Below are 57,671 nucleotides of genomic sequence, written 5' to 3' on the forward strand. Positions count from 1 at the left end.
CCAACCTCAAGAACCAGGATTGTTCAGGGGGCTCCTAGGGCCGTTGAGGTGTTGGCGCAGTCGGCGCCGTAGATTCCCCGACTCACCAACGTAGATGACATCGTCGCCAGCCAGGACCACGTGTACCCCGCCGGCGGCGGGAGCACCGGTCACATCATCGGCGGTGAACGGCACGGAGGGGGAGAAGTCGGAGAGCGTCGAGTCAGCCACATCGGCAGGCTGCCACGAGTGTCGTGCGGATGGGTCCGTCGCGGTTGTCTGAAACCCGTCTCAGGTTCGCTCGACGAGCTTCATGAGGCGAGCCCGGTGGGCGGAGCCGTCCCGTCGCCTGACCAGCCGCCGTATCTGCGGAGGTGTCAGCCGCCTGGTTAGGGCGGCAGCCGCGAATGCACGTGGGCAGTGGACGATTGCCACTGCCCACGTTGCTTTCGTTGTCGACCGGACGACGGACTCTCGTTGGTAATCGGCCGTGCGATGTGGACGGTATAGACGTTGAGGATGGGCTGGCTAGCTGGCAGGCTTGGTCGTCTTCGTCGATCCGGCGCTGCAGGAGCGGTGATCCTGGTGCGCCTGCGATGGCTCAAATGGCGGGAACGTGGATCAGCGTCGGCGAGGTCGAGCTCGGACGTGGAGTGGTGATGACGAACGCGTGGATGGTGAGAGCCGGTCGTGACGGCGAGCGTGAGGCCGACGCCTTGGAACAGTCGCTCGTCATCGGTGGCTGGCCGGAGATGGGCAACCTCGCGCAGTACACATCCCGTCGGGAGCTGCAGGCTGCGGTCCGGGCGGCCTATCCGAACCGGTCTCGGACCGTGGTGGCGAACTGGACCGGTCAGCTGTGGCGGTTGATCTATGCCATGGAGGCCGGCGACCTGGTCGTAACGCCGCTGAAGAAGGCCTCGCCGGATCACGTGGCGATCGGCCGGGTAACCGGCCACTATCAGTATCGGCGGGACGCACCCCCAGACCGTCGTCACGTGCGACCGGTGACATGGGTACGGCCGGCGTTGCCACGGTCGGCGATCCAGCAAGATCTGCTGTACAGCCTCGGCTCGCTGTTGACGATCTGCCAGCTGCGGCGCAACGGCGCGGTGCGGCGGCTTGCCGCGCTCGCCGAGACAGGCGTCGACCCGGGACCGACCCTCGACGAGGTGTCGACCAACGGATGGGTGACGCCGGACGACTTCGTCGAGCGGGCCGTCGCTGACGACAACGGCGTGGAATTGACGATCCGGGAGCTGCTGTCTAAGTGGGGGGCAGGTCGGCGGACCAGCTCCGTGGTGGAGACGATCCAGCGGGACTTGGCCGAGAACGGGCTTACCACTGTACCGCCGTTCACCGAGGGATGGATCGGCAAGAGCGTCTTGGTCGTCAAGTCTGGCGCGGAAGAGGATGACACCACCGTCGAGACGGCGACCGAGCGGTTGCTGGACGAGCAGACCGACGCGGAGACCGTCACGGAAGAGCCCGATGACGACGAAACGCTGGTGCCGGAGAAGCCGTTCACGCTCCGGTTCGGCACCTTGGTCCGGTCCGACCTTGCCGTCACGTCTGTGCGGCCCACCGACTCGATCGTCCTGGCTCGAACCCTGATGCTGCGGCACAACTACTCCCAGCTGGCGGTGATCGACGACGACGGCACCTTCCATTACGCGGTGAGCTGGGAGTCGATCGCGAAGGCCTACATGTCCCCGACACCCCCGTCGACGGTGGCACACGCCAAGCACACGGCACTGCTGGCCGGCTATGACGACCTGGTGTTACCGCGGATTGACGACATCTCCAACAGCGACTTCATCTTCGTCCGGTCACGAGACGGCAAGACGATCGCGGGGATCATTACCAGTGCGGACCTGACCAACCGATTCGGAGAGATCGCCAAGCCGTTCACCAAGATCGAGGAGTGCGAACGCCGCCTGCACCGACGGGTCAAGGCGCAGATCCCGGCAGCCACGATCGAGCACGCCACCAACAAGAGACACAAGAACGCCGACTCGCTCACCTTCGGCGCCTACGCCCACGTACTGAAGGACGAGCAGGATTTCATGCTGCTTGGCTGGCCTCTGGACCACGAGGAGTTCCTCCAGCAGGTCAAGGATGTCGCCAAGATCCGCAACGATATGATGCACTTCTCACCCGACCCCGTCCCGCACGACGAATGGGACGCCATCGATGGGCTACTAGCCATGCTCCACGCCGTCGACCCACTGCCCTAGCTGCGAGGACCGCGTCTCGTCTTCCGCGGTCGCGATCGGGCTAATGCCGCGCCAATCTGCCGCAGGCACGCGGTTGGTCGCCTTCGGGGCGTGCCACTGGGGAGTGCGCCTGGCGCTACCGCGATCTCCTGGGACGATACCGCCAGCGAGCTCATCAGGGCGAAAGCTAGCGTCGCCCCGTAACCAACCTCGGCAGGCCGCAGGCAGCTGCCGTACTGCCACGTTCGGCCCAGAATCCGAGTCGATGTACAGGAAAGCTGTGCCGCCGGGCGCGAGACGCGCGGCAAGGTCGAAGCAACATCGAAGGTGCGCTCGGCGACACAGTCTACCAGGCATTGCATAGCCTGGATACCGAAACGGGACTCACTACTCATGCGAAAGAGTCGCTCAGAAGTCGTGTACTCCAATATCGCGGCGGCACTCAGTCTATCAACATGCTGGAAGCGGTTGCCGTGCTCCGAAATATCGAGGCGGCCCTGTCGCCATTTACGCTTATGGCCAGAAGGGTGCGGTCGCTCGCGAAGTGGCTGAACGCACCGGCAACCATTGCCGATAGATGCGATGTAATTGACGTCGAATGGGACCTGGCTCGCGCTCGCCTGCAGCGAATCAGAAACTGCGTGGCGCACGGCGGCCCTCGGAGTGAAGCCGGCATACGCAGTGTCAGCGCGTTCAGCAGGCAGCTCGCCGCATGGTCGATATCGGCTTACATTTCTGGAGTAGCGGACAAAGGAATCATCGAGGAGCATGCGGCTCGAAAAAGGGCGAGCGATGACTGGCGCGCTGGGATTCGCAGTTCACCTAATTCGGGCATAGCACTATTTCCGCGAAGTTGACGACCTGCCGGATCCTGCCATGCTTACTTACTCATGCCGCTGGTCATGCGCGGTGGCGGCAGCGCCAACCGCTTGACCGCACGCGCAATTGCGCGCGTGCCGCGAGGCTTGTGCTATATGGCGCGACGGTGATCGGAGTGAGGTGAGGGCGCGGTCGCGTACGGACGTTTTACGCGTTATACGCTGGCTGTGTCACCGAGCGGGAGTGCGGCTGGACGGAGGCCGGCAAGGCGAGCGCGGCACGCACGCCGTGTCCCGAGCGGGAGGCTATTGAGGCGCTGTTCTCGACCCAGCGGATCGAGAACCACCCCGGGACGCCGCTGCTGGCGGTGCCCGGTTGGCCGATTCGGCTCGGGTGATCGTGGTGTTGTGCGAGCGGATGGGTGGAGTCGACAGTTACGCGATCCTGGCGGTGCGGCCGGCTCGGCCCGAAGAGGTCAAGCAGTGGGTGGAGGGGACGCGATGACGGTGCACCGGGATCCGAGGAGGATGAGCCGGGAAGAGCTGGTGGCCTACTTCGACGGCGGCGGGGACATCTCGGAGCCGTTGCGCGATGCGGCCGTCGGTCCGGTGCCGAGCCCGGAGAGCGTACCGATGATCGTGACCGGAGTACGGCTCTCCGCGGCGGCCGTTGCGCGGCTGGACGAGCTGGCGGGCAACGACAAGGCGGGACGCTCAGGTTTGATCCGTCAGGCGATCGACGAGTTCCTGGCCAGGCATACACCCGAGGCTGCCTGAACAGCGACAGTTCCTCGCGTTGGCGCAGGCAGTCTTGCCGCTGCGATCGGCGGGCGCTGCATTGCGAGATCAGGTGCACGCACGGTCCCGCTACCTGTGGGTTGCCTGCTCTTCGCCGGAAGCAAAGACGTACATCTAGGTGGGATGGTCTGTCGATGCCGTTCAGCATCCCGTAGCGTTCGAACCCGCGCTGTGCTGCGAGGCGGTTAATGCGCGGCTCGGGGCTGACCAGCTCGCCGCAGTGCAGCGGCGTTACTTGTCGGGCGTTGCCGGCTCGATAGGGCGACTCGGTGCTGCTCGTCGGGACCGATGACACGCTCCATGTCGAGAAGCCCTTGCTCTATTCCCTGAGGTACGAGGCAGGCAGGCTCACGATACCTGCCCTCGGGTGACTGCCCGCCGCCTGGGCGCAGTGGTGTCGTTGGACATGGTGACGGCCGGCCGCCCTGACCGAACACGACCGCCGAGGGTCGCCAGGTTGGGATAGCCCGGGGCGGGTGGTGGGTAGCGTCTAAATCATCCCATAGGTTCTGGTGCTTCCATCTGACGCGCGCATTAAGTCTCAAGTAGCCGGGACGCTGCGGTAGAGACCGACCATCAAACCTGCCTATACATTTGGCATTCACCTGCGAGGCAAATAGTGTAGTTGATCAATCGCTGAATAGCGCCCAACCTGAGGTAAGCGCCAATTTGCGCTTGGCGGGCCTAAGTGCAGTGCAAAGTGGGAGCAGAAAGGCCTGACGCAGTGATCAACGGATCCCTATATAAACGATGCGTATGCCGCGACGCGGTGACCGGAAGAGCGTTGGGTCGGGCGTGTCCAAGATTGCGTCGTAGCAGCGGTTCCTGGAGTTCCGAGCACGGACTGTGGTACGTGCAGCTCGAGTTGCCCCGCCGCCGGAACGGGGGCCGCCGACAGCTCCGCCGAGGCGGCTTCGGCAGCAGGAGCGAGGCCACCGAGACACTCGACCATGCCCGGGACCTGCTCACACTCGCCGGACACGACCAGGCCCGCCGCGATGATGTCGCCGAGCTGCTGCTCGCCACGATCCGCGCAGGTCAGCCTTTGCCCGACATCGAGGACGTGCGTCGGCGAATCCGCGCCGACCTTTCCCTGACCGGAATTCCTACCCTCGCCGACTACCTCACCGAATGGTTGGCCGGTCTCACCGTCGAGGCCAACACGATCACCGGCTACGAGTCACACATCCGAGTCCATATCATCCCGCACCTCGGCCACCTGCCTATATAGATAAAATCAGGCCACGGCACATCAGAGCAATGCTCCAGGCAATCCAGGCATCCAACGCCGAGCTGCTCGCCGCGAGAAAGAGCCCGGACCCCCACGTCCGCATCGGCGCGACGGGTAGGCGGATAACCGGCCCAGGCACCCTGCAACGGATCCGCGGCACGCTCCGCAAGGCCCTCAACGACGCCCTCGCGGAGGAACTTATCGCTGGGACGAACCCGGCCACCCTGGTCAAGACGCCTTACCACCGGGCGCTCCCCATGATCTGGGAAGACGAACGTGTCGCCGAGTGGCGGACAAACGGAACAGTGCCCAGTCCCGTCATGGTGTGGACCGGCGAGCAGCTCAACAGCTTCCTCACCTACACCGCCGCGCACGATCCAGACCTGCACCCGCTGTTCCACCTCATCGCCTACCGCGGCCCCCGCCGCGGCGAAGCGTGTGGCCTACGCGACCGCGACGTCCACCTCGGCAAACGCGAAGTCGTGATCAACAACCAGATCACCGCGTTCGGCCACACGATCCGCGAGAAACCGCCCAAGAGCAGGGCCAGCAACCGGACCCTCGTCCTTGATACGGATACGGCCGCAGCGCTGGCCGCTTACAAGGCCCGCCGGGCGGCCCGGCAGCTCGCCGCCGGCCCTGCCTGGCCCGCCACCGGGCTGTTCTTCGTCCGTCCCGACGGACAGCCGTGGCATCCCAACGCGGTCTCAGCGCGGTTCCGCCGGCTGGTCCGCGACGCGGACCTCCCGCCAGTGCGGCTGCATGACCTGCGACATGTCGCGGCCACCATGGCCCTCGACGCCGGCATAGACATCAAGGTCGTGCAGGAGCAACTCGGCACTCCACATCCACGCTGACCCGCGACACGTACCAGTCCGTTTCCAGGCATCTACACCGTGAGGCGGCTGACGCCGTCGCACGGCGTATCGCCGAAGCCGGCGGTCGAAGCGCCTGAACCCGACCATGCCACCACACCACCCCCGCTCGGGCTGTCGCCGCGAAAGGGAGATCAGATGCTACCTGCCCTGGTGGCGAACTGTTCGAGGATGTCGGAGACGTCCGGGACGAGGATGGGCGTGGCGATGTAGTAGGTGCTGGTGATTGCCTCACTGGCGTGGCCGAGCTGGGCTGCGGCGCTCGTGGTGTCGGCCTCCTGGGCGATCACGGTGGCGACGGTCTCGCGGAGGGTGTGCGGGGTAACCCATTCGAGGCCGGTGTCGGCGCAGGCCTCGCGCCATTGCCGGCGGACGTTGTGCGGCGACAGCCAGGTGCCGCGCCGCGAGGCGAAGATCGCGTCCTGAGCCTTGGCGGCGGCGATATGTTTGCGGGCCCGCAGCATCCGTACGGCGAACCTAGGCAGGACGAGTGTCCGGTAGCCGGCGTCGCTCTTGGTCCACTCCTGTCGAAGGTATCCCTTGCCCTTGATGTAGACGAGGGTGCCGCAGATGGTCACGGTTGGACGTTCGGCAGCCAGGTCAAGGTCGTCCCAGCGCAGGGCGAGGATCTCGCCGATGCGGGCGCCGGTGGCGAGTATGAGGTCGACGCGTCGGCCAGGTCGCCGTTCTGCCGAGGTCCTGGCTTGCCGGTGGCAGGCTGCTGCCACTCGCGGATCGCCGCGCGGACAGCCTTCAGGTGCTCCTCGGTCAGCGCCGCAGCCTTACGGCGTGGGTTCCGCAGTCGCCCCGTCTCGCGGACGGGGTTGGTCATCAGCGCCCCACGGCGTACCGCCAACGCGAACATCTGGCCGAGGACGACCTTCGCGGCCCTGGCGGCCCGCTGGACGGTTTTCGGCGACCTTGCGCAGGAACTTGTCGAGGCGGCCCACAGTGGCCTCCTGGATGCGCAAGCTGCCCAGGGCGGGCAGGATCGCGCTTCGCAGGCTGGTCTTGTAATTGTTGATCCGGACGATGGTGAAGTCGCTGCGGGAAAGCCTGTCCGGGCATGGCATCGAAGGCATGACCGGCAGCGACGGCGAATCCAGCCAAGGCGACTTCCGCTGGGCGCTGGCCCGATGGTCGATTCGAAGCGGATGGGTGACGCTCGCAGACGTGGAAGACGCCAATGCCCGACGCGCCGAGCCGACAATCGGTGAATAGGGCACCCACGCGGCGACCCCACTAAGCCACAACTGCGCATCTGGTAAGTCTTGCCTGTCGTGAGTCGGTGAGGGGCAGGAGGAGTGATGGCGCCTAGGCGGGTCCACGCGGTTGTGCTGGACGCGGAGCAGCAGGCGAGGTTGAAGCAGGTCATCGGGTCGGGTAGGAGCTCGGCCGTCCTGGACGTCTACGCCCGCCCGCTGGACGAACGCTTCCCGGTGGTCTGCATGGATGAGAAACCGCGCGGCTACTGGTTGAGGATCAGAATCCCTTACGGCAGCGGGGGGCGCCCGGTTCGCTACCTTGCCGCAGCCTGAGGCGGAGCTAGAGCATTTTCACGTCACGGGAGGGTGGATAGCTGTCCTATTTGACCTAGGCCCTTGTGAGGAGCGTACGGAGGACGAAGGCATGACCCATGGAGCCGCGCCGCACGTACGGGGCGGCCCGGTCTTTATTGCTAGTGAACCGCATGGCATCATCGACCTATGGATCCAACGAAGGCCGTGGACGTGCTATGGGCTCGTCGACTACAGTGTAGTCCCGACGTCCTCCGCATGCCTGGCTTGCATCTGATCCGCGGCGATCATTTGGACAAACCAGTCTTCATGAACTATGCCGCACCATTCTTTGCCCTGTTCCCGTTACACACGCCCAATAACCTCACGGTTACCTCCACTGAGTCAGTTTGTGATGAGATCGCGGGCTGGAACTTGAATGACGAACATCTCTCGCCAAGTGATCTAGAGCCGCGTCTCCTCGACATCGCGGTTCGAATGAATCTTGGGAACGCGTATGTGTTCGACACTCTGACTGCCGCTCCCGACGAGCTACGCTTGGACTTCAGCGATGAGGTGTTGCAGCTCGATCCGGACTCTGTGGACGCGACAGATTGGAACGGCGTGCGGCTTTCGACGGAAGTCGACGGTTCAATATTCGGCGTCTTTGACGACTACGGATTGGCGGCCTGGTCTGGCGAAAAGCGGATGTCCGATGTCGCCCATGATATCCAAGTAGCGACTCGGAGCGATGTGCGACGGCGAGGACTCGCCCAAAAGGTCGCAAGCCGCGCGATAGAGACGATCCTCGAGAGCGGCCTCGTTCCCTTCTACTCCCATTTTCGAGGCAATATACCTTCAGCGAGACTCGCTGTCGCGCTTGGATTTCGCCCCTACGGCTCGGCCGTTCTGGCAGAATATCAAGTTGTCCATGGCGAATAGTCCTCCGAGGAGCTCGCGAGCGGCCAACCCGATCCAAGCGCACTCGGGCCGCTGCACACGTTCGTGGTCAGATCGACCATCCGAACCACCGCCGCGCCATGACCAGCAAGGCGCACCAGCACCGGTAGGGTTCGGCACCGTACCGCGGGATGCACGACTACCTGCGCTGACGCAACGCCACGCCAACTATCCCGACGTCCCCGCCGCGCAAACGCCGCGAACGTGTCAACGCACGCGGATGGGCCACGCCGCACGAGCCGCCGCATGGCCCCAACCCGGCCAACGATTCGGGGCGGCGCAATAGATCCCACACCGCGGACTCCCATGGCTCGGCAGACCGGGGTGAATAGCGGACTAGCGACCTTTGGGCGCTAGCTTCTTCACACGTGTGTCAAGTTTCGCGGCGGCGTAGGCTGACTTGGCCCGCTCCACATCTGCAGACTCGTCTGACCAGCAACTTTGGCGTAGCACGGCCGGTCGTCCCGGCGGCCGGCCAAGATCGGGCCACGGGTCCCTGTGTGAGCCTGCGCAAAGCCCGCAATGACCTATTCTCAAGCGCTGGCTTTGCGGTCCGAGGCGGAGCCTTACTGAGACTTCAGCCGGAGGAGGCGTCCAGGTCACGCTGAATCTGGTTGTAGTAGGCCTGCGCGGGGAGGTCGTTGCGGCCGTACAGGGTCTCTGCCAAGAGGCCTCGCGGTAGACTATCCTGGATGGACTGGGCCATGGGCCAATCCTCAGCTGACAATGCGTCCAGCAACTTACTCCAGTTCTCGTCGCGGGCGTGGATATCAGCCTCGGATATCGGTCCCTCTTTAGCCAGAAATCTCACCACGACGTGAGTTTTCCCTACGTCCGTCGGATGCGGGGAAATGGTCCACAGCTCGTAGTGGTACGGCACCACCACGATGATCGTGGCCGGATAGACAGTGTAATTGCAGCCGATATGTCTTCTCAATTCCACTGCGTCGACATCCGCGCCGCGGACACCATCGATACTCCGTCGGGCAACGACAAGCCGGGTGTTCTTGCCGACCGTGTCGAGGAGGTGAATATTCGCGTGGAACAGCGGGCCTACGGACTGAGGATGCAGGAAGCCGACGTGTTGGGTATCCAGGAATCCGTCCATGACCAACTTCCAGTTCATCGAAAGCTCCCACTGACGCTCTCGCAGCAGCACCGCAGCACCGATACCGGAGGCCTCGACCCCTTCGTCGAACTCGCCCAGATAGGTTTTCATATTCAGCTCATCGCCGGGAGTCGGCACAACCCAGATACATCCGAACCGTTCATCGACGGGCAAGGATGGTAGGGCGTTGTCGGCTCGATTCACGTCCGGATAGCCAGCCGGGAAGGATATCCCTCTCAAGGAGCCGTCCTGTCCGTAGCACCAGCCGTGATAGTTGCAGATGAATTGCCTGCGGTTACCCGACTTTTCGAACTCGATACGCCCGCCCCTATGCCGGCAGACATTGATGAAAGCTGACACGGACATGTCCGCTTGGCGGACCATCAGCAGAGGTGTGCCGATGTACTCGGTTGTGACGAAGTCTCCCGGATGCGGCAGCTCACTCGAGCGGGCGGCTACGAAAGGTGACTGCAAGAAGATTCGTTCTCGCTCGGCGGCAGCGATCGAAAAGTCGAAGTAACGTGCGATCGGCATTCGCATCACCGATGGCGCGTAATCCGTCGTCTTGTTGTCGATGTGCGCTAACAGTCGCTTGACGGCCTTTACCGTGGTGTCATCATCCATATTTGACTCCTGTTGTCACCGACGGTCGGTTGCTGCACATCGTAAGGCTTGCCCCGGAAATGTCATGGGAGGTGTTCCTGGCCATTGACGCAGACTAGCCGCCAGCCGCGCCGACGCCAGCGCCCACCGACCGCGCGAGTACGACGATCACCGGTCGCACTTGGTTGGTGGCCAGGGTGGTCGGCGAGCTTACGGATGCTTGAGCGGGGTGAACGGGCGCCCCACCGTTGTGGCCGCCCGGTGGCCGTCGCGACGATGAATGCCTCGTCGTCTGCGGTGATTCGGCGGGCACGCCCGCCCGCCCAGTTAGACATCCAGTGCGCAGCCCGATCTTGTTGAAGGCGTGGACCTTCCGGACAGTGTCCTCTGCGCGGCGACCAGCCGCGCGATCGCCGGCATCGGCGTACCGGACGCCGACGCCATAATGATCATGGCGCAGCGGACCCGGACCGACTCATGTTTGCCCCACCGCACGGACTGCTGCAGCCGGCGGCCCTCCTCGTCAGTAAGCTGCCGCGCTCGTGCCGGCCCAGCCATGCACCCACCTCTCAATAGCGATCAAATCGCTTTCGAGCGTGCCGCCGACCTTACCGGAACCAACCGATCACGTCCGGCGTGTCACCAACCCGGCGAACGTTTGTGGTCAGCGCACTAGCGGCCAAAGATCGCCAGGACCGTCGGAGGTTGGACTGTGGTTACCACTTCCACTCGACTGGCCTCTGTTGTACCGTAGTCAGCACCAATACTGCGGGAGGAAGCACCATGCAGGCGATCGACATCCTCGCGAAGGAAATCCCAACCGGCGCCGCGCGCAAGTCCAGCTAGGCATTCCGTAGGCCCCCACCCCGTGATTTTCCTGGGCGCTTCAGGGACGGTCGCGGAGTGGGAGGCCCTTCGCGATCGTGGCTTGCCGATCACGTTCATCGACGTTGACGACCGTCTTTGCACCCTTCGTATCCGCTTCGACGAGGGGGGTACGAAGGTCTACGGCCTCGACGACCTGCGACACGAAAAAGTGTGGTACAACCCTGGCTCTTTCGAGCAACTGGAACAGGGCTGGTTCGAGTCCGAGGCCAACGGACGCTTCCGTGCTCGCCAGTTCAGCGTGGCACTGGAGATTCTGGAGAGCGTCGTCGCAGAATTCTGCGTTGATCGTCCGGACGTGATGCGAAGATGGGCCAACAAGCTGTTCCAGCTCTGGAAGATCTCCGAAGCTCTTCCTGGGCTTCTTCCTCGAACGTCGATGACAGGTGAGTTCTCCGATCTGACAGTGGGCCACCTCGTGAAACACGTGGGCGAGAGCCGATGGATCGGCGGCGAAAAGGCCTTCTACTGCCAGGTTGTGACCGCCGAACTCATCGAGGCTCTCAGTGCCGCAGGCAAGCCTCTGCCGCTCATCACGCAGGAGCGTGTGCATGCGGACCACGAGTTCCGTTCCTTCGTGTTCGGTCACGAAGAAGCCACGGTCCGGTTTCCTCACGCCCGGCTGAGCCCGGTACCGGACCTTCAGTTCCATCCTGAGCATGTCGGCCAGGCCGAGGTCGTACCGGCTCCGGTCGGCAGCAGGGTATGGTCGGAGCTCGGGGAAACCCTCGGGCTCTCCTTCTTCAGCGTCGACTATATGATGGTTGAGGACAGGCTTCGTCTACTGGAGGTCAACCCCGCCTTCGGGTTCGCTTGGCTCCCCGCGCCCTGTGTCGACGCGATTGCTGGCGCCCTGTCGCGGCACCTCTCGTCGTGACGAACGGTCTGGTTAACGCGCGTAATGACTGAGCCGCATGGCCAAGCACAGCGCCTTCCACCACTGCTGACCTGACGCGGCACGGTCGTACCTCCGCCAGGAATGAGATCGAACCTACGACCGATTTCACGTGCCGCGCCGCTGCCGATCCCCAACGGCTCCCGGCGAGTCCTCGCGTCCCACGTGCGCTTCCCCGCCAAGCATTCTTCGACGCCGCCACCAATCCAGAGCTCGGCCAGGCTGAACCGATCTTGCCTTACGTCCCGGTCGTTCGAAGGACGCTGGCCGCGCGTGCAGGACCGGTGTACCGTGCAGTTGGTGCGGTTACGCAACGAGTTGGGGTGAGACGGCCATGGGTGATCGACTGGTCGCCGGGAGGTTCGTCGACTACATGTCCTCGGTGGCGGACGGTGAGATCGACCCCGTTATGGGCACCTACCCAGAAATTGACAATCCTCGCTGGTTCGATCCTTCGCGATTTCCTGTCTGTGCCGAGCTGGAGAAGCGCTTCAACACGATCGCGGACGAGTTCCGGGAGATTTCGGCGGAAGCGTTCTTTCCCGACAGCGAGAGGGACGCAGTCCCACGGTACGGCGACTGGCGAATCCTTCCGGTCTACGCCATGGGGCACAAGTACGAGGGCGCGGCCCGGCTACTCCCGACGATCGTCGACATCGTTGAGAACCTCGGCGGGATGACGACGCTGGGAGGGGGCGTCTTCGTCTCTCGGTTGCCAGCGGGTGCCAGTATCGGTTCCCACCGCGGGCCAACGAACACCAGGGCGCGTTGCCACCTCGGCCTCAAAATCCCTTCGGGTGATTGCGGAATCGAGGTCGACGGAGAGAGGCGTGTCTGGACCGAGGGACAGTGCCTGATGCTGAACGACCACCTCCTGCACAGGGTCTGGAACAACACGGAAGAGGAGCGGATCGTCCTGGTTTTGGACGTATGGCATCCAGACCTGACTGTCACCGAGAGGAGGCTATTAGCCGGGCTCCATGTCTATGCGAGTGTGCAGGCCGACGCGATCTCGAAATGGCAGGCTGACTTCCGCGACGTGCGAACGCCCCCATCACCAGCCTGATCGGCTCTCCTGTCGCATGCATGGGTGGCCGACGACCAGTACGGGAGACCAGACGATGGGCAAACCTCTGCGGATCGCCTATGCCGGCCATGACTTCTTCTCCTCATGCATGGCGACGCTGGTCAGTCGGCCGGACACCGAGGTTGCGGTCTGTCTGACGGAGGGACCTGAGGGTCAGCCAGCAAGAAACGTGCTGCGCCTAGCGAGCGCGGCCAATGCCAGGGTCTTCACCGGGCGCCCGACGGTCGATGTAGTCCGCGAAGTAAACGCTGCGAACGTGGATCTCTTCGTGTGCGCCGCCTACATGTATCGAGTTCCGACGCAGTACTTGGATGTCCCGTACGCGGTCAACGTGCACCCGGCGTTGCTACCAGATGGGCGCGGACCCAATCCGCTGCCGTATCTGGCGACAGCTTTCACTCAGTTCAGCGGCGTGACCATCCACGAGATGACGGCAGAGCTGGACAAGGGTCCCATCCTTGTTCAGTCCCCTGTTGATCAGTCTCCTGAGGACGGTCTCGACGAGCTCTACCTAAAACTTTTCGCCTTGGCACCGCGGCTCTTAAGCCGGCTGATGGACGACCTTGAAGGATACTTCGCCGCTAAGCGACATGTGCAGGGCGGCTCCTACTGGCCGCACAAGGACGGCGACGTCCTCATAGCATCACAACACACGACAGAGCACGCGCTTCGACTGCACAGTTCGTTCGGCATGTATGGATTCTCCGTCAAACTGGAAGGCCGCACGGAGTTCCGGGCCTCCTTGCTCAGCGCGACCCGATGCGATCACGATTTCGTGGTCGGGAGCGTTGTTGCCGAGCTTCAGGTCGGAACAATTGTCGCCTTGCCTGATGGGCTGGTACGCCTGGACACCCAGAGATCACTCCCGGTCGTCACGTGAAGAATGTGGTCCTGCTACCAGCTCATGAGCAGGTCGTCGAGAATCTCGGCAGCGCGTCCGACGACGATCGACAGATGGCCGTCGTCCGGGAGAAGTCGTGACCGTGCGCCCTCCACCCCGGACACCAGCCAGGAACCATGGGCGCTGGGAACCATCAGGTCGTGCCTGCCCTGCCACACCGCTACGTGCCGGCCACTAAGCAGTTTCAGGTCGAACTCCCAGGGCGAGAGGAATGCGAGGTCGTCGTCGACCCATCCCCACACCCCGGGTGCAAGGCTCCGGGAGAAATGCTGAACCAGTTCGGCCGCGTAGTCGCCGGTGACGAGTCGCTTGTCGACGTCGGGAAGAAGCGAAGCCATCGACACCGCCAGCTCATCGGGCGAGATTTGAGTGATCCCGGGAGCTTCGCGCTCTAAGAACTCGAGCAACTTCGCTTCGCCCTCGAGCGCGGCTCCGTACTCCTCGAGGTTGCCCTGCCCCATCCCCGCGAGAAAATCCAAGCCCGGCGCAGTCCAGGGAGCCAGGCCTGCCACCGACGCGGTGGCAGACACCCGCTCCTGAAGCCGAGCCGCGGTGGCAAGGGCGTGTGGGCCGCCTCCTGAGACACCCACGACCAGTGCCCGCTGAATTCCCAGATCGTCCAGAACCGCTTCGACATCTGCGGCCACGGACGCGACCGTTCTCGCCGGCACTCGGGTGGAGGCCGAGTATCCGGCGCGAGTGATGCCCACTATGCGCACGCCGCGGTCGGCGGAGGCCTGGAGCAGGTGCCGCCCCGGGTCCCCCCACCCCGGTGTTCCGTGATGGAAGACGAGCGACGGCGAATCTCCTCCGAGCTCCCAGTTGCCCAGGTGCACCTCAATATCACGCCCACCAGGGAGCGTGATGGTCTTGACTGTCAAGGTTGCATCGCTCATGTTACTTCTCCGCTCTCAGCGGCCGTTGACCTCGGCGTCGGCCCGCACAGAACATAGCGCCTAGGGGCCGCTCGGGCCAGGCGATCCTTGGCCCGTTGGGTGTACCGTGGCGCATCCATCACTGTGATGTGAAACTGCTCTTCCTGATCGCCTTCAGGGCATCTCGCCTCGTATCTCCCTCAAGCACGTCGACGAATAGCTTACCTTCCAGATGTTGCGTCTCGTGCAGCAAGCAGCGGGCGAAGTAGGCCTCGCCCTCGATCCGAATCTTGGCTCCGGTCATGTCCTGTCCTTCACAGACCACTTGCGAGGACCGGGGGAACTCGGCATAAACGCCCGGGATGGACAGGCATCCTTCGGAGTCGTCCGGTTCCTCCTCGCCGACAAAGGTCCTGGTTGGGTTGACCATGTATCCGCGATGCCAACCGCCCTGATTGTCGGGGCAGTCGAACACGAACACCCGCAGGGCGACGCCTATCTGATTCGCGGCCAGACCGATGCCGTCCACCGAATACATGGTCGCGAACATGTCCGCGATCAAGCTTTCGAGCCGCGCGTCGAAATCTGTCACCGTCGCACAGGACTCCCGCAGGACCGGGTCACCGAATTTTCTGATTCCTCGGACGGTCCCGGGGCGGTCCCATTCGCCACGGCTTTCCGAAACCACGTGCATTCGTCCTCCACAATCAACCTTGCCGGACAGCTCTCGAAGTATACGGCGGCCCCGAGGGCTGCCGCCCGCTCACCCAGGCGGGCGTCCGGTTGTGGCCGCCGACACCCGCCGACCGGAGCTCCGGCATGAGCGCGCCCAGGCCGCCGCGTCCGTGAGTCGTCCCCACAAGCGTCGAAGGCGATGCGGCTGCGCTGTGCTGCCCATGCCCTCGCTGGACGTCGATTCACGCCTGTTCACCCGGCTCCGGCACCCGCCCGAGAATCTGCCGATTCCGGGTGGCGTTGACGAAGTTGACCACGTTGGCGACCTTGCCGGCGCAGCCCACCTAATGCCGTTGGTCCAGCACTTGGCGCCTGTGGCGTGCTCGTCGCCGCTTTCGTCGAACACCAGGACCGACAACCCGCTTGTGCAGGCGAGGTGTTCCACCACGAAGCCCCGCACCTGCCTCATCGCGGCGACGTTGTCCCCAGGACGCGCGTTCCAGCAGCCGCTGCATCCGGTCCGGAGTGGGGTCGTCGGCGTACTCAGCCAGCGTCCAGCAGTTCTTGCGGGCAGCTCACTCATCAAGCCCCCCGCACACACCTCCCGCCTTGCGCAAAGGCTTCCGCCGGGCGAAGTACGACCCAACCTGGCCGACCAACGTATCGAGGTTCTCCTCGACCGAGCGGCCTATACCATGGCCGCAGCGGCTACCTCACGATGTTGGGTGGCCCACCCCACACCCTTGGTGGTCCACCAAGCACCTGATGATCAAGGGGGTGCCCGCGCCCATCCTCGCAGCGACACACCCGGATATGCCTGCTGCCCAGCCCACGACTACAAGATCACGAATTACGGCGCCGTATCACGTTTGCGGCCGGGAGTCAGCAATTGGAGAGGAAGAAACAAATGCCGCCGACCAGCCCGCACGCCACGCAGGACGCCATCGTCGTGGTTCCAGGAATCATGGGTAGTGAGCTGGTCGACGTGGAAACGGGCAAGCAGATTTGGGGCCTTTCAGATCCCCGCTGGTACATTTCCGCCTGGACATCCGGCCGATCATTGGACGCGCTTGCGGTCAGTGCGGCGGAGATCGACGGCGGCTATCGGCGGGTCAAGGCCACCCGCCTGCTCCGCTTTCCCGGGTTCATGCCGATGCTCGCCGGGCTCGAACCGTACACAAAACTTCTGCGCGGACTTCACGGCTTGGTCACCGATCGCTCCCAGGTCGCCGAGTTCCCCTACGACTGGCGACTCCCGGTCGCACATAATGCGGCTATCCTGGCCGAATTCTGCGACGCACATCTGAAGCATTGTCGCCAACTCCGGACCAGTGGGGCCGACATTCCGCCCGGCGATCGCAAGCTCGTCCTAGTCGCACACTCGATGGGTGGCCTCCTAGCGCGTCAACTGGCCGCCGTCCCCGGCCTCGCCGAGGATATTCGAGTGACCGTGACGCTCGGCACGCCCTTCTTCGGAGCACCGAAGGCGGTGCAGATGCTGGCCTCCGGCTCGGGGCTCCCGATTCCGCTGCCGTACGCTCGCGCGCGCACACTCGCAGCCGGCCTGCCCGGCCTGTTCGACCTGCTTCCGACGTACCGCTGCGTCCTAACCGAGGGAACCGGGTCAGGTGCGCCTGATGCGGCACGCAGGCTGACGGTCGGAGACATCGAGTCGCTGGGTGGATCGACCGATGAGTCCTCACGAGCCATGTCCTGGCAGGCCGGCATGTCCGACGTCCAGCCTGTCGGGCACGTTCAGGTCGTGGGGTGCGAGCAACCCACGGTCCAGGCGGTGAGCATCGCGGACGGTCTGGTGCGCGGCCACGCATTCACTCTCGAGCCGCCGGCTACCGACGGGCATTCTCCGTTGCGTTCTGATCTCAAAGGGGACGGGACCGTTCCACGCGTCTCCGCTCAGTTGCCGGGCCGCGAGGTGATGCCCCTGGCGCAGACTCACGGCGCCGTTGCCGCTTCCCAGGAGATCCTCGTAATCGTCCGCGACGCGATCCTGGGCAGGCGCACCGGGCCGTGGCAGGGCGCGGGTGAGCTCGGCGTGAGTGTCCCGGACGTGGTCGCCCCCGGTGAGCCTTTCCGCATAGAGATTAACGGAGCTGCCGACCCGACCCTGGTGAACTGCGAGGTCGTGGACATCGCCTCCGGGCTGCCGGTCGACACGCCTCAGGTGAGAATCGATGGAAGCGACTTTGTCGCTCAGGCCGGTCCCCTACCCGCCGGTATGTACCGGATCGCCGTCGACGGATCGTCGTCGTCGCCCGTGTCGCAGATTGTCCTCTGTGCGGACTAGCGCGCCAGGTCGGACGCCCGCCGAGACCACGTTCAGACACGCCACCCAGGGATGACGCGTGATCCACATCTATCCGATGGCATTCGGTTTCTACCATGACGCGGGCTGGCGAACCTGGACGTGGAGCCGGAGGTGGGGAGGGTTGTCGACCTGCTGTCCTCCTTTGGCGCCGAGCTGGTCCCCTGGAGCACTTCTGCGCCGTCGCGAGGGGCTGATGCGGTGCAGGAGCGCCTGCACCAATGGCGCCCCGTTCTGCCGACGGTGTGGGACAAGTCCTCCGAGGAGCCGGGGCCGGCGGCGAATGTCGTGCGCTCGCCGCGGGGTTCGGTCCTGTACTGGGTGGGGCATGGATGGTCCGACGGCCGGCGGCACGCACTCGCCCACGCCCGGAGTCCCGTGGTCGTCGGTAGCGGGGGCGTCCTGCCCGAGCAGCTCGCACATGCCATCGCGGCTCACCAGGCGCGGCGCGCGGACGACGACGACGGCTCCGGCTGGGTCATCGTCATCATCGACACCTGCAGGTCCGTTCAGATCATAGATGCACTGACCCAAGCCCTGATCGACTTCAAGTCGCCGCCGCGTGTGCTGCTCGTCGGAGTGTCCCCGAGGGTGCAACGAGCTTGGGGCGATTCAACGACGCCCTGAGGATCGTGCTTCTTGACACGTTCAGAACAGAGCGCGAGATCCATCTGAGCGATCTCGCCACACAGCTGGATCGTGTGCTCGGGCAGGGAACGGTGTATTCCCGTGCCCTGGGCTTCGCCTCACTTGTCCGGTCTCGACCACCCGTAGCCGGTCAGATGTTCGCTCCGATGGACATAGAGCGCCACCTTGAAGAAGTTCTCACTTCACTCTCCGCGGACGAGCGCTGGCATTTCCTGAGCAAGGCTAGAGGCGCTGAGCACGGCGAGTTGTCATGGTTTTTTCAAGGACGCCAGGACGAAATGGACGCGCTGGTGGACTGGCTCGAAGGCACGGAGTCCGGGCTTCTGGTCGTCACCGGCAAAGCCGGATCGGGAAAGTCCGCGCTGCTCGGGAACCTTTTCACGCATTCCGTGCCGGAGTTACGAGCCGCCCTGACCAGGAGAGGGCTTCTCGCCAGCGGAGCGTCCCGGATCCCCCGTCCGACGTATTCGATGCTGTCATCCACCTCAGCGGTCTCGACCTCAGGCAGATCACCAGCCGCATCTCATCAGCCCTGGACATGGGCCACGTGCCTTCTGCCGATGACCCTTCGGCCGGCATAGCCAACGACATCGACTGGCTGGTCTCCGGACTGGGCGAGGTCGCCGCTGCCTCGCCCAGGCGGTTCACCCTGCTCGTGGACGCACTGGACGAGGCGGTCGATCCTCTGGACATAGCCCGCGCGCTCCTTGTCCGGATGGCCAAGATCACCGGAGTCCGCGTTATCGTGGGGACCCGCCCATCCGTCAATGAGGCGCCCGACTCGCCCAGCGCCGACGAGGATCTGCTCCGCGCCCTCGCCCCCGACGAATCGGATCCTGCCGCTACCAGGGTCCTGCGACTGGCGAGCGACCCGAAGGCGATCCTCAGATATGTGGAGGCTCGTCTGCGACATGCGCGTGACCACGGGGAGGACGAGGCGGTCTCCGACACGCTGGCGCAGGTGGGAGACGACGGTATCCTGGCCGCGGCGCGAGGCGTGGCTGAGCGAGGCCTGGAGTTCCTGTTCGCCCGTCTGGCGGTCTACGAGATCCTGGAAGACTCGACCATCATCCGCCCGCAGAGAAATCTCGCCTTCCGACGCCTGCTCGCCGGGGACCACCAAGACCTCTTCGGCAAGGCGATGGAACGGCTGGCGCGTATCGACGACCGCTACCCCTTCCTGCTTCAGGCCCTCTCCCTGGCTCGCGGGCGAGGCCTGCCCGAAGCGAACGGCGTATGGGCGGCGGTGGCCGAAGCATTGATCGCGGCAGCCGCGGGAGACGTCATCGCGCACACGTCTGGCGAGGAATGGTCCAGCGTCATCCACGACATTCTTTCGCACGCGGCACCCTACATCGGAGCCGACAACCTTCATCCCCTCGATTCCGAGAATGAGCACCTGCGCCGTCCCGGAACCGTGTATCGCCTCGCGCACCGCGAGTTCGTCGACTACTTCGCGCGTGGTCGGGGCCCGGTTCCGCCCGACGTGGGGGTGTCAGCCACCGCCGACGCGCTGCTGAGTCTGGGCGAGGCGATGAGCGACAATCACCGTGCGCTCGGTCGATACCTGGCCAAGCACTTGTCGGGGCATGTCGCGGATGCTGATCGATGGTCCGATCTGGAGTCTGCGAGCGCAGTTCTCGATGCGCTCGACCCGGACGCGGTCGCCGCAGATGCGATCCGCTCGCTGTTCGGCAGACGTGACATGCCCCCGCAGATCGCCGGCGTGGTTGGGGCGCGCGACCTGCTTATGGACGCGGCGTTGAGCGATCGTCGCGGGATCAGGCAACTCGCGTCCACTGTGTATGGGCGGGCTCACGTGGTCGGGGAGGAGCGGTCCACCGAGAACTGGCCGACATGGGGGGTGCAGGCAGCTCAGATCGGTGAGGAACCGCTGCACCTGCGTCTCACGGGACACTCGTCCGTCGTCAACAAGGTCTGCGTGGTCCCTCTTCCGGACGGGAGAACGGTCATCGCCTCGGCGAGCGACGACGGCACTGTCCGGCTGTGGGACCCCCTGACGCTGTCGCCCGTGGGAGCACCGCTCCTGGGCCATATGGGCATGGTCGAGGATGTGGTCTCCTTTTTCACGACCTCGGGCGAACCGAGACTCGCGACCGGGGGCTCCGACGGGACCATCCGCATCTGGGACCCCATCTCCGGCCATCAGGTTCTCCCCCTCTGGAAGGGCACGAGGGCCCGATCTGGGAAGTCACCGTCGTCCGCGAGCCGGCCGAGTCCGGCGCCGGCTTGCGATCGGCTCGCTTGGCCAGCGCGGGCGCCGACGGAAGCGTGCGACTGTGGGACGGTGAGTCCGGAGCCCTTCTCGGGGAGCCGTACCGCGGTCACGAGGGCGCCGCCTGGACCCTGACGAGCGTCCTCATGCCCACGGAGTCCGGGTTCCCGGAGTCTCCCTGGATCGTCTCGGGAGGCATCGACGGGCGGATCCACCTGTGGCATCCCCTCACCGCCGAGTCGTCCCAGATAATGGCCACGGAAGGTGGGCCGGTCCGAGGTCTTTGTCCTCTTCGTATCGACAAGGACGAGTCCGCGCAAGGCGGGGATCTGGTGGCATCCGCGGGCTCCGACGGCGTCATCCGGGTCTGGAATCCGGCGTCCGGAGACCTGGTGGGGACGCTACACGGTCACATCGGCGCAGTGCGGCACCTCGCCACTCTCCCCTTGCCGGCCGACTCCGGCACCGTCCGATCCGCCGGCCTGTCGAGTCTGATCGTCTCGGCCGGGTCCGACGGCACTGTGCGGACCTGGGACGTCGGCGACATGACACCGGTAGGCCCTCCGCTCACCGGTCACATAGGAACCGTATTCGGCGCATGCGGCTTCACCGTCGCAGCCCGACCGGTCTGGGATAGCGCCGTGTGGATCGCGTCCGCGGGCGGGGACGCCACCGTCCGGGTCTGGCACGTGACGCAGCGCGAGGCCCCGGTCGGTCAGGGCATGCAGACGGATGATCCCATTTACTCGCTGGCGGTGGTCGATGAAGACACCCATGATGGCGGCCTTAAGCCGTCAGTGATCACGGGCAGCGCCTCGGGTGCGGTCACCGTCTGGGACCCGGGCTGCGGCCGGGTCCTGGCGGAACTCGGACATGTGATGGCAGGTCCGATCCACGCATTGTGCCCCCTGCCTCGCGAGCGGGGAACCTCACCGGGCTTCGCCGCGGGGGCTGAGGACGGTGCCATTCACTTCTGGAGCTTGGACGGCCACCACCATCGGACGATAACCGCCGCACACGACGGGCAGGTTCACGGGTTGGCCGTTGTCAACGCTCCCTCCAAAGCAGACCCGGCGCGCCAAATGGCACTGCTCGTGTCTGCGGGTGGCGACGGCTTGCTCAAGGTCTGGGACCTCGGACGACCTGACAGTGAACCGCTCACCATCGAAGCACACCAAGGTCCAGCCGTGTCCGTGGCCGCGGTGCCGGCGCCCGGTAGTGGCTCCCTGGTGGCCAGTGGCGGCGCGGACGGTTTGGTCCGGGTCTGGGATGCGGTCGACGGACGCAGTGTGATGTCGCCCGGCCGTGGGCACATCGGGACTGTGAACAGCGTGTCGACGATCCCCGCTCCTGCTCGCTCGTCGCCCGAGGCCCCGTATACATGGCTCGTGTCCTGCGGCTCGGACAGGACGGTGCGCCTGTGGGACGTCGCCTCGGGAGAAGAGGTTCTTGAGCCTCTGCAGGGACACACGGGGCCGGTCTTCGCGGCCGACTGCTTCACGGAGCCCTCCGGAGAGAACAGGCTGGCAACGGTCGGAGGGGACGGCACCGTCCGCTTGTGGGATTTGGCGCGAGCAGATCAGGAGCCGCACCAGATCCTCGCGCACGTCGGCGAGGTGCACGCTATTCGCTCGCTCGCCCGCGGGACCTCCGGCGTCGGCACTCCGCTCCTCGTTACTGCCGGGGACGACAGCGTCGTGCGCTTGTTCGACCCGACCCGCACCGAGCCCGTTGGAGATCCGTTGTCGCCACGCGCCGTCGTGTCCCTCCACTCGGATGCGCAGATGGTCGATTCCACAGCGGAGTACGTCGTCAGAGCCGACGGGAGTCTAGCGGTCTGGCGTCCCGAAGATGCACGGTTGACGCGGATTCCGGCACCGCTGAACGTGGCCCACCTCGCGTCGCTGAGCGGGGACCTGGGACAGCAACCCGGCACAGCCAGTCCACTCGAGCCGGTTCATGCCATCGTGTCGACGAACGGTACGACAGTCTTTCAGCGTCGAGGCAGCGAGGAGATCTCTGCAGCGAGAAGAATTACAGACCGAGCCCCGACGTCGATCCTTTCCTGGCCGGAGCGACCTGCGCGTCTGCTCTTCGGGCTGGCAACAGGCGAAGTCGGCATCTGGGAGCCCGCGCAAGAGCATCCGCTGGTGCGTGCGCACAACGGCCCGGTGACCTCGCTCGCACGGATCAAACACATCGGTGCGTCGGGTGTCCTGGTGTCCGCAGGCGACGACGGCAAATTAAGAATGTGGAATCCCACGACACTTGCACCGATGTCCGAGCCTTTGCAGGCCCATCCGGGCAGAATTTGGTCTCTCGCGGTGGCGAATACTTCGCGACGGTTGCTCACTTCGGGAAGCGATGGATCCGTCAGGATATGGCACTTGGAGCACGACGCCTTTCAGCAGATCGGAATACTGACCGGCCATTCTGGCGACGTTCATCCGCTTGCCACATTCTCTCTTCCCGACGGACGCGATGCAGTATTGACGGGTGGGCACGACGGCACGATCAAAGCGTGGAACATAGATGCCGAGGTGTGTCTGACTACGATGTTCCTCGGAATGCCCATCCATGCCCTTGGCGCGGTCGCGGATGCCGGCGACGAGTCAGCCCATCGTTTCGTGACGGTTGGAACAAGCCGAGGCATAATCTCTGCCACTTTTTCTCTGGGACCAACCGGTCCGACCCCCTCGTCCGCAGCGACGCAAGTTAGCCTGTCCGTTCGATCAAGGTCCCGCTGAGCCGTACGGTAGCTGATCGGTCGTTCTTAGTGTCCGGCCAGATCCGCGTTGTAGGCGGCCTGTTGGTCGCTCTCGGCGTGCTGCGCCCCTCTCGCCGTTTGACGACGTGACGATGCCGTGCAATGGGTCTGCTGCTTCGTCGTCCTCACGCGGACGAGCGCCGCAGACAGATGCGGACACTCGTCGGGTTGCGTCGAGCGAGTCGACGTTCCAGCGGACCCTGCGGCGCATCGACCGTGACGACCTGGACCAGCGGCTCGGCGAGTAGGCAGGCGGCCCAGGCCCTATGGCGGCAGGTCCGGAGGGCGGTCGGTGGCGTCTGCCGGGGTGTGGCCGTCGATAGGACGACCGCGCGTGGTTGGCAGCCTGTCACGATCGGGGCTTCCGCAGCGATGAGCCTGATCGACCTGAGCCGGTCGGCAACGTCACGATGCCGGCCCATGGCGCCTCCAGATCGTCGGAAGGATAATTGCAGAGGTAGACTGACCAGGTGGCACTCCAAGAGATCCCGGGATGCGCTTGCTGGCATTGGTTCCGTGACCACCTCGGCGAGCAGGTTACTATTACGTGGCGGCCGGCAAGTCATGAGGACGTTACTGTGACCGGGCGGCTGTACTCCGTTGATCAGGAGAAAATTGAGATAGGTGGAGCGTCAATTTTCTTGACGGACGAAGCATTTATCCTAAATGTGGAACCAGAGCCAGCGGCGTGCGAGGAATGCCTTGACGGGCGAATCAGTTCCTTGAAGAGATATCTTGGTAGGCCACCAAAGCCAGGCCCGAATCGCCCATTTCTCGGATAGCGTCCAGGTCGCCCGCATCCAACTGGCATTGATGCTCATAGCTGCTCGTTCAAATCCATTGGTTAGACGAAGTGTCTCGCCCGGCCCGACAATACTAGGCGAGCACGGTAGCCGACGTCATACGCGGGTCGGGATTCAGCGAGACGGAGTTACTTGTAGCGCGAACAGCGGAACGCGGTGAGCGTGGGATTGCGCATCGGCGGCTTCTCGCCGACACCGCTGCGAGCCTGGAGACGCCCGACCGCCCTTCTTCGGCGGAAGTTGAGGTCTGGGCGTAGGCTGGTAGCTGCGTGGACAGATCCCTCACTGTCGGGGAATCGCATTCCTTCAGCTTACAAAGACCGCCGAACGATGTCACGGCGACATCGATCAGCCTGGGATTTTAAGGTCTGTGGCTCGGGTGGGCTTCGCGTAACGCTTGCTTGGCGAAGAGGGTGTATACGTTGCCAGTGACGGCTAGGCTCTGTGGAAGGTAAGTGCGGAGGATCTCGGTCGCGACGTTCCGTTCCCGGGTATCGGAAAGACGTCGGTATGTATCCATCACGCGCATCATCGTCCCAGGTGTGTCCAGGGTCATCTGCCTGGCTATCTCGTAGTCGGTGAATCGGGGATCGACAGCGATCTGGTAGAGCCGCAGCGCGGCCATGAGATCCGCCGCCCGAAGATGAATGTCCGTCTCGAACTGGTCCTTCGGGCGGCCGTGTGTCCGTTTGAGGTCGCCGAGAGAACGCCGGGAGAGGTCGCCGAGCACGCCAGGAAGGGCCTCCGGACCGATCCGCTGCGTCGCCCCGGCCGTCGCGCCTTTGCTGCGTGCAGCCAGTGCGATCAGTCCGCCCGCGATGAGTAGGACGAGCAGGAGGCACGCCGCGTCGCCACCAATTGCGAACGACAGGCTAAGAAGCAGGAACAGTGTGCCGATACCGATAAGCCGGTAGAGCCACACATTAAGCGGCTTCGTATCTTGGCCGTTCGCCTTCATGATCGCTCTGTGGACGAGCATAGTGCCCATGCTGGGCAGCTCAACGAAGATGAAGAACAGAATTGGAAATGGATTCATTGAGTCGTCTTTCGGCGTCGTCCGTCACTCATGGTGGCCACCACCGGTGCCGAATGCCGCAAGTCAACTCGCACCTCCAGGAAGATCGATTGGTGCGGCCCACGGAAGCCGCCTCAATGTCTCCCAGCGGGTATGATGATCGCCACGGCCGAATGGATGGCGAAGCCGGACCGGCCGATGGGTCTGTCCAACGAACGGTACCTATCTCTGATGGGTAGATCGGATAGACGCCGTTGTCAGAACCCGAGCGCGTACCAGGAAGCGGCGTGGCCTGCGGGTGCGGAAACCTCGTCCGTGCATTCCGACGGCGTCCTGGCACTCGTGGAGCCCGCCGAGGAGGTCATGTCGTCAGATGCGCAGTTCTGTGATGTCTGTCAGGTCGGTGTTCGGCTGGGGAGCGGGCTAAGCGGCCCGGGTGTTGGTGATGGCGCGATGCTGCCGGCGGGTGTTTGTGCCGTTCGCATTCGCGAAGAGTGGATCAGTTGGGGTCTGAGTCCAACCAGGGTGCGAGCTAGAGGTTTCCTAGCCTCGCCTCAAGACCGGCACCAGCTACGACGAGACCGCGGCGTGGGGCCATCTACAGCCGACCCCTTGACAACAAAGACCCTGGGAAGCCGATGAGCGGACCGAGGTAGTTATCACCGTTGCGGGGCGCACTGTAGCGTTCCGGCTACTGCACGGGCTGCGCTGCGGTTGACGGAGGTGGAAGTGGTCGATCCGGTTCAGTTTCTCGGGCGGAAGCTCGCCAATGCCGCTGTTGACGCGGTCGCCTCGAAGATCAAAAAGGCATACCGCGAGCGCAAGAAGGCACCCGACCTGCGGCAAGCTCGATTCGAACGAGTCATGACGCTCACCGGACATCAGGCCGGTCCAGGCCGCTACCAAGGTATGGCGGTCTACAGCATCGATGTTCTGCAGACTGCCGACGTGCTGGTCACCGGCGGCGCCGATGGCACGGTCCGGATCTGGCCGCTGGACGGCTCACCGAGCCGGGTCTTCCTCGCGCTGTCCGGGCGTCGCTCGGTTCGATCAGTGGCGTTTTCTGGGGACGGTCGACTGGCGGTCGGTGGAGACGACCGACGAATCGTCGTCACCGAAGCGGTGCAAGCGTCTGCTCGGGAGGCGCGGATCGCGACCGCCTTCCCGTACCGGCAGGCGATCGAGAGAGTCGTGTGGTCGGCAGACGACACCCGGTTGGCCGCACTCACCCGTGAAGGCCACCTGGTACTCTGCACGCCCGCGGACGGCAGCTTGAACGTTCTCGTTCGTAGCTGGCTCGGTGAGTACGTCAGTGCGCCGTGCATCCGGTTCACCCCCGACGGCCGGGCCGTCGTGCGGAATACCTACGACGCCGTGGAAGCGGTTACGTTGGCCGGCGAGTCGGAGGGGAAGGTACGCGTACCGAGGCTCCGCCTCGGTGGGTTCGACTTCTCGTCAGGCGGCGACGCCGTGGCGGTGGGCGTCGAGGACGGCACCGTCCACGTCCTCGACTGGCCTGGTGGTGAGCATCGGCACATCCTCCGATCACATGACTCGACACCTCTCGGAGCGCAGGTACCCGCCGTCGCCTTCAGTGTCGATGGAACCCTTCTGGCTACCGCCGGCTACGACGGAACCGTGAACATCTGGCGCCCGGACGACGGCATACTCCTGGGTTCCCAGCCATGCGGCGCCGGCATGATCTACGCCATGACTTGGATCGATCAGCGACGCCTCGCGGTTGCCGCCCAACGCGAGGGACGGAGGTGGTCGGTAAACGTCTGATCACGTCGCGGATGCTTTCGACATCCGCACATCCCGCGATCCGAGCCCCGTGAGGCCGTTGAAGGCTTGGCCGAACGTTGTCGTCGGCCGCCGCGACGAGCACGTTCCGCAGTCCCCGGTCGACGAAGGAGAATGCGCCGAGGTCGCTGACGGAGAGTCGGCGCGGCGGCAGGTCCGCGACAGTCCGGCGCACCAACTCCACGGCCGATGGCCAGTACTCCTCGCCCAACCGGCCCAGCTCGGCACCGGCGCGAATCGCGTCGTCGGTGTCCGTATCGGGCTCGCCTGCCAGGGCGAGCAGCGCGTCGGCAGCCGTGCGCCGGTGGCCGGGGCCCAGCGCAGCCAGCACCCTTGCCCCGCCGATCCGTGAGCCCGCGTCCTGAGCACGATCTACTACCGCCGCCGTCAGGACGACGGCCGCCTCCTCGCCGGCTTCGGGCGCGACCGCCACCAGCGACTCCACCGTCTCGGCCAGACCATGGCTGCGCGGCCGGACATCTGCGAGAAGCCCCCGCAGCCGGTCCGCCACCCCTTGCCGGCGGTCGCCGTCGGCCTCCACCAGTGCCTCGGCCGCCGCCCGCCGGGTAGACGGATCGGCGCCGGGCGTGGTAAGCACCCGTTCCAGCGCAGCCAGCGCCTCGTCTTGGTCGGGCCCGGTGAGCTCCAGCAGCCGGATCGCCATGAGCATCCGGTCGTTCGGCGAGGTGCCGGCGTCCGCCAAGGCCTCGCGGAGCGTCGCGACGATCCCCGGCCGTGCGGTCGGCACCATGGCGTCCAGGGCCCTGGCCGCCGCCAACTTGGTCGTGGCGTCCGAGTGTCCCGCGAACGCGCTCTGGACGCGAGTCGTCAGCTCCTCACGGTCGGCGACGTCCCGGTCAGCCGCCAGCCAGGCCAGCGTCACGTAAATGTCCGGGTAGGCGGCGGACTGCGTCAGCAGGTCGGCCAGCCAGGCGCGTAGTGGAGGGCCGGCTGGGAAGCGCCGGGCCAGTGAGATCGGGCTGTCCAACCGAAACCGGCGACCGCGCCAGAAGGCAGTTCCGAGGGCGGCCAGCGCGCCCTCGAGCTGCGCCAGCGTGGCGGCGGCTCCCTCGGCGATCAGGCGGACAGCTGTCATCTGGTACCTGGTGCCGCCTGCGAGAAGCCAGTCGAGCAGTGGCTCGGCGTGCTGCTCGCGGCTCCAACGGGTGAGCACCGCCATCGCCACCGGGTCCTGCTGAACGGCGCCGTGGCTCCACCGCCGCCAGCCAGCGTCGTCGGGCGTGAAAGCGGCGGGTAGCTCGCGCGCGTACGCCCGGGCAGCCAGGTGCTCGGCGAAGCTGAGGTGGATGAAGTCCAGGCCGGTGCCGGGGCGGCTCAGCAGCCCGGTCGTGATCAGCGCGTTGACCACCCGGGCACCCCAGTTGACTGGCGGCGGGCTGGCGGTGGCGAGGACACGGTGGCGAAGCCAGTCCAATGCCACGGGCGGCAGCGGGCGGCGACTGGTAACCCGAACTATCGCCAGGTGTTCCAGGATTTCGTCGAGGTGATCGAAGAGAGTGTCCACCAGCCCTGGGCCGGCGGGCAGGTCGGCCAGGTCGCGTGCCAGATCCCGGCGGGCCGCCTCGCGACGCTCCCGACCGGTCGCGCGCAGCAAGGTCAGGCATTGGTCGTACAGGTCGTGCCGGTTGCGTGGCAGGGTCCGGTCGGCCTGGTAGAGGTTGATCGCGATGGTCGCCAGCAGCGGAACGGCGGTCAGCTCCTCCAGGCCGGCGGCGTCCACTTCGGCGAGGAAGCCGGCCGCAAGGTCCGCGCCGTCTGGATCGGGATCGCCGCCGTCGGCCTCGAACCACCGGCGGGCGAACTCTTCCAGTGCCGCCCGGTCGAACGGCACCAGCGTGTAGTGCCCCACGGCGCCACCGCCCAGCAGGGCGGTGGCGTGCCCAGCCAGCGGCCGGGTCGTGACTAGTAGCCGGTACGGCCGGGCGGCGCGGTCCGGCTCGCTCGCCGTCCAGGTAGACAGGCAGTCGAGCAGTCTTTCCCGCTCGTCGCCGGGCACCTCGTCCAGACCGTCGACCACAACCAGCCACTCGGCGCCGTCCACGGCCCGCTCCAGCAGCCGAGCCGGCACGTCTGCCAGCGCATGCGAGCGCAGCTCCGCCGACGCCGCCCGCGCCAGCGCCTCCGGCCAGGGCAGCGCGACGACGTGTTCGGCCAGCGCCCGCGCCGTCACCAGCAGCGGCAGGAGGGGAGCGTCAGTTAGCACCGCTCCGGCACCGTCGGCGGCTAGCCAGGCCGCCGCGAGCTGCCGGCATATCTGCCGGGCAGTGGTGGTCTTGCCGCTACCCGGGCCGCCCTCCAATAGCAGGTGCCGGTGCTGGCTGAGCACCCGGTCGAACGGCCGACGCACCGGGATGACGCGCGGCTGGCGGTCATACGGCAGAAACAGGCCGTCCACACCCGGATAGCCTTTGCGTCTGCGGCGGTCGGCCGCCTTGGCGGCCCGCAGTGTCCTGGCCTGGCTGCTCGATCCGCTGCCGGACGTATACGGCGGATACCACCCGGCGGCGTTCGCCGAGCAGGGGGTTGCTCTGGATGTCGGCTGCTGCCTCAGTGGCCGATAGCAGCGCGCGCACCTCGCCCGGGAGCCGCCGTTGGCCCCAGGCGGTGCGCTGCCACCGGACGCTGCTCGGCGGGTCAACGCGGCCGCTGGCCGGCGGTGTGTGGCCTTGTCGCAGCGCCGCGGCGGCGGCAGCGAGCGCGAACAGCGCGAAGAACATCGCCAGGACGCTAGAGAGCTGGTCGGCGCGTTCCAGCCCCAAACGGCGCAGCAGGAGGGCGAGGGCAACCAGGCACGTCGCGGCCAGCGCCAAGGCACCGACAAGCGCAAGCCGGCGGATCGGGGGTCTCCGCACCGCCTCATCATCCCAAGCATGTGCTCGTCTCGACCTGTCCGGAATTACCCTCTACTGGTAGGCCGTGGCGGTGACGATATGAACGAGATGAGCTTGCGCTGGGCTCAAGGCCTGCGACCCCTCCGCGACGTTTCGCGCTACCGCATAGTTCGTTGCCGTACTGGCGCAACTAAACATCGGGCCCCTGAACTGGGAAACGCGGTTCTCATTCTGTTCATGTATGGTCCACACGAAACGCGGGGCAGACGCGTCCTGAAACGCGGAGGCAGACGCGGGTGGAAGCTGCTGCGATGCAGCGTTCGCGAGGCCTGTGCGAACCGCTAGACGGCCGGCGGCGGTGATCTGCATGTGCTGGTGGCCGGTGGGGGCCGGACCTGCGGTGTTGGGTCTTGTCAGTCCGTGTTAGGTCTGGGACGGGGTTGGCGTGGCCCGACAGCTGGCGTCTACGCAAATGTCGGGCCGACGGACTCGCTCCACGCTCCCGCCACGACGTACAGACCGCGCCGAACCATAGGGTTCTCGACACCGATTGCGAACGCGACCCATGCCAGCAAGGCGCTCCAGTCCTGTGTTCCTCCGGGCGATCTCGGGCGTTGCCACGACCTCATCGTTCGGCCACGGTCGAACTGGCGGGTGGATACTACTGGCTGGCGGTGGTTCGTTCGCCTGTGGTTGGGAGGGCTGCGGGCGGGTCCGTGCGAGGAGGGATTCGCGGGCCGACTTGATGGTCGAGCGCGGACGTTCAATTCCCCACGCTTGACCGAGCGAGTGTGTCTCGGTACCGGGCGTCGACCACCTCGGGCGTGACGCCCATTCTTGCGCGGCGACGGTGCCGACCGTGGTGGTCAGCCGGTCGTCGATGGCCCGGAAGTGTCGCCGTCGTAATCTTCGGCGCTGGTCTGCATCTGGGGCTTGGTCGTCATCCGTGTAGCCCAAATGGGCCTAGCGGCGAGGATCGTACTCGCCTGCTAGCCAACGGATGAACCGCGAGGCGCGGTCTACGTACGTGTGCACGGTCCTGTCCTCTTTACCAGCCTCTTCGAGTTCAGCCTGGTAGCGATTCAACTCTTCCCGGAGATCCTGCTCCGTCCAGCATCTCTGCGCCATGAGTTCACGCTAGTGGTGTTTCTACGGGTCCCCGCAAGTACCATAGCCGAGCCAGATTGGGGAAATCGCTGGCCCGGTGGATCGAGAACAGAGGCCCTCACCCGCCTCGCCAGTAGAGCGCGAGATCGATCTCGCGAGCCGTCTGGATCTCAGCACCCTGCTCAGCCAGCTCGATGCGGCACTGCTCTACGAGTTCGATGTAGCGCTGGTAGCGGCCGGAGCCATCGCTCAGAGGTAGACACACCTCGGCCAGCCCTTTGCGGGCCCGCCTGTTGTACACGGCCATCCGATCGGGCGCGGCCGCTACGATCAGCGCCGACGGGAGGGCGTCGCCGGTCCTCATCCCGGGCAGCGGGGAGAGGACCGTCCTGGCGGCGGCTGCCGCCTCGGGTGTTGGCAAATCCTCGTGACGAGCTCTCTGAACTGCGGCCGCAGTGATGTCCCGCACCTGGGCTTCGGGCATCGTCAGGAGTTTCAGACCCCATTTCCCCCGCGGGATGCGCTTCCACAGGTAGAGCGCGCCGATGTCGACCTTGCCCAAGCTGCCGCTTTCTTGGACGCGCTCGATGACCTCGTAAAGTGGCTCGTCGTAACACTCAGAGACGGTGGCCCGATATTGGGCGAGCGCCCTGACGATTGTCCCGCAACGTTGCGCTGGAGTGATGGGGCATGGCTGATTCATGTGCGCTCCCTGTGACAGGCGCCGCGCCGCCTGGGCACCCGCATGAATTCCTCCGTCGATTCGCTTATTTGACGACTCGGAGGCGGTTTCGGCCACGGCGTACGAGGGGCTGCGGCTTTCGAGGCGGTGAAATTGGCGTCGGCGACGCGGGGATGAGTTCGGCTGGCCAGATCACATGACCGCGCCTGATGTATCGCTCGGCTCTTGTGACCCAACCCGGGGTTTCGCGGTCGAACTTGGTTCGGCTGCGTTCAAGGCTTGCTAAACTGCCGGGCTTGACTCGGTGGAACGGGCTCCGGGTGGGCCATAGTGTCGCCAAGCGGCTGTTGCAGCGGGAGCATACGAGGCCGCGCACGCACTTGCCGCAGGAGCGTGCGCTGGGACAGCAGTCATGGTCATGATCGACGGCCAGCCAGGGACGATCTTTGCGTGCCTGCGTGGCCGGGCAGAGGGCGCAGCGGTAGCTCTGCCGAGCTAGAAGCCAGTCATACTGGGCTTCCATGATGTGATGCCTGGCCCAAAGGCCTTTGTCGCGTGCGGTGGCAAAGGGGGAGCCGGTCATCGGGGGATGATCCGTTAGGCCTGCCGCTTGGAGGGCGGCGATGTGGGCGCGGGTGAGGCCCGGCAAATCGGGGTCTTCATCGGCTGCTGTTGTTGGTATGAGACGGGCGATCGCCCCTGTGATGTCGGCCTGCTTGCGTAAAGCGACTTGGACTACGGCGTGAGCGATGGCCCTAACCAGGTGGTCGGGCAGGAGCGCCCCTGCGTCACGGACCGCCGCTCGTATGGTGCTGTGCATTTCCTGGTCGAGTGATGGCATTGTCACGGTGACGTACACTCCAGGCTTCGCATTCAAGTTGAAGGTTGTGCTGCTTAGGGCGTGTCTCAGATGGACGGTCGAGTAGCTGGGGGATGATCCTCGTTTGTGGTGGAGGACATGGTCCGTACGTGGGCGCCGGATGATTTCTGGCAGGTCGCGCAGCCATTGATCCCGGCCCAGGCGCCGCGTCGGCAGGGTGGCGGGAAGCGGCGGGCGGATGACCGGGCGGTGCTCGCGGCGATTGTGTACCTGGTTCAGGCGGGCTGTTCGTGGTGGAAGCTGCCGGCTCAGATGTTCGGGATCTCTCGGTCGACGGCGCATCGCCGGTTCACGCAGTGGACCGCTGACGGGTTGTGGGAACGGCTGCATCAGCAGTTTCTGCACCGGTTGGGTGTGGTCAGCGAGATCGACTGGTCTCGGGCGATGGTGGACTCGATCGCGGTGCGGGCTGAGAAAGGGGGGATCTCACGGGGCCAAACCCGGTCGACCGCGGCAAACCCGGCAGCAAGATCCATGTGTTGTGTGACCGCCGTGGTGTACCACTGACCTGCCTGATCTGCGCCGCGAACACCCACGACAGCCAGCTACTGATCCCGCTGCTGGACTCGATCGCACCGATCCGTGGCCGGCGGGGCCGGCCCCGCCGTCTGCCGGACAAGCTGCACGCGGACAAGGCATACGACGTGCCCGCGCTGCGGGCCGCGATCCGTGATCGCGGGATCAAGGTCCGGATCACCCGCAAGGGCATCGAGTCCTCCCAACGTCTTGGCCGGCATCGCTGGATCGTCGAGGCGTGCCTGAACTGGCTGCTACGCAACCGCCGACTCGTCCGCCGCTACGACCGCAAAGCCCAGCATTTCCAGGCCTTCGCCGACCTCGCCTGCGCCCTCCTGACCTACCGCCGCCTACTCAAAGCCACCAACTGAGACACGCCCTTAGAGCCTGCCTCGCGATTTCACACCTGAATCCTGCACCTTCAACCCTCGGCGTCACTCCATCAAACGTCCTAATCTTGCCGCGGATAGGCGTGCGTTGGTGCGCGAGATCTGCCGGCCCAACTGGCGTCGAGGCCGCCGCAGGGGGAGGTGGTTGCGGTCGCAGGCGTGGCGGCCGTTTGACGGAAGCCGACGCGACCGCAACGAGACCTGGACCTGCCTGACAGGCTTCGAGCCGGCGGAAGGTGCGCAGCACCCTGCTCACAAACAGCGTCCGGGCTACCGCATAGCGCGCTGCCGCACCGGCGTAACGACCACATCATGGCCCTGAACTGGGAAAATGCGGTTCTTGTTCTGGCCAGGTGTGGTCCACCCGAGACGCGGGGCAGGCGCGCCCCGAAACGCGGAGGCAGACGCGGGTTAGACGTTGCCCACGCGCACCGTTCGCGAGGCCCGTGCGAAACCGCCAGCCGCCGCCAGCGACGATGCCTGCACGCGCCCGTGGATCGCCTTCTACAACCACCGCCGACGACACTCAGCCTTCGACTACGTCAGCCTGGCCGACTACGAACGATCCCTCACGTCGATTAATCCCAAATCCCGTGCTGTATGAGGACACCAGTTGCGCAGCCGCCGGGCCGCGAAAATCCCAAACGCCGTGCTCTCTGGGGCGCGCGCCTCGTATCTTCTAAGGTCCTACCTGACGCCGGGGACGCGCAGCTCACGTCGCGGTCGTGTAGATCCCCTTGATCACAGGAAGGAAGCCAGTGGAGCAAAGATCGTTGTACGTGATAATCGCGCTCCTCATGGCCCTGGTGGCCGCCGTTGCCGGCAGCCTCGTGGCCATCGTCGATGGGGGAAGGCCCACGGCGGCCTTCAAGGCGGGAGTAGTAGCATTCGCCGCCGCTCTGACGCTGGTCCTCGGAGTGATGGCTTCTCTTGGCGTGGTAGGCCCGTGAAGGCCGGAAGGGCCCGTCGCCCAAGCGACCGCCACGCGATGGGCGTCACCCTGGACGCGTCGGCGCAGGTCGGTCAGCTGACCATGGATCTGTCCCGTCTGATGAACCCCCATGACGCTGGCCGGCTCGTCCTCGCACTCCTTTACTTGAGCCGGACCGCGCACGTCGATTCCCATGTCTCAGTTGCCCCCAGTTGGCCGTGGCTACTACGCCAGACCACGACGGAGGAGGTGCCGATCAGTCGTGCCGTGGGGCATTGTCTTGCCCACTGGCTACCCTCGGCCGACGTCGAGGGCCAAGAGACGGGCATGAGGGATGCTGTGCCCTCTCTTCCCCCCAACATTGACGTGCCCCTGCGGGGGCTTATCCAGTCAATCGGCGCCGTACGGCAGGTGGGGGGTCTGCTCGACCAGTGCCTGCGGAACCTCTCTGCTGCCCAGGCACACGGCAGCCACTACTTCACGCCTCACGACATCGCCCGTCTCATGGTCGGCGTCGCGGCTCCTCAGGACGGTCATAGGGTGCTCGACCCTGTCTGCGGTTCGGCGGGTCTGCTGGCCGAGAGTCACCGCTACGTTCGCGAGCGCGTTGGGCTGAATCCGACTATGTCTCTGCTGGGAAAGGAGCAGCACGCCCACACCTCGCAGGTCGCCCGCATGAATCTCGCCGTACGGGGCATCGAGGCGCGCATCTTCCCACCGGGAGACAGCCTCGCTAAGCCGGAGACCGACCCGTGCGACATCGTCTTGGCGAACCTTCCATTCAATCAGCCCGACTGGGCACCAAAAGAGCGGTCGGACCGGCCCTCCGTCGATCCCCGCTGGCCGGATGAGGCCCCGCCGATGGGGTCCGCCAACTCCGCGTGGATGCTGCACATCGCGCATGCGCTCGCTCCGCAGGGTCGGGCAGCCTTCCTGATGGCCGACATCGCGGCCAAGAGCCCTCAACCCGGCCCACGAAAACTCAGAGAGCGGCTGGTGCGGGACGACATCGTCGAGTCCGTGATCGCGCTGCCGCCCCGCATATTCGGGCACACCGATACCACCGCCTGCTTGTGGGTGCTGAACAAGGACAAGAGCGCGCGCTCCGGTTGGGGAACCGTGGACCGGCGCGGACAGGTGCTGTTCATCAACGCACGGCGAGCCTTCGAACCTATGTCGAAGTCAAGGGAGCGGCGCTTAGGCGACCGGCACGTGCGCCGGATCTTGACCACCCTGGCGAGATGGAGGGGGATCGCCGAGGACAGCTCAGCGGACATGCCCCACGGTGATGAACCCGACTGGTCCCGGAGCTGCTCGACGGACGAGATCGCCCGTCGCCGCTACGAGCTGATGCCCACGACGTACGCAGCGGAGCCGCTCGGCCACGAAAGCTCCACACGTAGCCGGGTCGACGAGCTGAAGCGTGAGTTAGTCGAAAAGCTCGACCAGATCCGCACACTCGAACCACAGCTACTGGCCGCGTTGGAGGAGATCTGATGGAAGCCGCGGCCGACAGCGACGGCCACGAGGTGTGGCAAAAGACCACCATCGCCAAGCAGACCACGTTCACCACCTACGGCATCTCTGATGACAACGCCTCCGAACAGTGGGGCGTCGTGAGCTCGACCGATGTCAGAGACGGGCGCATCCGTTCCACTCAGATCGACATGATCCGCCAGGCAGATGCACGCCCGAGCCGGGCGACCCTTCAGCAGGGTGACCTGGCCGTCGTACTCGTCCGTCGCACGGGCGATGCCGCCCTGGTCCCCGCCCAGTTCGCCGGATGGACCGCAACCAGGTCTGTCGGCATCGTTCGCGCGGACCGGCACATCGCGCGTTGGCTTCAAATCTGGCTTCAGACACCCACGGCCAGGGCATGGATCGACGGGGAGGTGACGGCACACGTCGAGCCGACGCTGAGCCTTGACTCACTCCGTCGCATGCCCTTCGCGCTCCCTCCAGCGGAGGTGATCATGAAGCTCCACAAGGCGTTCAACCTCTTGGAGGAAAAGATCGACCTCAATCGAGAGACAGCGCTCAAGGCAGTGGAGTTGGCTGACGCGATTCACGCCGAATGGTCCTCCGAAGGCGCGGTATGGGAAACGCGACAACTCCGTGCGGTCACCAAGGCGGAAACGGGCAAGGGTTCCGCAAGATCCCTCCTGCCCCAGGCCCACGGTCCTGGCATCGACGGAATTACCCCGACCGATCTCTTCGACCTTCCGGTGCCCCATCTCGGGAGAAGCCGCCTGCGCAGCGCCGCGGATGCCTCATGGGCTTCGGGCACACTCATGCTGGCCACTCGTCCGGACGGCGCGCACATCGCAATGACGGAGCGCCCCGCGTCACCCACCAGAGGCGTTCTGGCGGTGTGCCCCTTGGACGCCATGGACAGCTGGTGGCTACTACACGAACTGAGAAGCCGGAGTAGCGTCCTAGCGAGTGCCGCGCAAGGGCAGAACGCCCGGGAGCTTTCCGCACGCGCCTTCTCACTCCTGAGTGTCACATGGCCTGACGCGAGCACCCGTGCGCGTTTTCACCAGGCGGCTGAGCCACTTCACGCCATGGCGAAGAAGCTGGTCACAGAGAGTCGCACGCTGTACAACCTCAAAGACGCTCTCCTGCGCGACATCTCGGCAAGGGCCAGCGTGTTCATGGAAGAGGAAGCCCCCGAGTCCGGGTAAGCCCGGTCCCGCAGTACCAGGAGGCACTCCGCCGCTCAGATGTGACAGGCACGGCTACGTACTCCACCAAACCTACTTCGACCCATCGGAAGTGCCGATCCTCAGCAGTGGACTCGTGCAGCTCCGAGGTCGTCTCCATCACGAAACAGCCGTGCTGGCGCCGCGGTGCGCCTCGCGGTCGCCCGCGCGATGCCCCGTTGGGATCCTGTCCAACACCGAACCCATGGTTTCGATGCTGGCGGTCATGAGGGCAGCGTCGCGGGCCGCGACGGCCGTGGTCCATGCCGTAGCGAGCGCCGCATAGCCTCGTCCTCGCTCGGCCGAGTCTTTGACAGGGAACGCTCCACCTATGGTCGTAACGGCTCCGAAGGAGGTCCGGGTGGAACTTTCTGCATCGAACCGTAGAGGACGGAGGCCGCCGACGATCTCGTGACGTAGGGGCGGCTGATCAGCCGTGCACCTTGGTAGAGACGAGGCGGCCGTGGAGGTGGCTCGTCACCAACCGAACTGGGTAGATGCCATCCACTCGACGAGCAGTCCAGACGCCGCGCCGGCGAGCACCCCACCGATTCCAAATTTCCAAGCGGCGCTGTTGGCCCTCCTCTCAGCATCGGCAAGGCGGCTCTCGTAGCGCTGAGTCAGCTTCTTCATCTGAGCTTGCATACGCTCTTCTGTTTGTGACGCCATCAGGCGACCGATTTTCTCTGCGTCGGTCTGGCTGACCCTCAGAAATGCCTCAGTTGCATCCTTTTGCTTTAGCAACGCCTGGACGTTCGCCTCAAGAGCTTCGGTGTGCGCAAGAATGGTCCTCAGGCGCTCAACCGAGTGATGGATTGATCCGGATACGGCGGCCAGCTCAGTATCAAGCCGCACCGGTGTGGACTCGGCCGCGACCTCCTTCGCGACATCAACGGCAACCTGCTCTAACAGTGCCGCCACCGCCTCTTGGCCTTCGGCGCTGATGGAAGGTGGCGGACGCCTTCGCCTTGACCTGACCTGATCTACGACGCCACTTAGGAGCGTTCCGAAGCCAGTGGCCGCCACCGCAGCGACCAAAGGGATTAGCTCTTCCACTGACGTGTTCTAACATCGTGCCCGACGGGCTGCGGTCAACAAGGCGACAGTTGCCCCAAATCGATGACCTGAACGCACGATCTATCGCCAGTCGGCCCGCGCACGGCCGCCGGATCGCTTGATCATGTGCACGCTCATGCCGCGATCCGGGCGCCGGTCACGAGTAGGTTGTGCAGCCCGGTGGACGCTGAGTGGTTGCCAGGGATGACCCGCGGACCGAAAATGGCCGGTGTGCGCGGCATACCGGCCATTCATGATCTTGGGGTGGTGCGCCGGCGGACTGCTGTGACGGTCACGGATGGGCCCTGAACTGGGAAGACGTGGTTCTTATTCTGCCATGTATGGTCCACCATTATTTTACCAGCTCAGGGCCATACGGCAGGTGATGCCGGTGGCCTCTTTCTGTTCTCCCAGACCGTGTTGGGAGAACTCTGGGAGACGATCTTTAAGGCCGTCATGAGCCGCCCCTTGCAGCAGGCGGTCCAGCACGCCTACCGGTGACCCCGGGCCATCGCCCGCCGTTCCGCCGAGGCGGCCAGCCAAAGTTCGGCCAGGCGGCAGCACAGCGATCACCGCGACGCGACCGACCGCCGCCGCCCGGAACAACCACCACATCAGGGCCCTGAACCGGAAATACGCGGTTTAATCCGCCATGTATGGTCCCGGCGAAACGCGGGGCGGACGTGCTCCGAAACGCGGAGGCAGGCGCTGTCAGGGCACACCGTTCGCAAGGGCTGTGAGGGCCATGAGAACCCACTAGCCGGCCGGAGATGATGAGGCGCTAGTCCCCCAGGGCGGGCGATGGTTCAGGCGGGGCGGGCCGGCGATGGAAGTCGCCGGCCCGCCTCCACGGCTCAGCCGATGGTCAGGTCGAGCTGCTTGCGGCCGTTCGCGGGTACCCCCACCGGGTTGCCGTCGTACCGCCCGGTCGACTTGGTCACCGGGTCGGCCAGGTACCACTCGAGGTTGACCGGGCCGCCGCCGATCACCCGGAACTCGTAGGCGCCGCCCTGGGCGGGCACGTCACCGACGGCGAGTAGGTCGCCGCTGGTCACGCCGCGTGCCTTCAGCCGGCCGCCGCTCCAGGCGGTGTCGCCGGGTGTGATGGTGACCGTGCCGGTGACCTTGGCACCCGCCGACAGCGTGGTGTCGTAGGTGCTGGTCGCGCCGCTGGTGACTGGCACAGTCTCGGCCTGGAAGCGGTTGCCGGTCGCGCCGGACCACTGTCGCGGCAGATCGGCGATCGGTGTGAAGAGCAGCGGCCACGCGTACGGCCCGAGGTTCCTGATCGTGTACCTGCCCGCTTCGTCCGTGCCCTCGGGGAAGAGTTCCGACCGGGGATCTCGAAGGCCGTGACACCGACCTCTACGTGTTCCACCGGCTGGCCGTTCGCGTCGCGCACCACACCGGTGACGGACCCGGCCGGGTCCAACAGGATCGTGCCAAGCCGTGTGGTCTTGCCCGCCTTGATTTTGAACTTGGCGGCCTGTCTCTGGTCGCCGGTACCGCCCGCCGGGGTGAACCACTGCGCCCCGTACGCGCTGCCGTCTGGCGGCTTGACGAACAGTTGGTAGGTGCCCGGCGCCAAGGCGCCGCTGGTGCCCGTGCCCTGGTTGTTGGTGCAGGCGGATGCGCGCTCGCTGGTGCCACCCGTGCCCGGAATCACGGCGTAGAAGCACACGCTCCCACCCGCCGTCGTCCCTGTCGCGCGGTTGACCGCCCGCGCGTTGAACCGCCCGCCGATCTCGACCGGGATGGTCAGCGTGGCCTGCCCGCCGGCCGGGATAGTGACCGGCACGTCGTTCTTGCCGAGGTAGTCGCTGCCGCTCAGCATGTTGAGCGTGACCAAGGTCGGCCCCGCAGCGAGTCCCGCCACGGTCACTGTCGAGCCCTGCGTGCAGAAGCCGCCGAACTTTTCGACCACCGCGACGCAGTAGTTGCTGACCGGGGCGCCGGTGGTGGCGTCCACCGCGGTGACGGTGAGCGAGCCGCCGGTGTGCCACGTCGAGTCCACCGACGCCGAGCCGCCCGCTGCCACGGTCACCTCGCCGCCGTCCTGGGAGAGCTCACGGGACGAGTTGCTGAGCGTGATCCGGTACGACTCCGGGAACACGCCGGTCATCTGCCACTCGCCGTCGGTGCCTGTCTGGGCGGTGTGGCGCTGGTGCGCGCCGTCGGCGATCACGTCGGCCTGCACGTTGAGCCCGGGCGCCGGCTCGCCGGTGGGCAGCGTCACCCGGCCCGAGAGCGTGGACCGCGCGGGGTGCGTCACCTCCAGCGTCCTGGTCAGTCCGGGCCGCACCTTGACCGGTACGGCGTTCTCCATCCGGAGCGTGCCGGGGGCGAAGTACTCGTCGTAGCTGAACAGGTAGTCGCCCGGCAGGATGTTCTCGAAGGTGCGGGAGCCGACGTTCGTGCCGTTCACGAACGCGACCTTCGTGCCGCCGTGCCAGAGGGCGAACGAGTGCTGGCTGACCCCGCTGCTACCGGTCCGCAGCTCGACGCGGAGCGCGCCGGTTGGCCGCAGCGACTCGTTCACCTCGACGGACTGCCCGGCCGCGACCCGGAAGATCCTGCCCTCCGCCTCGTCGATCTTCCCTGGCACCCACTGGCGGACGTTGAGCTCGACCCGCCAGCGCCCGGCGGGCACGGTGAGCGAAAACCAGCCGTCCGCCCCGGTGTAGGTGTTGTAGGCGCCGTCGCCATCGACCTCGTGCGCCACGACGCTGGTCTGGGCCGGGTTGCCCTCCGCATCGGTGATCAGCCCGGTCAGGGTGCCGGTCGGCAACAGGCTCTCATCCACGGTCAGCGTCTGGTTCGGGCGCAGGGTGTACTTCTTGGCGGTGGCCTGGCCGTGTTCCTGGTGCGCCCACACGCGGAACGGGAACTTCACGAACTGAAGGGTGACTTCGCCAGCCGGTACACCCGTGAAGGAGTAGCGGCCGTCGGCGTCGGTCGTGGCGCCCGGCGCGCGGTAACGGTAGGGCTTGGCGTCGATGTAGACCGACGCCTGCGCGACCGGGTCGCCGGCCTGGTCGGTGAGGCGGCCCTGGACCGTGCCGGTCGGGACCTGGCGCTCGTCGACCACCGTGGCCAGACCCGGCACCACGGTGTAGCGCTGTGCCTCGTCCGCGTTCGGCTTGCCGGGGGCGTACTGCGAGATGGTGTCGTCCGAGAAGTAGACCGTGACCGGGCCGGCCGGCACGTCATGCATCTCGTAGCGCCCCTGCGCGTCGGTGTAGGCCGAACGCTGCCATTGGTTGTAGGTGAGGCTGCTGGTGGAGACCGACGCGTGGACGATCGGGTTGCCGGATCGGTCGGTGAAAACGCCCCGGACCGTGCCGGTCTGCGGCTCGAGCGGCCCGGAGATCTGGGCGGCCGACGCCGGCGTGACCGGGACGACGAGGATCAGACCGACGGCGAGGAGGCCGGCGGATAAGAGTCTTTTGAGCATGCCTGTGTCAAACCCCGCTAGGTCTGGGTCCACTGAGGACATGACCCTATGCGGAGATCGGGCCCGCCGGGAGGGCCTGTGGATGAACGGGAAAACGACTGCGGGTGGTGATCACGTAGGGCGACCTGGTCGTGATCGTCCAAACAAGCGCGGGGCGCACAAGGCTGACGGGCGGACCCGGCGGTATCGACGTATGCCCACCTCTTGACCTTGGCGATGTGATCGCTAACACTAGGCACACGCTGCAGCGGTGCCGTCACCCCGGGCAAGGTACTGCCTTGCCCGGGAGTGGTCCTGTCATCGTCTGCCACGCCGCCATCAGTGCACATCGGTGTTAACGCTCACACTCGTCTGGCGGTTGGGTGGTCGGTGTTTCCCGTCCCGGCCAGCAACCTGGTCACAGACCAGAGCAAGGAGAGTGACGTGAGCAAGCAGTTCTCGCGGCGGGACCTGCTGCGTATCGGTGCGTTGGCGGCCGCCGCCCCGGCCGCGATGACCCTCGCGCCAACCTCGCCCGCGTTGGCGTCCGGCGGCGCCCCGGGCGACCGAGGCGGCGCCGGAAGTAAGCACCCGCGGCCGGGCTGGGAGGCCCCGAACTGGCGGGTCAAGCCCTTCGCGTTGAATCAGGTCGCTCTGCGCGACGGCATCTTCCAGCAGAAGCGCGACCGGATGCTCAATTACGCCCGCAATTACCCTGGCACCGGCGGTGTTTTTGATGGGCCGGACCGCATGTTGCACCTGTTCCGGGTCAATGCTGGTCTGCCCGCTCCGGGGACCTGGCCCGGCGGTTGGGACACTCCGAACCATCTGCTACGGGGCCACTTCACCGGCCACTACATGACGATGCTCTCGCAGTGTTGGGCCGACACCGGTGAGGAGATCTTCCTCGACAAGCTCGACTACCTGGTCGAGGAGTTGGGCAAGTGTCAGCGGGCGCTGGACGCCCGGCCGGTGGGTCGGGTGCCGGGCCGATCGGGCATGGCGGTGCGGCTCAGCGACCCGCACCCCAACCAGTACGTCCTGCTCCCCGCCGGCATCCTGGCGGATGTCGAGGACGTCACGATCGCGGCTTGGGTGAACCTCGGGGCGGCGCAGAACAACGCCAAGATCTTCAGCTTTGGCACCGGCGCCAACGTCCACCTCTCGCTGACCGCGCGGGTGTCGGCGACCAACCCAGGCCCGCGTTTCGCCATCACCAACAGCGGCTCCGGCGGCGAGCAGCGAATCACCGGCGACAGCGTCCCGGTCCCGGTCGGGCAGTGGGCGCACGTCGCGGTCACCCTCTCCAGCGCCGACGGTACCGGCCGGCTCTACGTCAACGGGGTCGAGGCCGGCACGGCCGCGATCACGCTGACCCCGGCGGGCCTCGGTGCCACCGGCAACAACTGGATCGGGCGTGGACAGAGCAACAACGACCCGCTGCTGAACACGTCCGTTGACGACTTGCGGATCTACCGTCGGGCGCTGGACGGGACCGAGATGCAGGCGCTCGCGGCAGAGGAGCCGTCGGCCCCGGCCGCATCCCCCGCCGACCTGGTCGCCTGGTACCGCTTCGACACAGAGGGCGAGACGGCCCACGACCACTCGGGTAACCGCCGGGACGCGAGGATCATCGGCACCAGCTACCGAGGGTTCCTGGCGGCGTTTCCGGAGGGGCAGTTCAGCCGCCTTGAGCCACCGACGCTTCAGCCCAACAGCGGGCCGAACGCGGTCTGGGCGGTCTGGTACACCTGCCACAAAATAATGCGTGGGCTGCTCAACGCGTACCACCTGACCGGCAACGAGGAGGCCCTCGACATCGCATTCCGGATGGGCGATTGGGTGTACCAGCGGCTCAGCCGATACAGCCAGGACGAGCTGGACCGGATGTGGAACATCTACAGCGCCGGCGAGGCCGGGTCGATGAACGAGGTGATGGCGGAGCTTTCGGCGCTGGCCCACCCCGCGAAGAAGCGGACGCGGTATCTGGCGGCGGCGAAAATGTTCACCTTCACCACCCTCTTCGACGCCGCCATCGCCGAACGGGACGAGCTCAACGGGCGACACGCCAACCAGTACATGGCGCCGAACATCGGCTACCTGCGGATTTTCGAGCGGACCGGGGATCGGGACTTCCACACCGCGGCGAAGCACTTCTGGTCGATGGTGGTGCCGCACCGCACCTTCAGCAACGGCGGCGCCGGCCGAAGCGAACACTTCGGCCCCCGTGGCGTCATCACCAGCGGGTTCACCTCGGCGTCGGACCCGAGGCACGCCGAGACCTGCTGCGCGTACAACATGCTGCGGCTGACCCGGAATCTCTTCTTCCACGACCCGGACCCGGCGTACCTGGACTTCTATGAAAAGGCCCTGCACAACCAGATCCTCAGCTCGCGCCGCGACGTGGACAGCGTCACCAGCACCGAGGTGACGTACCACCAGAACATGTGGCCCGGCCGCTCCCGCCGGATCGGCAACACCATCGAATACAGCCGGTACGGCGGCAACGGCAGCTGCTGCAACGGCACCGGTCTGGAAAGCCATACCAAGTACCAGGAGACGATCTATTTCCACTCGGCCGACGAGTCGACGCTCTACGTCAACCTCTTCATCGCCTCGACCCTCACCTGGCGCGACCGCGGCTTCGTCATCACCCAGCAGACCCAGTATCCGACCGAGGGGGCGAGCCGGCTCCGCTTTGAGCAGGCCGGCGGGAGGTTGAAGGTCCGGCTGCGGGTGCCGTCGTGGGCGACGCAGGGTTACACGGTTCGGGTCAACGGGCACCGCCAGTTGATGGCGGCCAAGCCTGGCAGCTTCGTCACGGTCGACCGTCGTTGGAGCCGCGGCGACACGATCGACATCGACATGCCGATGAGCTTTCGGGTGGAGCAGGCCCTCGACAACAAGGCGATCCAGTCGATCATGTATGGCCCGACCCTGATGGTGGTACGCGACGCGACCCCGAGCTACCGCGACGTCAGCTTCTATCGCGACCTCAAGCTCGACGGCGATCTGGCCAGCTCGATAAAGCCGACCGAGGTGGCGATGCACTACACCACGCACGGCTACACGCTGGCGCCGTACTACATCGCCGATCCCGTGCCCGGCGAGTTCAACGCCTACCACCCATACGTCCGGCGGGTCGAGCCCGAGGTGGTCTTCGGCTCGTTCGGCTCCGGGGTGCCCAACGACGAGGTACGCGACGAGAACGGCGAGACCTTCCTCGACCGGGTCTGGGCGCAGGCACCGTTCGCCAGCCACTGGCAGTTCCTCCACCGGGTACAGCAGGTTTCGGCGCAGTGGGTCACCGCTGGCCGCCACACCGAGGAACAGCGGCAGGCGATCCTCGACGCCGCCGCCCAAGCGCGACGCGACCTGGAGGGCTGATCCGCGCGGGCCTCGGCGGGGTCGGTGACCCGCCGAGGCCCGCCCACCGCGCTTCACGCAGCCCTGGTGCCCGGTTCGGTTCAGCTGCGGACCAGGCCAAGGCCGCCGGCGTATGTGACACGTGTCGGCGAGGCGGGTGCGAGGTCGCAAATACATGCTGTGGGCTGGACACCGGCGTCAGGCACGAGTGCTGGACCGGGACGGCGAGAGCTGCGGGCCATCAATATCGACCTTCCTTGACGGCAACACGTCCGCCCGCGTAACCCCTCGAACTGCCTGGTAATACCACCTGTTACGCGTCTGGTCGCGGGTCACTCAGCCGGATAGGAGGGCTCGTAGGATGAGGCTTGCCTTCTCCAGCAACGTATAGGGTAGGCGGAGGTTGCCGATGGCGACGCCGGCCAGCAGCCACGGGAGCCGGCGGGGCAAGATGAACGTGACATCGATCTGGATGAGCTGGTCGCGCGGCTGGCCAGCCTTCGAGTCAGGGCTCATGCCCCTACCTCTTCGGGCAGGATCAAGCTTTGACGCGCGCCTTGGGATCACACGGTTCGACCGGTCCACGGGTTGCCCCTCACGTCCGGATGGCTTGCTGGGTGGCAAGCCTGCGTACCTGTGTCGGCGAGACGCCGAAGAGCTGTTTGAAGTCTCGGGCGAACTGGTCTGGGCGACGGTAGCCGTGCGCGGCAATGATGTCCTTGATGGGCGTCCTAGTCAGCGAGGGATCTCGCAGGCTGTGGAGGCATGCCTCTAGGCGTAGCCGTTTGAGCAGTTGCATCGGCGTGAGTTCGGTGTTCTGGAATAGCTTGTGCAGATAGCGCGGCGAGACGTTGGCGACTTCCGCGATCCGGTCCGGGTCGAGGGCTGGGTTGTCGAGGTGTCGGCGGATGATGGCGCGGATGGATGCCATGTGCAGTAGCCGCCGGGTGCTCGGGGTGATCCCATCCGGTTGGTCGAGTCGTTGGCGGATCAGCCCGACCGTGCATTCGCGCAGGGTGTCGTCGCTCACGGAATTCCCCGGGTCTGGGCTCACGTAATTCCCCAGGGTGTGGCCCTCGGTTGATGTTCTACTTGGTGCCGGTCGGTGTTGTCGAGCCGGCTCGGCCGGGTCGTTTGTTGGGGCGGTAGCTGGGTCCGTTCATGAAGACCTGGTGGCTGGTGTTGATGAGCCGGTCCAGCAGCGATTCGGCGACGACGGGGTTGGGGAACAGCGGATACCAGTCGGCCGGTGACCGGTTCGAGGTGGCGATCAAGGACCGGCCGGCCTGGGCGCGTTCGGAGATGAGTTCGTAGAGGTCGTCGGCCTGTTGGGCAGTCAGTTCGCGCATGGCGAAGTCGTCCAGGATCAGCAACGCGGGACGGGCGAGCTCGGCGAGGCGGCGGGGCCAGGTGCGGTCGGCGTGGCCGCCGGCGAGGTCGGCTAGGGCGCGGCTGGTTTTGGTGAAGCGGACGTCGGCGCCGCGGCGGATGGCGAGGTGCCCGAGGGCTTGCGCTATATGGGTTTTGCCGACGCCGACCGGGCCGTGCAGGATGACCGACTCGCCGGCCTGCAGCCAGCGCAGCGCGGCCAGGTCGCGGATCTGCGCGGCGGGCAGTTTCGGGCTGGTGTGAAAGTCGAACTCCTCCAGGGTGGTGGTCTGGTCGAAGCGGGCGCGGCGCAGCCGGCGTTGCATGCCCATGGTTTCCCGGCGGGTGATCTCGTCGTGGCAGAGCACCTGCAGGAACTCCAGGTGGCCGAGCTCGCCGGCTTGGGCTTGGGCCAGGCGGGCGTTGAGGGTGTGCAGCATGCCGGAGAGCTTCAACGCGCGCAGGCTGTCGTGCAGCGCGGTGTCGACGATGGTCACGAGGTCTCCTTGGGCTGGTAGAGGAAGTGGTGCAGGGCGGCCATCAGGTCGGCCCAGTCGGTGCCGGCCGGGCGGGGAAAACCGTTGCGCTGCAACACTTCGGCGACGTCGTGCAGCAGGCCGTAGGTGAACCGGGGATCTGCTCCGCCGGGCTGGGGCAGCGGGTAGGCCGGCTGCGGCGCCGTCGCCGTGGTGGTCTGGTCGGTCATGCCAGCACTCCCGCTGCGGCGCTGGGCTGCTCGTCGTCACCAGCGTCGCCGCGGTCGTCGTCCGCGATGACCGTGTCCATGTCGAGCGTGACGTTCGGGGTGGGCAGGGGGATGACGTTCGCGAACAGCTGCGAAGGGCCGTGCAGGTGCGCTGCGGCGCCGCCGTCACCAGCGGACGGTGGTGGCGGGTCGGTCTCGGCGCCGGCGACCAGGATGCCTTTGACCGTGCGGTAGGACGGGTCGCCAGCCGCGATCGCCTTGGTGCAGGCGGCCTCGAGACGGGCGGTGCCGTGCTTGTCGGCCAGTCCGAGCACGCCCTGCGCGGCGCGGAGCCGGAACAGAGCGTTGACCTCCAGAAGCCCGGCGATGACCTGAGCGCAGGCGGGGCCGATCTCGGCGGAGCGGGTGCGGCACCAGGTCGGCGTCCGCATCCGGAACGCGATCTTCTCGGGCGGATAGTGCCCGAAGTCGGTCTGCTTGCCTTGTGGCTTGCGGCCGTGCGTGGCGATCAGTTGTCCCTTGTGGAAGATCTGGACCACCAGCGGTGTCTCGCGGGCGTCGACACGCTGGCCGATGAACCGCCACGGCACCGAGTAGATCGTCTTACCGACCTTGGCGTGGATGTCCGGTCCCACCACCGCCGTCGACCACGTCGCCAACGCGAACGCCTTGCCAGGCAACGGTTGCAGCACTTCTGCTTCGACAGCCGCGAACACGGACGCCGGCGCCGCACCGCCCAGCGGCCGGCAGGACCTGCGGCCGGCGACCTCGGCGCACCACTGGGTCGCAGCGGCCTGCATCGCCTCCAGCGACGCGAACTGGCGACCGCGCCAGAAACTGTCCCGGATATACGGCATCGGCCGCTCGATGCGGGCCTTGTCCCGCGGCTTGCCGCGTCGGGCCGGGTCGACTAGCACCCCGTAGTGGGCGGCCAGTTCAGCATAGGAGCGGTTGATCTTCGGGTCGTAGAGGTCAGGCTTGTCCACCCCGGTGCGCAGGTTGTCCGGCACCAGCCGCCGCGGCGTGCCACCGAAGAACGCGAACGCCTCGATGTGTGCCTCGGTCCAGGCCCGCTGATCCATGGTCAGGACCGGCCGCACGAACATGTGCCGCGAACACGCAAGGACCATGGCGAACGCCCACACTCGACGCCGCTTGCCGGTCGCCGAATCTACCCAATGGCCCAGATGCCCGTAGTCGATCTGGGCCTCCTCACCCGGCGGGAAGTCCGTCTCATCGCGCAGCACCACGACCCGGTCCCGGCGCACCTGTTCCGGCAGGTTCGCCGCCACATACCGCTTCAACGACGCCACCGACGCGGTCAGGCCGTGCTCGTCCCGCAGCCGCTGGTGGATCGTCGCCTGCGTCACCCCCAACTTCAGCTGGGCAGTGATGTACTCGTGATGCTTAGCGATCTGCGGCCAGGTCACCTGCCGCAACCGGGTATCGGCCAACTGAGGGAACCACCGCGTCACCAGCGCCGCCCAGTCCTGCTGACTCATCGCCGGCCCACCCGGCACGAACCCAGCCGCGACCGCCGGGGCCAGGTACTTGCGGATCGTCTTACGATCCACACCCAGCGACGTGCCCACCTCGCTGATCGACCGGCCCGCGTACCAGTGGATGAAGATCTCGGTCACATCGACCACGTCGAACGTTCTCCTCGCCATCAGCTCCCTCACCCGTCACCCGGACAAGGGAGAACTCTTCAAGATCGCGAGGACCACCCCACTGGGAGCCCTAGGCGCCCAGGCGCCTCACCTGGGGAATTAGGTGAGCGAGCGGGTGGGGAATTACGTGAGCGTCAGACCGCTACAGGTGGGGAATTACGTGAGCGCCGACACGCAGGGCGACCGCGAGATCTGGGTCGCCCTCATGTTCGGCGGCGCCGGCGGTGTCGGTCAGCTCGATGAGAAAGTTCGCGATCAGGCCACGTCCGGGCAGCCTCCTAGGTATGACGGTACCGAGAAGCGGCGCAGCCGTGGCGCGGGTGATCGGCACCAACGCGCGTGGGAACGTCAGCATGACGATCCGCATCGACGCTGGTCCCGTCGCGTGCGTGGCCTGCCAGGGGCGGGACAGGTCGTACAGCGCGATGTCCCTGGGGCGAAAGGTCACCTGATTGCCTGCCTGCTCCATCCGTGCTCCGCCGTTGATGCTCAGAAATACCCGGTAGCATTCAGGATCACAGGCCCTGATCAGGCGTTCGGTTCGGTGTGCCAGGATTTCGGAGTCTGCGGCCCAGGTCACGGCCTCGATTGTGAAATCACCGATCTGGGCGACCGACATCACGGCGAGCAGGTCGCGTGGTGCACGCCCGCGGATCGCCACCGGGGCCAGTTCGGCGGCGGCACCCGCGCGGGCGTACTCGTACCGGTCGAGCGGGTGAACCGGTCTGGTGTCGTACAGCACGTACATGGCCGTTCCCTACTACTCCAAAAGTCATTGCGTCTGTCAATTGTCAGATGAAGAGACCAGCCCAGCGTTGACTGTGGGCGCACAACCGGTCATGCAACGGCGCTCGGTTAAGATCAAGGCGTCTTCGAAGCAGTTGGTCGCGCAGGGTCGTCGCTAGGCGTCTGGACGTACCGGTGATCGGGTGTGCAAATGTCGGACCCGCACGTGGTTCTGCTGGTCGGCGTCGTCGTCGCGTACGAGTACATCCCCAGACACATTGGGACTGGGCTGCTGTGGGGATGGGCAGGTGGCTGGGGTCTGGTCATCGCCGCTATCGCTGCCCTGATAGTCGTGTAGTGGTGGCGGGGCCGTAGGCCGTCAAACCCAGCGACCGAACCGGGCTCATGTCCTGGCCGGGCTCTCGCAGATCACCCGGTTTCGGACGGAGGCGACCTCGATGCCCGATGCGGTGGCGGCCGGATTCGCCTGCAAGATGTCTGCATGAACGCCAACGTGTGGCTCAGCCCGCTTGTGGCTTTGATCGGCGTGATGCTGGGCGGCGTTCTGTCGTCCAGAGTGCAGGCCCGAGCCTGGAAACAGGAGGAGATGCGTCGCTGGCGCGAGTCGCGGATGGCGACATACGGCGACTTCGTAACAGCGGTCCGCAGCTTCCGAACCTACGTTCTGCGGCCTGACAGCTTGATCGAAGTGATAGCCCTGAATGACGGCGTGCGAATGACACCCGGATTCGAAGGCGAGGGAACGTTCCAGTACCAGGCCGTCGAAGCGACGCTGGCACGGATCAAGATGGTCGCCCAGGATCAAGCGACCGTAGACACGGCCGTTCGGCATCTGCGAATAGCTCGCCGGTTCGCCGTCGCTCGTGCGGTCTATGGACTTGACCAGATTCCAAGGGACCTCAACGACCTCCTGTTTAGGACCGAGCTCGGCTTCGTGAATGCCGCCCGGACGGAGCTGGGTCTCCCCGACGTCGCCAGTCTGACGTATCCGGACGAGGTCGCAACTACGACCCGGGGTGAGGAGCTGCGCACGCTCGACCGCATGCTGTGGGAAGCGCACCACAACGGGATCCCACCTGCTAACGAGGGACGTAACAAGACGCGCGCTGGATCCAAGACCGTCGTCGTGGATGCTCCCAAGGAAGGACGAACGACGAAGTAGCCCCCTGAACGGATCTCAGCAAGGGGGCCGGGCGGTTTCAGCGGCAGCAGCCGTTCGCCGTCGTCGCCGGTTGGATTCGGTGGGTCTTGACGATCGTCAGGCAGTCGGCGGCGGTGCCGCCTTGTTTGGCAGCTCCGCCTCGCGAGCTATGCCGGTCTGGGCCTTGCCCCTGCTCAACCGGCGTTCGCGTCGGCCGTCGGTGCAGCATTGCCTGCGGCAGTCATAGCGCTCCGCCCGCTCGATCAAGTCGAGGAGATCGGGTCGGCCGTGGTTAGGGTAGGGGCCATCTTCACGGTAGTTGACCAGTTCGTAGCCCGCCCGCAGTGCCTGAAGCCGCGGATGCCAGTAATCCAGCACCCACTCTCGCCGCACAATTCCCTTTCGGGCGTAGGCACCCAATAGATCGAATACGGAAAGTGCCCGTACGATCCGAAAGTAATCAGCCGTGCCGAGTGGCGGAATCCTGCCTGATATCCCGGATTGATAGATCAACAGGCGTCCACGCTGCACCTCGTCGCTCAACATGAGTTCCTGGATGGCGAGGTAGCTACTCGCCTGCTCCCGGCGTCGACTGATCAACACGGTGACAAGCGAAACAATGACCGCCAGCAACGCAAGGCTGATGCCAACCAGATCCTTGACGCTATCAAACCAAGCCACGCCGAGCCTCTCACGTCCCACGGAACGAAGTCGGCGCTTCAGCGTAGGAGGCCACCGCAACAGTCCACTTCAGAATGAAGCCGTGCGGGGGTGGGGCAAGACTGGCTGCGGCGGTCTATCTCAGTGGCACCGGGTCCAGGGCTGGGTGGGTCTCAGGTCAGCGGCGCGTACCACTGGGCGCCGGTGACGCGGATGCGCTTGGACTGCTCGCGGTTCCAGTCGACCCGCATGCCGTGCTCGCGGAGTACCGGAAAGGCGGTCTCGTCCAGAAACCGCTCCAGATCGGCCTGGTAGCGGGCCTGCTTTTCGGCCTCCGGCAGGGCGGCGTAGGCGGCCTCGTCGAAGTCCGCTGGCGGGTAGACGCCGTAGCCGAGGTAGACCTCGCCGTCCTCGCTCCCGACCAGCGACTCCGTGTCCTGCTGGTGGTACCAGAGGTATCCGTGCCAGTGGCGGGAGTCGTCCCGCTCGTCGTGGATCTCGGCGGCCGCGCAGGTGCCACAGCAGGCGAAGTTTGCCCTGGCCACCACGCCGAGGTCGTTGAGGTCGGCGAAGGCGCGGGAGAGGTTGCTGTGCACCTCACCCCACTCACGCTGCTGCTCCCGCCGAGCGGCCAACGCCTTTACGTACGCCGCCCGCAGCTCTTCGTCGGTGGCCCCGTGGCGCTGCTCGTCCACGTCGAAGAAATCCACGAACTCGTCGGCGGCGTCCTCGCCGCGCACGACCCAGCTCCAGATCTCGTCCTCGATCTCCCCACGACCCGGCTCCGCGATCCGCTCGGCCAGGAACCTGACGCCCGCAGGGCGGTCGTTGTAGATCCATCCAGTCACGGCGACGATCCTTGCACGAACCTGTGACAACCTGAGCCGGGCCACGGCCCGGCGCGCGGCAAGCACCAACAGCCGCGCGTCGGCCTCCCTCTGGCAGGAAAAGATCAGGCGTGCCGGGCGGGGTTTGGGTAGCGTTGCCGGGCGTGATCGAGCTTGTCGAGCGGCGTAGCGTCCTGGCCGTTGTGGTCGGGTCGCGGGCGTATGGGCTGCACGGTCCGGGCTCCGATTACGACCGGCGTGGTGTGTATGTGGCGCCGACGCGTGCGTTCTGGCGCCTGGACAAGCCGCCTACCCATTTCGAGGGGCCGGCGGCGGAGCAGTTCTCCTGGGAGTTCGAACGGTTCTGCGTGCTTGCCTTGCAGGGCAACCCGACGGTTTTGGAGGTGCTCTGGTCCCCGCTGGTCGAAATGACCACTGTGGACGGGGAGCGGTTGCTGGCGTCGCGGCGGGCGTTTCTGTCCAGGCGGGTGGCCGAGACGTACGGCAACTACGCCCGGGATCAGCTCGGCCGGGTCGCGGCCCGCCGTGCGCGTACCGGCGAGACGAACTACAAGCAGGCCATGCACATGATCCGCCTGCTGGTCGCAGGGGCGCATGTGCTGCGTACCGGGGAGATCCTGGTCGACGTGCGGCACCTGCGCGACAAGCTGCTCGCGGTGCGACACGGTGAGCTCGCCTGGGATGTTGTCGCTGCCTGGGCGGCGGACCTGCTCGCCGATCTCGCCGACGCGGCCGCCGCCACCGCACTGCCGGAGCATCCTGACCGGGATGCCGTGGATCGGCTGCTCACCGCCGTACGCGAGAGGAACCTGCAGTGACCATCGAGGTGCCGCGGTGGGCCGCCGAGGCCGCCCACACCCTGCCCCGTCCACTGCTGTTCGCCACGGTCAGCGGTGCACATCTGTACGGGTTCGCGTCGCTCGACTCCGACCTGGATCTGCGCGCCGTGCACCTGTTGCCGCCGGCGGAGGTGGTCGGGTTGCGTACCGGGCCGCAGACGTTGCAGCACACCGGGGTGCGTGACGGTGTCGAACTGGACGTGGTCAGCCACGATCTGCTGAAGTTTGCGAAGCTGCTGAACAGTCGCAACGGGTACGCCTTGGAGCAACTGCTGTCGCCGCTGGTGGTCGTGACCACGGCGGTGCACGCCGAGCTGACGTCTCTGGCCCCGCGACTGGTCACCCGTCACCACGCGCACCACTACCTCGGATTCGCGGGCACCCAGGAGAGGTTGTACGCCAAGACCGGGCAGCTCAAGCCCGCGCTGTACACGCTGCGGGTGCTGCTCACGGGGATCCACCTGATGCGGACCGGCCGCCTGGAGACGGATCTCGGCGTGCTCGGGACGGAGTTGGCGTATGTGCCGGACCTCATCGCCGCCAAGCGGGAGGCCGAGCATGGCCCACTGCCTGCGGGCGCCGCGGAGCGGCTCGCCACCGACGTGCCGCGGCTGCGCGCCGAGTTGGAGGCGGTCCGGGGCACTTCGGCCCTGCCCGATCACGCAGACCCGGCAGCCGTGGACGCCCTGCACGACCTGGTGGTGCGGACCCGCCTCGGCTGAGCCACGTGGTCGGTTTGATGATGTAGCCGCCGGAACCGGCCTTCCAATAGAGTGTCGCCGTGTCGATCTTCACACGCGTGTTTGGTGGCGGCCGGCGGCCGGCAGCGACCCTGCCCTACGCCTCAGATTCGCCAGAAGGACTCGCTGCCCGGTGGGTGCGCTGGGTTGCCGGGGTGGGCCCGCTGCACAATCCAGTCGGCGACACCACCGGAGCCGACGCGGGTGTCAATCAGCCGGATGACGTTTGGTTTCTCGCTGGTACCTTCGGCGGCGACGTCGAACGACGGTGCGCCGTTCCCGCCGGAACCCCGCTGTTCTTTCCCGCGTTCAACATGTGGCATCGCAACGCGGAGGGTCCACCGCCTCACCTGCACCGCGCCGTCGGCGACTTGGTAGTGGACGGATCGCCCATCGAGCTGGAAACAATCGCCACGCCGGTACCCTTCGAGGTCGTCGGCGCTCGGCTCAACCCCGTGACGCGCACGCGTAAGCCCGTGCCTATGACCGTCTGGGGCCTGTGGAAGCGCCTGGACTCGCTCCCCTCGGGGCAGCATGTGCTGAGGTTCGCCGGTGGGGACGGGTATGGCTTCACGGTGCGCGCCACCTACCACCTCAGTGTCACGCCTGGCCCGGCGCGCGACGACTCAGGTGTGTCTTAACCGACAAGGCCGTGTTCGTAGGCGAACACGACGATCTGCACCCGGTCGCGCAGCGCGAGTTTGCGCAAGATCGCCCCGATGTGTGTCTTCACTGTGGACTCGCTGGCGAACACCTTGGCGGCTATCTCCGCGTTGGACAGCCCGCGTGCGGCCGCGGTGAACACGTCGCGTTCCTTGTCGGTCAGGGCGAGGTACGCCTCGGGTACCGGGACGGGTGCCCGGAAATGGTGGTCCATCAGCGTCGTCAGGTCGGGCGGTGCGAGGACGGCGTTTCCACTGTGGACGGTGCGGATCGCGTCGCGCAGCATCACCGGGGTGGTGTCCTTGAGCAGGAAGCCGCTCGCCCCGTACCGGATGGCCGTGGCCGCCCGGTCGTCCAGGTTGAAGGTGGTCAGCACCAGCACACGCACCGGCTTGGGGCGCCGGTTGACCCGCTCGGGCAAGAAGATCTGCCGGGTCGCCTCGACGCCGTCCATGCCGGGCATGCGGATGTCCATCAGCACGACGTCGGGCGCGAGCTCATCGACGAGGCGGACCGCTTCGCTTCCGTCGGCGGCGGCGCCCACCACGGACATGCCGACTTGGGCGTCCACGATGACCGCCACCCCCGAGCGGAAGAGCTCCTGGTCATCCGCGAGCAGCACGCTGATCGAGCCGGTCATGGCAGTGGCCGCCACACGGGGATCCACGCGGTCGCGGTAAACCTCGGCTCGCCGGCCACCTCGTGTCGATCCACGTCGAGCCGGCCGCCGGCCGACTCCACCCGTTGCCGCATGCCGGTCAGTCCCTGGCCGGCGGTCCAGTCCGCAGCCTTGGCGGCCGCCGCGGCGTTGCTCACCGAGATCCGTAGGGTCGCTTCCCAGTCTCCGTCCGGCCAGCGGCGTTCCACGGTGATGGGGCGATCCCGCCTGCCGTGTTTCATCGCGTTTGTCACCATTTCCTGAAGCGTCCGGAATGCGATCAGGTCGAGCTCCGGCGGCAACGGCTGGGGCGCGCCGGTCTGTGTCGAGACCACTTCGTGGCCGCTGGTGCGCAGGCCTTCGACCAGGCTGTCCAGGTCCGGCGTCGAGGCCGCGAGGCCCTCCTGCGTGGCTGACAGCACCTGCCGGACGCTTTGCAGCGAGGTACGGGCCGAGGTGGCGATGTTCGCCAGGGTCGTCTTGAGCGCTGCCGGGTCGCCGTCCGGTAGGTACTGGCCCGACTCGGCCTGGGCGAGGATCACCGCGAGGGAGTGGCCGACGACGTCGTGCACGTCGCGCGCGAGCTGGGCCTGGTCCTCGCGCAGCCGGGCGATCTGCCGGGCCTGCGCCCGGTCGGCCTCGGCCCGGGCGATGTCGGCCGAGGCCAGATCGACCGTCGTCCGGGCGCGTGCGGCCACGCGCAGCACCATGCCGGCCATCCAGGGCACACCCAGCAGCGCCGCGCCGATGACAGCGGCGAACGGCTGCCACGTGTCCCCAAGACCATCCAGCGCGCTCAGGCGGAGGAACCTGGACAGGATCCGCCGTATGTCTGGCGCGAGGAAAAGGACGGCGACGGTCGCGCCGGACGGGATGGACAGCGCGCTGAGCCAGACGACGGCCGTGCTGCCCCAGCGCGCCGTCCCGAACGCCACGGCCGCGATGGCCAGCTCGGTGACGAGGATCGGGACGCCGACCACGACGTGAATCCCGGCCAGCATCCACACCAGCGCGAGCGCGGGGCCCGGGGCGGGGCGGCTGGCGGCGACCGCCGCGCCGGTGACGACCGCCACCACAACGAGCAGCGCCACCTCCCGATCAGGGCTCAGCCCGCCGAGCGGTATCGGGGCGTAGTCGTTGAACCCACCGTAGTTCAAGATCGCGATGATCAACCCGAGGGTCGCGACGATCAGCCCGGCCACGGCGTCCGGCAGCCACTCCTGCCACGCGGGTCGGGGCACGTTCACTCAGCGACCTTACGACGCGCCGGCCAGGGCATCCTCGATGAGGATGTCGAGCAGTTCGGGGTACGGGATGCCCGCGGCGTCGAACATCCGTGGTACCTGCGACCGTCCGGTGAAGCCGGGCGTGGTGTTCACCTCGTTGAGGACCGGACCGTCCGCGGTGACGAAGAAGTCCACCCGGGCGACGCCGCGGCACCCCAATGCGTCGTACGTCGCGAGCGCGGCGTGTTCGAGCGCCTTGCGGTCCGCTTCGGCCAGCGGAGCCGGCACCCGGAAGACAGCCGATCCGTCGTACTTGGTGTCGTAGTCGAAGAGGCCGCCGGCGACCACGATCTCCAGCGCCGGAGCGACGATCCGGGTACCGTCCGCGCGGGCCAGCACGGCGAGGTCCACCTCCCGGCCCTCGATCACGTCCTCGACCAGCACCCGCCGGTCCAGCGCCAGCGCGGCGTCCAGCGCATCCGCCAGCTCTCCGGGCCGGTCCACCCGCCGTACGCCCCGGCTCGAACCGGCCGCGACGGGCTTGACGACGACCGGGTGGGTCCAGGTGTACGTGGCCGCGGTCGCGCCGGTGAGCAGGACACCCGGCGCTGTCGCGATGCCGATCGCCTGCGCCACAAGCTTGGTCACCCACTTGTCCATCGCGACCGCGCCGGCGGTCAGCCCGGAGCCGGCGTACGGCAGGCCGGCGAGGTCGAGCAGGGCGGCCAGCGTGCCGTCCTCGCCGCGCGGCCCGTGCACCAGCGGTAGGGCCACGTCGCAGTCGTGGAGCAATTCGACCGCGGCGGCCAGCCCGATCGGCCGGTCGCGCTCGTCCCGCCAGTCACCCTCGACGCCGATGGTCAGAGCCATCACGTGGTACCGGGCTGGGTCGAGCGCCGCGGCGGCCGCAGCCGCGGAGGCGAGGGAGACCTCGTGTTCACAGTTCTGGCCACCGCCGATGACGGCGACCCGGGTACGGCGTCTCATGTCAGGCTCCCCTTCGCCACAGCGAGAACTTCGCGGCGCAGCCGGGGACCGAGGCCGGTCACCAGCTCGTGTGCGATCGTGTCCGCCCAGCCGGCCCAGTCCGAGAGCGTCGGCTCGCCGGCGTCACCCGGGCCGAACACCGTGACCGTCTCGCCGGGCCGCACCGGATCGTCGCCGAGGTCGACGACGAATTGGTCCATGGAGATGCGGCCGGCGAGGCGGCGCCGCCGGCCGCGAACCTGTACCTCCGCCCGGTCCCAGGCGTTGCGGGGCAGGCCGTCGCCGTACCCGATCGGCACCAGGCCGAGCGTGCTCGTCGACGCCGCCCGCCAGGCGTGTCCGTAGCCGACCGGAGTCCCGGCCGGGACGCGGCGTACGGCGACGATGGGAGCGGCGAGCCTCAGCGCGGTACGCAGGGCGGTGGTACCGGTCGGGTCGATGCCGACCAGCGCCGCACCGACCCGTACCAGATCGAAATGGGAGCGCGGCTCGGTGAGCGTCGCCGCC

At 66.2% G+C, this 57,671-nt stretch carries 47 protein-coding genes and 4 pseudogenes (1 of these 51 only partly in view); 26 read left to right on the forward strand and 25 right to left on the reverse strand.

Annotated features, from left to right (window positions below; translation table 11 throughout):
* Positions 1 to 476 precede the first annotated feature (476 nt).
* The 5 genes from Pflav_RS00285 (at position 477) to Pflav_RS44490 (ending at position 5,899) form a co-directional block, all read left to right on the forward strand.
* Positions 477 to 2,216: a restriction endonuclease gene (locus Pflav_RS00285; protein WP_232070875.1), complete on the forward strand. Its 1,740-nt coding sequence runs from the start codon at positions 477 to 479 to the stop codon at positions 2,214 to 2,216.
* Positions 2,217 to 3,389: 1,173 nt separating this feature from the next.
* Entirely contained in the window at positions 3,390 to 3,518 is a 129-nt protein-coding gene (locus Pflav_RS47055; RefSeq protein ID WP_269474449.1) for a hypothetical protein, read from the forward strand.
* A complete protein-coding gene (locus Pflav_RS00290) occupies positions 3,515 to 3,790 on the forward strand; it encodes a ribbon-helix-helix domain-containing protein (protein ID WP_173032752.1) in 276 nt (91 codons plus the stop codon). The genes Pflav_RS47055 and Pflav_RS00290 overlap by 4 nt, the downstream gene beginning before the upstream one ends.
* Before the next feature lie 874 nt (positions 3,791 to 4,664).
* On the forward strand, positions 4,665 to 5,042 hold the full coding sequence (locus Pflav_RS44485) for a tyrosine-type recombinase/integrase (RefSeq protein WP_232070876.1): 378 nt from the start codon (positions 4,665 to 4,667) through the stop codon (positions 5,040 to 5,042).
* A gap of 29 nt (positions 5,043 to 5,071) precedes the next feature.
* Entirely contained in the window at positions 5,072 to 5,899 is an 828-nt protein-coding gene (locus Pflav_RS44490) for a site-specific integrase (RefSeq protein WP_232070877.1), read from the forward strand.
* Between the two features lie 152 nt (positions 5,900 to 6,051).
* Here the strand turns inward: Pflav_RS44490 and Pflav_RS00300 are convergent.
* Positions 6,052 to 6,942, reverse strand: a pseudogene (locus tag Pflav_RS00300) (tyrosine-type recombinase/integrase); the annotation flags it as partial.
* A 7-nt stretch (positions 6,943 to 6,949) separates the two neighbouring features.
* On the opposite strand from Pflav_RS00300, the gene Pflav_RS00305 reads away from it, so the two are divergent.
* Positions 6,950 to 7,138, forward strand: coding sequence for a hypothetical protein (locus Pflav_RS00305; RefSeq protein ID WP_173032754.1), 189 nt, complete (start codon positions 6,950 to 6,952; stop codon positions 7,136 to 7,138).
* A 554-nt stretch (positions 7,139 to 7,692) separates the two neighbouring features.
* Complete coding sequence (locus tag Pflav_RS00310; RefSeq protein ID WP_173032756.1) at positions 7,693 to 8,355, forward strand: GNAT family N-acetyltransferase; 663 nt, start codon at positions 7,693 to 7,695, stop codon at positions 8,353 to 8,355.
* A gap of 595 nt (positions 8,356 to 8,950) precedes the next feature.
* Here the strand turns inward: Pflav_RS00310 and Pflav_RS00315 are convergent.
* Both Pflav_RS00315 and Pflav_RS47750 read right to left on the reverse strand, forming a co-directional pair.
* Positions 8,951 to 10,105 (reverse strand): aromatic ring-hydroxylating oxygenase subunit alpha, encoded by a 1,155-nt coding sequence (locus Pflav_RS00315; RefSeq protein ID WP_173032758.1) that lies wholly within the window; start codon positions 10,103 to 10,105, stop codon positions 8,951 to 8,953.
* Positions 10,106 to 10,284: 179 nt separating this feature from the next.
* Positions 10,285 to 10,642 (reverse strand): annotated as a pseudogene (locus Pflav_RS47750) (IS630 family transposase); the annotation flags it as partial.
* Between the two features lie 370 nt (positions 10,643 to 11,012).
* On the opposite strand from Pflav_RS47750, the gene Pflav_RS00320 reads away from it, so the two are divergent.
* The 3 genes from Pflav_RS00320 to Pflav_RS00330 all read left to right on the forward strand — a co-directional run bounded on the left by Pflav_RS00320 (position 11,013) and on the right by Pflav_RS00330 (position 13,831).
* The gene (locus tag Pflav_RS00320) at positions 11,013 to 11,846 is read left to right on the forward strand and encodes an ATP-grasp domain-containing protein (RefSeq protein WP_173032761.1); all 834 of its coding nucleotides are present in this window, start codon (positions 11,013 to 11,015) and stop codon (positions 11,844 to 11,846) included.
* 352 nt (positions 11,847 to 12,198) lie between these two features.
* A complete protein-coding gene (locus Pflav_RS00325) occupies positions 12,199 to 12,930 on the forward strand; it encodes an aspartyl/asparaginyl beta-hydroxylase domain-containing protein (RefSeq protein WP_173032763.1) in 732 nt (243 codons plus the stop codon).
* 55 nt (positions 12,931 to 12,985) lie between these two features.
* Positions 12,986 to 13,831 carry a formyltransferase family protein gene (locus Pflav_RS00330; protein WP_173032765.1) on the forward strand — a complete coding sequence of 282 codons (846 nt, stop codon included), beginning with the start codon at positions 12,986 to 12,988 and terminating at the stop codon, positions 13,829 to 13,831.
* 14 nt (positions 13,832 to 13,845) lie between these two features.
* Here the strand turns inward: Pflav_RS00330 and Pflav_RS00335 are convergent, their stop codons facing one another.
* A complete protein-coding gene (locus tag Pflav_RS00335) occupies positions 13,846 to 14,748 on the reverse strand; it encodes an alpha/beta fold hydrolase (protein ID WP_173032767.1) in 903 nt (300 codons plus the stop codon).
* 118 nt (positions 14,749 to 14,866) lie between these two features.
* The gene (gene def, locus Pflav_RS00340; RefSeq protein ID WP_173032769.1) at positions 14,867 to 15,421 is read right to left on the reverse strand and encodes a peptide deformylase; all 555 of its coding nucleotides are present in this window, start codon (positions 15,419 to 15,421) and stop codon (positions 14,867 to 14,869) included.
* Between the two features lie 870 nt (positions 15,422 to 16,291).
* Here def and Pflav_RS00345 point away from each other — a divergent pair.
* The 5 genes from Pflav_RS00345 (at position 16,292) to Pflav_RS00365 (ending at position 23,356) form a co-directional block, all read left to right on the forward strand.
* Positions 16,292 to 17,707: an alpha/beta hydrolase gene (locus Pflav_RS00345; protein ID WP_173032771.1), complete on the forward strand. Its 1,416-nt coding sequence runs from the start codon at positions 16,292 to 16,294 to the stop codon at positions 17,705 to 17,707.
* Between the two features lie 132 nt (positions 17,708 to 17,839).
* The gene (locus tag Pflav_RS00350) at positions 17,840 to 18,352 is read left to right on the forward strand and encodes a hypothetical protein (protein WP_173032773.1); all 513 of its coding nucleotides are present in this window, start codon (positions 17,840 to 17,842) and stop codon (positions 18,350 to 18,352) included.
* Between the two features lie 5 nt (positions 18,353 to 18,357).
* Positions 18,358 to 18,954 (forward strand): AAA family ATPase, encoded by a 597-nt coding sequence (locus Pflav_RS00355; protein ID WP_173032775.1) that lies wholly within the window; start codon positions 18,358 to 18,360, stop codon positions 18,952 to 18,954.
* A complete protein-coding gene (locus tag Pflav_RS00360; protein WP_173032776.1) occupies positions 18,921 to 20,744 on the forward strand; it encodes a WD40 repeat domain-containing protein in 1,824 nt (607 codons plus the stop codon). The genes Pflav_RS00355 and Pflav_RS00360 overlap by 34 nt, the downstream gene beginning before the upstream one ends.
* 11 nt (positions 20,745 to 20,755) lie before the next feature.
* Positions 20,756 to 23,356 carry a WD40 repeat domain-containing protein gene (locus tag Pflav_RS00365; RefSeq protein ID WP_332107717.1) on the forward strand — a complete coding sequence of 867 codons (2,601 nt, stop codon included), beginning with the start codon at positions 20,756 to 20,758 and terminating at the stop codon, positions 23,354 to 23,356.
* A 1,184-nt stretch (positions 23,357 to 24,540) separates the two neighbouring features.
* On the opposite strand, the gene Pflav_RS00370 is transcribed toward Pflav_RS00365, so the two are convergent.
* On the reverse strand, positions 24,541 to 25,167 hold the full coding sequence (locus Pflav_RS00370; protein WP_173032780.1) for a hypothetical protein: 627 nt from the start codon (positions 25,165 to 25,167) through the stop codon (positions 24,541 to 24,543).
* Between the two features lie 750 nt (positions 25,168 to 25,917).
* On the opposite strand from Pflav_RS00370, the gene Pflav_RS00375 reads away from it, so the two are divergent.
* Positions 25,918 to 26,979 (forward strand): WD40 repeat domain-containing protein, encoded by a 1,062-nt coding sequence (locus Pflav_RS00375; RefSeq protein ID WP_332107718.1) that lies wholly within the window; start codon positions 25,918 to 25,920, stop codon positions 26,977 to 26,979.
* Positions 26,980 to 28,807: 1,828 nt separating this feature from the next.
* Here the strand turns inward: Pflav_RS00375 and Pflav_RS47755 are convergent.
* The 4 genes and pseudogenes from Pflav_RS47755 to Pflav_RS48290 all read right to left on the reverse strand — a co-directional run.
* Positions 28,808 to 29,413, reverse strand: a pseudogene (locus tag Pflav_RS47755) (AAA family ATPase); the annotation flags it as partial.
* Positions 29,388 to 29,870: a hypothetical protein gene (locus Pflav_RS00380; RefSeq protein ID WP_173032784.1), complete on the reverse strand. Its 483-nt coding sequence runs from the start codon at positions 29,868 to 29,870 to the stop codon at positions 29,388 to 29,390. The gene Pflav_RS00380 and the pseudogene Pflav_RS47755, both read right to left, overlap by 26 nt.
* A 1,204-nt stretch (positions 29,871 to 31,074) precedes the next feature.
* Positions 31,075 to 31,659: a hypothetical protein gene (locus Pflav_RS00385; RefSeq protein WP_232070879.1), complete on the reverse strand. Its 585-nt coding sequence runs from the start codon at positions 31,657 to 31,659 to the stop codon at positions 31,075 to 31,077.
* 64 nt (positions 31,660 to 31,723) lie between these two features.
* On the reverse strand, positions 31,724 to 32,479 hold the full coding sequence (locus Pflav_RS48290; RefSeq protein ID WP_415624366.1) for an endonuclease domain-containing protein: 756 nt from the start codon (positions 32,477 to 32,479) through the stop codon (positions 31,724 to 31,726).
* A 117-nt stretch (positions 32,480 to 32,596) separates the two neighbouring features.
* Between Pflav_RS48290 and Pflav_RS00395 the strand changes: the two genes are divergently transcribed.
* The 4 genes from Pflav_RS00395 (at position 32,597) to Pflav_RS00410 (ending at position 37,038) form a co-directional block, all read left to right on the forward strand.
* Positions 32,597 to 33,405, forward strand: a protein-coding gene (locus Pflav_RS00395) for an IS5 family transposase (RefSeq protein ID WP_173042151.1) whose coding sequence is annotated in 2 segments (ribosomal slippage) — positions 32,597 to 32,942 and positions 32,942 to 33,405 — 810 coding nt in all. Because the reading frame shifts where the segments join, the coding sequence is not laid out codon by codon here.
* Between the two features lie 791 nt (positions 33,406 to 34,196).
* Entirely contained in the window at positions 34,197 to 34,373 is a 177-nt protein-coding gene (locus tag Pflav_RS00400; protein ID WP_197937766.1) for a hypothetical protein, read from the forward strand.
* A gap of 38 nt (positions 34,374 to 34,411) precedes the next feature.
* Positions 34,412 to 35,851, forward strand: a complete 1,440-nt coding sequence (locus Pflav_RS00405; RefSeq protein ID WP_197937775.1) for an N-6 DNA methylase — start codon at positions 34,412 to 34,414, stop codon at positions 35,849 to 35,851.
* Complete coding sequence (locus tag Pflav_RS00410) at positions 35,851 to 37,038, forward strand: restriction endonuclease subunit S domain-containing protein (RefSeq protein ID WP_173032788.1); 1,188 nt, start codon at positions 35,851 to 35,853, stop codon at positions 37,036 to 37,038. The genes Pflav_RS00405 and Pflav_RS00410 overlap by 1 nt, the downstream gene beginning before the upstream one ends.
* Positions 37,039 to 37,533: 495 nt before the next feature.
* Here Pflav_RS00410 and Pflav_RS00415 read toward each other — a convergent pair whose 3' ends face one another.
* The 3 genes from Pflav_RS00415 to Pflav_RS00425 form a co-directional block, all read right to left on the reverse strand.
* Complete coding sequence (locus Pflav_RS00415; protein ID WP_173032790.1) at positions 37,534 to 38,112, reverse strand: hypothetical protein; 579 nt, start codon at positions 38,110 to 38,112, stop codon at positions 37,534 to 37,536.
* A gap of 854 nt (positions 38,113 to 38,966) precedes the next feature.
* Positions 38,967 to 39,167, reverse strand: coding sequence for a hypothetical protein (locus Pflav_RS00420; protein ID WP_173032792.1), 201 nt, complete (start codon positions 39,165 to 39,167; stop codon positions 38,967 to 38,969).
* An 11-nt stretch (positions 39,168 to 39,178) separates the two neighbouring features.
* The gene (locus Pflav_RS00425) at positions 39,179 to 41,566 is read right to left on the reverse strand and encodes a carboxypeptidase-like regulatory domain-containing protein (RefSeq protein WP_173032794.1); all 2,388 of its coding nucleotides are present in this window, start codon (positions 41,564 to 41,566) and stop codon (positions 39,179 to 39,181) included.
* 423 nt (positions 41,567 to 41,989) lie between these two features.
* Here Pflav_RS00425 and Pflav_RS00430 point away from each other — a divergent pair, with 423 nt between their 5' ends.
* On the forward strand, positions 41,990 to 44,932 hold the full coding sequence (locus Pflav_RS00430; protein ID WP_173032796.1) for a beta-L-arabinofuranosidase domain-containing protein: 2,943 nt from the start codon (positions 41,990 to 41,992) through the stop codon (positions 44,930 to 44,932).
* Between the two features lie 315 nt (positions 44,933 to 45,247).
* Here Pflav_RS00430 and Pflav_RS00435 read toward each other — a convergent pair whose 3' ends face one another.
* The 6 genes and pseudogenes from Pflav_RS00435 to Pflav_RS00460 all read right to left on the reverse strand — a co-directional run bounded on the left by Pflav_RS00435 (position 45,248) and on the right by Pflav_RS00460 (position 49,403).
* Positions 45,248 to 45,427: a hypothetical protein gene (locus tag Pflav_RS00435; protein ID WP_173032798.1), complete on the reverse strand. Its 180-nt coding sequence runs from the start codon at positions 45,425 to 45,427 to the stop codon at positions 45,248 to 45,250.
* Positions 45,428 to 45,506: 79 nt separating this feature from the next.
* Entirely contained in the window at positions 45,507 to 45,941 is a 435-nt protein-coding gene (locus Pflav_RS00440; RefSeq protein WP_173032801.1) for a helix-turn-helix transcriptional regulator, read from the reverse strand.
* 58 nt (positions 45,942 to 45,999) lie between these two features.
* Positions 46,000 to 46,776 carry an IS21-like element helper ATPase IstB gene (gene istB / locus Pflav_RS00445; protein ID WP_173032803.1) on the reverse strand — a complete coding sequence of 259 codons (777 nt, stop codon included), beginning with the start codon at positions 46,774 to 46,776 and terminating at the stop codon, positions 46,000 to 46,002.
* Positions 46,773 to 46,985, reverse strand: a complete 213-nt coding sequence (locus Pflav_RS00450; RefSeq protein WP_173032598.1) for a hypothetical protein — start codon at positions 46,983 to 46,985, stop codon at positions 46,773 to 46,775. Before Pflav_RS00450 ends, istB begins: the two co-directional genes overlap by 4 nt.
* 128 nt (positions 46,986 to 47,113) lie before the next feature.
* Positions 47,114 to 48,634, reverse strand: a pseudogene (gene istA, locus Pflav_RS00455) (IS21 family transposase); the annotation flags it as partial.
* Between the two features lie 163 nt (positions 48,635 to 48,797).
* Positions 48,798 to 49,403 carry an AraC-like ligand-binding domain-containing protein gene (locus tag Pflav_RS00460; protein ID WP_173032805.1) on the reverse strand — a complete coding sequence of 202 codons (606 nt, stop codon included), beginning with the start codon at positions 49,401 to 49,403 and terminating at the stop codon, positions 48,798 to 48,800.
* A gap of 189 nt (positions 49,404 to 49,592) precedes the next feature.
* Here Pflav_RS00460 and Pflav_RS00465 point away from each other — a divergent pair, with 189 nt between their 5' ends.
* Entirely contained in the window at positions 49,593 to 49,739 is a 147-nt protein-coding gene (locus tag Pflav_RS00465; protein WP_173032807.1) for a hypothetical protein, read from the forward strand.
* 144 nt (positions 49,740 to 49,883) lie between these two features.
* Positions 49,884 to 50,564, forward strand: coding sequence for a hypothetical protein (locus Pflav_RS00470; protein ID WP_173032809.1), 681 nt, complete (start codon positions 49,884 to 49,886; stop codon positions 50,562 to 50,564).
* A 96-nt stretch (positions 50,565 to 50,660) separates the two neighbouring features.
* On the opposite strand, the gene Pflav_RS00475 is transcribed toward Pflav_RS00470, so the two are convergent.
* Positions 50,661 to 51,245, reverse strand: a complete 585-nt coding sequence (locus Pflav_RS00475) for a hypothetical protein (protein ID WP_173032811.1) — start codon at positions 51,243 to 51,245, stop codon at positions 50,661 to 50,663.
* Positions 51,246 to 51,376: 131 nt separating this feature from the next.
* A complete protein-coding gene (locus tag Pflav_RS00480; protein WP_173032812.1) occupies positions 51,377 to 52,051 on the reverse strand; it encodes a DUF6891 domain-containing protein in 675 nt (224 codons plus the stop codon).
* Positions 52,052 to 52,194: 143 nt separating this feature from the next.
* Here Pflav_RS00480 and Pflav_RS00485 point away from each other — a divergent pair, with 143 nt between their 5' ends.
* Genes Pflav_RS00485 through Pflav_RS00495 form a run of 3 tightly spaced genes read left to right on the forward strand, consistent with a single transcriptional unit; the run spans position 52,195 to position 54,271 of the window.
* Positions 52,195 to 52,869: a nucleotidyltransferase domain-containing protein gene (locus Pflav_RS00485; protein ID WP_173032814.1), complete on the forward strand. Its 675-nt coding sequence runs from the start codon at positions 52,195 to 52,197 to the stop codon at positions 52,867 to 52,869.
* Complete coding sequence (locus Pflav_RS00490) at positions 52,866 to 53,612, forward strand: nucleotidyltransferase domain-containing protein (protein ID WP_173032816.1); 747 nt, start codon at positions 52,866 to 52,868, stop codon at positions 53,610 to 53,612. Before Pflav_RS00485 ends, Pflav_RS00490 begins: the two co-directional genes overlap by 4 nt.
* 59 nt (positions 53,613 to 53,671) lie before the next feature.
* Positions 53,672 to 54,271 (forward strand): hypothetical protein, encoded by a 600-nt coding sequence (locus Pflav_RS00495; protein WP_173032600.1) that lies wholly within the window; start codon positions 53,672 to 53,674, stop codon positions 54,269 to 54,271.
* Here the strand turns inward: Pflav_RS00495 and Pflav_RS00500 are convergent.
* The 4 genes in view from Pflav_RS00500 to alr are tightly spaced (at most 9 nt apart) and all read right to left on the reverse strand, a layout consistent with a single transcriptional unit that may run on beyond the window.
* Positions 54,268 to 54,948 carry a response regulator transcription factor gene (locus Pflav_RS00500; RefSeq protein WP_332107719.1) on the reverse strand — a complete coding sequence of 227 codons (681 nt, stop codon included), beginning with the start codon at positions 54,946 to 54,948 and terminating at the stop codon, positions 54,268 to 54,270. The two genes, Pflav_RS00495 and Pflav_RS00500, sit on opposite strands and share 4 nt — an antisense overlap.
* Positions 54,930 to 56,198: a sensor histidine kinase gene (locus Pflav_RS00505; RefSeq protein WP_173032818.1), complete on the reverse strand. Its 1,269-nt coding sequence runs from the start codon at positions 56,196 to 56,198 to the stop codon at positions 54,930 to 54,932. Before Pflav_RS00505 ends, Pflav_RS00500 begins: the two co-directional genes overlap by 19 nt.
* 9 nt (positions 56,199 to 56,207) lie before the next feature.
* On the reverse strand, positions 56,208 to 57,164 hold the full coding sequence (locus Pflav_RS00510; protein WP_173032820.1) for a D-alanine--D-alanine ligase family protein: 957 nt from the start codon (positions 57,162 to 57,164) through the stop codon (positions 56,208 to 56,210).
* Positions 57,161 to 57,671, reverse strand: the final stretch of a protein-coding gene (gene alr / locus Pflav_RS00515; RefSeq protein WP_173032822.1) for an alanine racemase. 647 nt of this gene lie beyond the right edge of the window; 511 of the gene's 1,158 nt are visible here — the last part of the coding sequence; the start codon falls outside the window, past its right edge; its stop codon occupies positions 57,161 to 57,163. Before alr ends, Pflav_RS00510 begins: the two co-directional genes overlap by 4 nt.

This window comes from Phytohabitans flavus, assembly GCF_011764545.1.
Lineage (GTDB): Bacteria > Actinomycetota > Actinomycetes > Mycobacteriales > Micromonosporaceae > Phytohabitans > Phytohabitans flavus.

Bases quoted from the DNA above. Each gene is read 5' to 3' on its own strand.
- Pflav_RS00290 (WP_173032752.1), top strand. From the start codon at position 3,515: ATGACGGTGCACCGGGATCCGAGGAGGATGAGCCGGGAAGAGCTGGTG.
- Pflav_RS44490 (WP_232070877.1), top strand. From the start codon at position 5,072: ATGCTCCAGGCAATCCAGGCATCCAACGCCGAGCTGCTCGCCGCGAGA.
- Pflav_RS00305 (WP_173032754.1), top strand. From the start codon at position 6,950: ATGGTGAAGTCGCTGCGGGAAAGCCTGTCCGGGCATGGCATCGAAGGC.
- Pflav_RS00310 (WP_173032756.1), top strand. From the start codon at position 7,693: ATGCCTGGCTTGCATCTGATCCGCGGCGATCATTTGGACAAACCAGTC.
- Pflav_RS00315 (WP_173032758.1), bottom strand. From the start codon at position 10,105: ATGGATGATGACACCACGGTAAAGGCCGTCAAGCGACTGTTAGCGCAC.
- Pflav_RS00325 (WP_173032763.1), top strand. From the start codon at position 12,199: ATGGGTGATCGACTGGTCGCCGGGAGGTTCGTCGACTACATGTCCTCG.
- Pflav_RS00330 (WP_173032765.1), top strand. From the start codon at position 12,986: ATGGGCAAACCTCTGCGGATCGCCTATGCCGGCCATGACTTCTTCTCC.
- Pflav_RS00335 (WP_173032767.1), bottom strand. From the start codon at position 14,748: ATGAGCGATGCAACCTTGACAGTCAAGACCATCACGCTCCCTGGTGGG.
- def (WP_173032769.1), bottom strand. From the start codon at position 15,421: ATGCACGTGGTTTCGGAAAGCCGTGGCGAATGGGACCGCCCCGGGACC.
- Pflav_RS00365 (WP_332107717.1), top strand. From the start codon at position 20,756: ATGCCCACGGAGTCCGGGTTCCCGGAGTCTCCCTGGATCGTCTCGGGA.
- Pflav_RS00370 (WP_173032780.1), bottom strand. From the start codon at position 25,167: ATGGGCACTATGCTCGTCCACAGAGCGATCATGAAGGCGAACGGCCAA.
- Pflav_RS00385 (WP_232070879.1), bottom strand. From the start codon at position 31,659: ATGAATCAGCCATGCCCCATCACTCCAGCGCAACGTTGCGGGACAATC.
- Pflav_RS48290 (WP_415624366.1), bottom strand. From the start codon at position 32,479: ATGCCATCACTCGACCAGGAAATGCACAGCACCATACGAGCGGCGGTC.
- Pflav_RS00405 (WP_197937775.1), top strand. From the start codon at position 34,412: ATGGGCGTCACCCTGGACGCGTCGGCGCAGGTCGGTCAGCTGACCATG.
- Pflav_RS00410 (WP_173032788.1), top strand. From the start codon at position 35,851: ATGGAAGCCGCGGCCGACAGCGACGGCCACGAGGTGTGGCAAAAGACC.
- Pflav_RS00425 (WP_173032794.1), bottom strand. From the start codon at position 41,566: ATGCTCAAAAGACTCTTATCCGCCGGCCTCCTCGCCGTCGGTCTGATC.
- Pflav_RS00435 (WP_173032798.1), bottom strand. From the start codon at position 45,427: ATGAGCCCTGACTCGAAGGCTGGCCAGCCGCGCGACCAGCTCATCCAG.
- Pflav_RS00450 (WP_173032598.1), bottom strand. From the start codon at position 46,985: ATGACCGACCAGACCACCACGGCGACGGCGCCGCAGCCGGCCTACCCG.
- Pflav_RS00460 (WP_173032805.1), bottom strand. From the start codon at position 49,403: ATGTACGTGCTGTACGACACCAGACCGGTTCACCCGCTCGACCGGTAC.
- Pflav_RS00465 (WP_173032807.1), top strand. From the start codon at position 49,593: ATGTCGGACCCGCACGTGGTTCTGCTGGTCGGCGTCGTCGTCGCGTAC.
- Pflav_RS00470 (WP_173032809.1), top strand. From the start codon at position 49,884: ATGAACGCCAACGTGTGGCTCAGCCCGCTTGTGGCTTTGATCGGCGTG.
- Pflav_RS00510 (WP_173032820.1), bottom strand. From the start codon at position 57,164: ATGAGACGCCGTACCCGGGTCGCCGTCATCGGCGGTGGCCAGAACTGT.